This window comes from Weizmannia agrestimuris (assembly GCF_943193165.1).
Taxonomy (GTDB): domain Bacteria; phylum Bacillota; class Bacilli; order Bacillales; family Bacillaceae_C; genus Weizmannia; species Weizmannia faecalis.
In genome coordinates this window covers 1-44,737 of record NZ_CALPDC010000022.1, presented here as the reverse complement: position 1 = coordinate 44,737, position 44,737 = coordinate 1, and the positions used below count along the sequence as shown (strand labels likewise).

At 45.9% G+C, this 44,737-nt stretch carries 40 protein-coding genes, 1 pseudogene and 1 riboswitch; of the genes and pseudogenes, 14 read left to right on the top strand and 27 right to left on the bottom strand.

Translation table 11 applies throughout. From position 1 onward, the window contains the following. Nucleotides 1–381 precede the first annotated feature (381 nt). Nucleotides 382–1,632, top strand: coding sequence for a dicarboxylate/amino acid:cation symporter (locus tag NFR98_RS09730; protein WP_017551439.1), 1,251 nt, complete (start codon nt 382–384; stop codon nt 1,630–1,632). A gap of 177 nt (nt 1,633–1,809) precedes the next feature. Here the strand turns inward: NFR98_RS09730 and NFR98_RS09725 are convergent, their stop codons facing one another. From NFR98_RS09725 to NFR98_RS09715, 3 genes are all read right to left on the bottom strand, one after another. Continuing rightward, nucleotides 1,810–3,789, bottom strand: coding sequence for a beta-glucoside-specific PTS transporter subunit IIABC (locus NFR98_RS09725; protein WP_017551441.1), 1,980 nt, complete (start codon nt 3,787–3,789; stop codon nt 1,810–1,812). A gap of 409 nt (nt 3,790–4,198) precedes the next feature. After that, nucleotides 4,199–5,044: a glucose PTS transporter transcription antiterminator GlcT gene (gene glcT / locus NFR98_RS09720; RefSeq protein WP_251460035.1), complete on the bottom strand. Its 846-nt coding sequence runs from the start codon at nt 5,042–5,044 to the stop codon at nt 4,199–4,201. A gap of 115 nt (nt 5,045–5,159) precedes the next feature. Further along, nucleotides 5,160–6,488, bottom strand: coding sequence for an NCS2 family permease (locus NFR98_RS09715; RefSeq protein ID WP_014096891.1), 1,329 nt, complete (start codon nt 6,486–6,488; stop codon nt 5,160–5,162). A 131-nt stretch (nt 6,489–6,619) separates the two neighbouring features. After that, nucleotides 6,620–6,721, bottom strand: a riboswitch (purine riboswitch). 259 nt (nt 6,722–6,980) lie between these two features. On the opposite strand from NFR98_RS09715, the gene NFR98_RS09710 reads away from it, so the two are divergent. Continuing rightward, on the top strand, nt 6,981–7,463 hold the full coding sequence (locus tag NFR98_RS09710) for a hypothetical protein (protein WP_251460033.1): 483 nt from the start codon (nt 6,981–6,983) through the stop codon (nt 7,461–7,463). Nucleotides 7,464–7,603: 140 nt separating this feature from the next. Here NFR98_RS09710 and NFR98_RS09705 read toward each other — a convergent pair whose 3' ends face one another. Next, nucleotides 7,604–9,316, bottom strand: a complete 1,713-nt coding sequence (locus NFR98_RS09705) for an ABC transporter ATP-binding protein (RefSeq protein WP_035183306.1) — start codon at nt 9,314–9,316, stop codon at nt 7,604–7,606. 21 nt (nt 9,317–9,337) lie between these two features. Then, nucleotides 9,338–10,555: an MFS transporter gene (locus tag NFR98_RS09700; RefSeq protein WP_251460030.1), complete on the bottom strand. Its 1,218-nt coding sequence runs from the start codon at nt 10,553–10,555 to the stop codon at nt 9,338–9,340. 226 nt (nt 10,556–10,781) lie between these two features. Here NFR98_RS09700 and NFR98_RS09695 point away from each other — a divergent pair, with 226 nt between their 5' ends. From NFR98_RS09695 to NFR98_RS09675, 5 genes are all read left to right on the top strand, one after another. After that, nucleotides 10,782–11,438, top strand: a complete 657-nt coding sequence (locus tag NFR98_RS09695; protein WP_251460028.1) for a response regulator — start codon at nt 10,782–10,784, stop codon at nt 11,436–11,438. Continuing rightward, nucleotides 11,423–12,526 (top strand): sensor histidine kinase, encoded by a 1,104-nt coding sequence (locus NFR98_RS09690; RefSeq protein WP_251460027.1) that lies wholly within the window; start codon nt 11,423–11,425, stop codon nt 12,524–12,526. The genes NFR98_RS09695 and NFR98_RS09690 overlap by 16 nt, the downstream gene beginning before the upstream one ends. 118 nt (nt 12,527–12,644) lie before the next feature. After that, entirely contained in the window at nt 12,645–13,580 is a 936-nt protein-coding gene (locus tag NFR98_RS09685; protein WP_035183301.1) for an ABC transporter ATP-binding protein, read from the top strand. 14 nt (nt 13,581–13,594) lie between these two features. Next, nucleotides 13,595–14,710, top strand: a complete 1,116-nt coding sequence (locus tag NFR98_RS09680) for an ABC transporter permease (protein ID WP_026684248.1) — start codon at nt 13,595–13,597, stop codon at nt 14,708–14,710. Further along, the gene (locus tag NFR98_RS09675; RefSeq protein WP_104851658.1) at nt 14,710–15,855 is read left to right on the top strand and encodes an ABC transporter permease; all 1,146 of its coding nucleotides are present in this window, start codon (nt 14,710–14,712) and stop codon (nt 15,853–15,855) included. Before NFR98_RS09680 ends, NFR98_RS09675 begins: the two co-directional genes overlap by 1 nt. 285 nt (nt 15,856–16,140) lie before the next feature. Here NFR98_RS09675 and NFR98_RS09670 read toward each other — a convergent pair whose 3' ends face one another. From NFR98_RS09670 to NFR98_RS09660, 3 genes are read right to left on the bottom strand one after another with little or no spacing between them, the layout of a single operon-like run. Next, a complete protein-coding gene (locus tag NFR98_RS09670) occupies nt 16,141–17,253 on the bottom strand; it encodes a cupin domain-containing protein (protein ID WP_035183297.1) in 1,113 nt (370 codons plus the stop codon). Between the two features lie 16 nt (nt 17,254–17,269). Further along, a complete protein-coding gene (locus tag NFR98_RS09665) occupies nt 17,270–17,767 on the bottom strand; it encodes a DinB family protein (RefSeq protein ID WP_014096881.1) in 498 nt (165 codons plus the stop codon). Continuing rightward, nucleotides 17,767–18,714 (bottom strand): fumarylacetoacetate hydrolase family protein, encoded by a 948-nt coding sequence (locus NFR98_RS09660; RefSeq protein WP_035183295.1) that lies wholly within the window; start codon nt 18,712–18,714, stop codon nt 17,767–17,769. Before NFR98_RS09660 ends, NFR98_RS09665 begins: the two co-directional genes overlap by 1 nt. Before the next feature lie 266 nt (nt 18,715–18,980). On the opposite strand from NFR98_RS09660, the gene NFR98_RS09655 reads away from it, so the two are divergent. Beyond that, nucleotides 18,981–19,766, top strand: a complete 786-nt coding sequence (locus NFR98_RS09655) for an IclR family transcriptional regulator (protein ID WP_251460025.1) — start codon at nt 18,981–18,983, stop codon at nt 19,764–19,766. Between the two features lie 506 nt (nt 19,767–20,272). Here NFR98_RS09655 and NFR98_RS09650 read toward each other — a convergent pair. The 10 genes from NFR98_RS09650 to NFR98_RS09610 form a co-directional block, all read right to left on the bottom strand. Continuing rightward, nucleotides 20,273–20,830 (bottom strand): hypothetical protein, encoded by a 558-nt coding sequence (locus NFR98_RS09650; protein ID WP_014096878.1) that lies wholly within the window; start codon nt 20,828–20,830, stop codon nt 20,273–20,275. Between the two features lie 26 nt (nt 20,831–20,856). After that, on the bottom strand, nt 20,857–22,086 hold the full coding sequence (locus NFR98_RS09645; RefSeq protein ID WP_251460022.1) for an FAD-dependent monooxygenase: 1,230 nt from the start codon (nt 22,084–22,086) through the stop codon (nt 20,857–20,859). A gap of 17 nt (nt 22,087–22,103) precedes the next feature. Further along, on the bottom strand, nt 22,104–22,517 hold the full coding sequence (locus tag NFR98_RS09640; RefSeq protein ID WP_014096877.1) for an acyl-CoA thioesterase: 414 nt from the start codon (nt 22,515–22,517) through the stop codon (nt 22,104–22,106). Between the two features lie 4 nt (nt 22,518–22,521). Then, nucleotides 22,522–24,111 carry a class I adenylate-forming enzyme family protein gene (locus NFR98_RS09635; RefSeq protein WP_237340695.1) on the bottom strand — a complete coding sequence of 530 codons (1,590 nt, stop codon included), beginning with the start codon at nt 24,109–24,111 and terminating at the stop codon, nt 22,522–22,524. A gap of 341 nt (nt 24,112–24,452) precedes the next feature. Further along, nucleotides 24,453–25,628 carry an acetyl-CoA C-acetyltransferase gene (locus NFR98_RS09630; protein WP_104851662.1) on the bottom strand — a complete coding sequence of 392 codons (1,176 nt, stop codon included), beginning with the start codon at nt 25,626–25,628 and terminating at the stop codon, nt 24,453–24,455. 11 nt (nt 25,629–25,639) lie between these two features. Then, nucleotides 25,640–26,419 (bottom strand): enoyl-CoA hydratase/isomerase family protein, encoded by a 780-nt coding sequence (locus NFR98_RS09625; protein WP_014096874.1) that lies wholly within the window; start codon nt 26,417–26,419, stop codon nt 25,640–25,642. Next, the gene (locus tag NFR98_RS09620; RefSeq protein WP_014096873.1) at nt 26,416–27,288 is read right to left on the bottom strand and encodes a 3-hydroxyacyl-CoA dehydrogenase family protein; all 873 of its coding nucleotides are present in this window, start codon (nt 27,286–27,288) and stop codon (nt 26,416–26,418) included. Before NFR98_RS09620 ends, NFR98_RS09625 begins: the two co-directional genes overlap by 4 nt. Nucleotides 27,289–27,554: 266 nt before the next feature. After that, nucleotides 27,555–28,025, bottom strand: a complete 471-nt coding sequence (locus tag NFR98_RS15820) for a helix-turn-helix domain-containing protein (RefSeq protein WP_307190092.1) — start codon at nt 28,023–28,025, stop codon at nt 27,555–27,557. Then, nucleotides 27,943–29,730: a PucR family transcriptional regulator gene (locus NFR98_RS09615; protein ID WP_307190091.1), complete on the bottom strand. Its 1,788-nt coding sequence runs from the start codon at nt 29,728–29,730 to the stop codon at nt 27,943–27,945. Before NFR98_RS09615 ends, NFR98_RS15820 begins: the two co-directional genes overlap by 83 nt. Nucleotides 29,731–29,993: 263 nt before the next feature. Next, on the bottom strand, nt 29,994–31,349 hold the full coding sequence (locus NFR98_RS09610; RefSeq protein WP_104851663.1) for an MFS transporter: 1,356 nt from the start codon (nt 31,347–31,349) through the stop codon (nt 29,994–29,996). Nucleotides 31,350–31,580: 231 nt separating this feature from the next. Here NFR98_RS09610 and NFR98_RS09605 point away from each other — a divergent pair, with 231 nt between their 5' ends. Next, complete coding sequence (locus NFR98_RS09605; protein WP_014096871.1) at nt 31,581–32,366, top strand: IclR family transcriptional regulator; 786 nt, start codon at nt 31,581–31,583, stop codon at nt 32,364–32,366. A 73-nt stretch (nt 32,367–32,439) separates the two neighbouring features. Here NFR98_RS09605 and NFR98_RS09600 read toward each other — a convergent pair whose 3' ends face one another. Beyond that, a complete protein-coding gene (locus NFR98_RS09600) occupies nt 32,440–33,276 on the bottom strand; it encodes a fumarylacetoacetate hydrolase family protein (protein WP_104851664.1) in 837 nt (278 codons plus the stop codon). Between the two features lie 15 nt (nt 33,277–33,291). Then, nucleotides 33,292–34,394, bottom strand: a pseudogene (locus NFR98_RS09595) (cupin domain-containing protein). Nucleotides 34,395–34,967: 573 nt separating this feature from the next. On the opposite strand from NFR98_RS09595, the gene NFR98_RS09590 reads away from it, so the two are divergent. Further along, nucleotides 34,968–36,449 (top strand): DASS family sodium-coupled anion symporter, encoded by a 1,482-nt coding sequence (locus NFR98_RS09590; protein WP_251460020.1) that lies wholly within the window; start codon nt 34,968–34,970, stop codon nt 36,447–36,449. Nucleotides 36,450–36,479: 30 nt separating this feature from the next. Further along, nucleotides 36,480–36,809 (top strand): hypothetical protein, encoded by a 330-nt coding sequence (locus NFR98_RS09585; RefSeq protein WP_172653406.1) that lies wholly within the window; start codon nt 36,480–36,482, stop codon nt 36,807–36,809. Nucleotides 36,810–36,870: 61 nt separating this feature from the next. Here the strand turns inward: NFR98_RS09585 and NFR98_RS09580 are convergent, their stop codons facing one another. The 6 genes from NFR98_RS09580 to NFR98_RS09555 form a co-directional block, all read right to left on the bottom strand. Beyond that, nucleotides 36,871–38,559: a hypothetical protein gene (locus NFR98_RS09580; protein ID WP_251460018.1), complete on the bottom strand. Its 1,689-nt coding sequence runs from the start codon at nt 38,557–38,559 to the stop codon at nt 36,871–36,873. Between the two features lie 185 nt (nt 38,560–38,744). Beyond that, the gene (locus tag NFR98_RS09575) at nt 38,745–39,386 is read right to left on the bottom strand and encodes a hypothetical protein (protein WP_251460016.1); all 642 of its coding nucleotides are present in this window, start codon (nt 39,384–39,386) and stop codon (nt 38,745–38,747) included. A 214-nt stretch (nt 39,387–39,600) separates the two neighbouring features. Beyond that, nucleotides 39,601–40,431, bottom strand: coding sequence for a membrane protein (locus tag NFR98_RS09570; protein ID WP_035190981.1), 831 nt, complete (start codon nt 40,429–40,431; stop codon nt 39,601–39,603). A 12-nt stretch (nt 40,432–40,443) separates the two neighbouring features. Continuing rightward, nucleotides 40,444–41,142, bottom strand: coding sequence for an ABC transporter ATP-binding protein (locus tag NFR98_RS09565; RefSeq protein WP_026104572.1), 699 nt, complete (start codon nt 41,140–41,142; stop codon nt 40,444–40,446). A gap of 1 nt (nt 41,143) precedes the next feature. Then, entirely contained in the window at nt 41,144–41,509 is a 366-nt protein-coding gene (locus NFR98_RS09560) for a GntR family transcriptional regulator (RefSeq protein WP_014096861.1), read from the bottom strand. 295 nt (nt 41,510–41,804) lie between these two features. Continuing rightward, on the bottom strand, nt 41,805–42,365 hold the full coding sequence (locus tag NFR98_RS09555) for a PadR family transcriptional regulator (protein ID WP_014096860.1): 561 nt from the start codon (nt 42,363–42,365) through the stop codon (nt 41,805–41,807). Nucleotides 42,366–42,478: 113 nt separating this feature from the next. Here NFR98_RS09555 and padC point away from each other — a divergent pair, with 113 nt between their 5' ends. Further along, on the top strand, nt 42,479–42,982 hold the full coding sequence (gene padC, locus NFR98_RS09550) for a phenolic acid decarboxylase (RefSeq protein ID WP_017550974.1): 504 nt from the start codon (nt 42,479–42,481) through the stop codon (nt 42,980–42,982). A 171-nt stretch (nt 42,983–43,153) separates the two neighbouring features. Here padC and NFR98_RS09545 read toward each other — a convergent pair whose 3' ends face one another. Then, the gene (locus NFR98_RS09545) at nt 43,154–43,795 is read right to left on the bottom strand and encodes an NAD(P)-dependent oxidoreductase (protein WP_014096858.1); all 642 of its coding nucleotides are present in this window, start codon (nt 43,793–43,795) and stop codon (nt 43,154–43,156) included. 147 nt (nt 43,796–43,942) lie between these two features. Here NFR98_RS09545 and NFR98_RS09540 point away from each other — a divergent pair, with 147 nt between their 5' ends. Together NFR98_RS09540 and NFR98_RS09535 are read left to right on the top strand one after the other, a co-directional pair. Further along, nucleotides 43,943–44,380 (top strand): Rrf2 family transcriptional regulator, encoded by a 438-nt coding sequence (locus tag NFR98_RS09540; RefSeq protein ID WP_017550975.1) that lies wholly within the window; start codon nt 43,943–43,945, stop codon nt 44,378–44,380. A gap of 234 nt (nt 44,381–44,614) precedes the next feature. After that, on the top strand, nt 44,615–44,737 hold a 123-nt coding region (locus tag NFR98_RS09535), incomplete at its 3' end, for a DUF6431 domain-containing protein (RefSeq protein ID WP_346223177.1).

Genomic DNA, 44,737 nt, shown 5'->3' with positions numbered 1-44,737 from the left:
CTCTCAGTAAAGATGTTTGATAAAAGCTCAAAAAGAATTTGACGTTTCGTTTTGTCCAGTTTTCAAGGAACAATCTTTGCTGTTCTTAACAGCGACTTAATTATTATATCAAAATATCAATTCGCTGTCAACATCTTTTTTATCAGACTCCCAATATTTATCAGTTCCTGTCGAGTCAGCTTTATTATCATACCATCCGTGTTATCCTAAGTCAATATAAATTGGCATGAAATTTTTTCCAAACCCAATCCATCAAATTACCAACAAAAAGACCGACACACGGGGATCTTTTGGGCAAAATCAAATTGACTTCTTTTTGTTATCAGTGGAAAATGAAAACGTGTAGGAGCGATGCATTTTCCGATTAAGGAGAGGTTGATTTTGAAAACATTTTTTCGCAATTACAAATCCACTGCCATATTGTTGGCTGCCATCATCATTGGCGGCATTGCGGGCGTGGTTGCAGGCTCAAAAGCAGAAGTTGTAAAGCCATTCGGGGATTTATTTTTAAATTTAATGTTTACGGTTATTATTCCGCTTGTCTTTTTCAGCATTTCTTCTGCCATCGCAAATATGGCCGGTCTTGGCCGTTTGGGCAAAATTTTAGGAAGCATCATTCTTGTATTTCTTGGCACTTCCCTCTTGGCAGCCATCATTGGTTTTGGCGGCACTTTCATCATCAAGCCGCTTGCGCATACAGATACAACCGCCATAGAACAGATGATGGCAAAAGCAGACGGAAGCCGGCAAAGCGGCACCAATCCGTCTTTTCTCGAACAGCTTGTTCAAACATTCACAGTGCCTGATTTTCCAAATTTATTTACCAAAACGAATATGCTTCAGCTGATTGTTTTTTCCGTTCTGTTCGGCCTGGCTACCACATTGGCCGGGGAGAAAGGAAAGCCGGTTGCTGCTTTTTTGGCATCGGGAACAGCCGTCATGATGAAATTTGTTAAAATCATCATGTATTATGCGCCAATCGGGCTCGGGTGTTACTTCGCTTCCATCATCGGCACACTCGGCCCGCAAATTTTGGAAGGATATGCGCGTTCGTTTGGTTTATACCTGATCTTAACGGTCATTTACTTTTTCGGCTTTTTTACCTTATATGCCTTTATGGCCGGGGGGGCAGAGGGGATCAAAGTTTTTTGGAAAAATGCGGTCCCCCCTTCTGTTACGGCTATTGCTACCTGTTCAAGTGCTGCCTGCATTCCGGTTAATTTGGAAACTGTTCAAAAAATGCATGTGCCTTCCGACATCGCGGAAACGGTGATTCCTTTAGGCGCGAACACGCATAAGGACGGCTCGGTGTTTGGCGGCGTGCTGAAAATCGTTTTTTTGTTCACCTTGTTCGGGAAAGATTTGACAAGCCTGCCCCATATGCTGGCTGTCATTGCCGTTGCATTTCTTGTCGGCGCGGTAATGGGGGCGATCCCAAGCGGCGGCATGATCGGGGAGATGCTGATTTTAAGCGTTTTTGGATTCCCGCCGGAGTCGCTTCCGATTATTGCAGTAATTAGTACGATTATTGATGTTCCGGCCACGCTTTTAAATTCGACCGGAAACACGGTAAGCGCCATGCTCGTTTCCCGGCTTGTTGAAGGAAAACACTGGCTCAGCCGCACGCAGTAAAAGAAAGAACCAGGCAGCCCGTTTCTCAGGCGGAAGCCGTGGAGTGCCGGAGAAGGAGCCGGATTTCCGCCGGTTTCTTAAAAGAACCGCTGTTTCAGAAAAAACATTATGGAAATGGAAAAACCGCCGGGGAAAATGATTTTCCCGGCGGTTTTTTGTTCAGGGTTGCCCGCAAAATTAGTTTTTCACAGCTGTTTCCTGTTTTTTGTACAGATTCAGCAAAGCTTCGTCCGCATATGTTTCGTCAACTGCGGCTTGTTCAACTGCATCATATGCCATCGTGTTGGTTACGATCACCATCGTTGTCGTGTCATAGCCGGCTTCTTTGATTTTTTCCGGGTCAAAGGTGCCGAGTACGTCACCCTTCCTGATGCGGTCCCCGGCTTTTACATTGGAATGGAAGTGTTCCCCGTTTAAGTTGACGGTATCGATGCCGACGTGGATCAATACTTCCGCTCCGCGGTCGGATTGCAGGCCGTATGCGTGGCCGGTCGGAAAAGCAACGGATACTTGCCCGTCAAACGGGGCTGCCACTTTTCCTTCTTCCGGCACAACGCCAACCCCTTTCCCCATCGCTTCCGAGCTGAAAACAGGGTCATTCACAGAGGTTAACGGAACAACGCGGCCCTTTACCGGATTATAGACAATTTCGTTCAGTTCCATGCCGGCCGTATCCACTTTCGGCAGTTCTTTTTGTCCCGATTCCATCTTGCTTTCCACAGCTGCCGTTTTCTTTTCCGTCAGGCTTTTCTTGCCCATTTGGACATTTGCGAGCATTTTTTCATTGTTTTCTTCATTAAAACCGAAAATCAATACAAGTACGAATGCAATCGCCCATGCGGCAATACCCGCAACGGCTTCCATGGCAACGCTTGAACCTTTGCCGATAAACAGCGGAAGTTCAAAGAAATTCATAATCGGCGTGTACTGGAAAGCTTTTACACCGGCAAAACCGGCAATGGCGCCGCCGATCGCACTGCCGGCCAAACCGAAAATAAAACCTTTTTTGTATTTCAAATTGATGCCGTATATCGCCGGCTCCGTAATGCCAAAGAAGTTACTGATTGCAGCGGAAACGGCGATTTCCCTGTTTTTCGATTTTTTTGCTTTAAAAATCGCGCCTGTCACCGCACCGAACTGTCCGAAGACGGCAACAAACATCATCGCCAGCAGCGTATCATAACCGTAGTTTTGAATGTTAATCAGTGAGATCGGCAAAATTCCCCAGTGCAGCCCGAAGACGACAAACACCTGGAACAGCCCGGCCAGAATAAATCCGGCAACAGCAGGGCTCAAGCTGTACAAGTATTGATAGCCGTAAGCAAGGCCCATGCCGATCGCATTGCCTAATGGGCCGATCACGATAAAAGTGAGGGCGCCGGCAACAAGCAATGTGAAAAACGGCACAAATACAAGCTGGGCAACAGCCGGTAAATGTTTCTTAAACCATCTTTCAATATAACTCATCATCCAAATGGCCAAAATGGTCGGGATTACCGCACCGCCGTACTGTTTAAAATTGATAGCGTACCCGGCAATGTGGCCGATTTTCGGAATGCTGCTGTCTGTCAGCGGGTAAATCATCGCGGCAGCAAGTGCAACAGAGATAAACCGGTTTGTATTAAACTTATCCGCCGCCGTAATTGCAATAAAAATCGGCAGCAATGTAAACACGCCGGTTGCGAGCGCGTCCAAGATGCTGTACCAGGCGGATGATTCAGACACGATATGAGTATTTGCCAAAAGGATGGCAACGCCTTTTAAAACGCCGGCACCGGCCAGGACGGAGATAAACGGTGTGAAAATACCGGAAAGCACTGCCACAAAGCGGTCGAAAACATTGCCTTTTTCTTCGCTTTCTTCTGCCGAAGCATCGTTTTCAGCCCCCGCATCGGAAGCCGTAAAATGATACTCATCCATAATGGCGTTATAAACTGGAACGACCTCATCCCCGATCACGACCTGGTACTGTCCGCCTGCATTCACCGCCGTAAGGACATTTGGCAAGCTTTCCAGCGTTTCTTTGTTTGCCTTGCCTGTATCTTTTAACCGGAAGCGCAAACGGGTGGCACAGTGCACAAGCGACTTTACATTATCAGGCCCTCCGACATTTGCCACAATATCGCGAGCAAGCTGCGCGTAATCTTTCTTTGCCATGCAAAATCCTCCTCAAATCATGATGGTTTCCGGAAACAGACGTGCAGCAATTCCCCGGGAAAATAAAAAGGCATGAGGAAAAAGCGGGAAGGCCGTGGCGGCTGCCACTCCCGGCATCTTTTTCACTCATGCCTGATCGAATCAGTAACACGTTATGATAACATTTGATTAATTTTTAATGTGGAACCCGTTTCAGACGCATGCTACCGGATAAAGGCTGCTGCATCGTACACCGGTTTTTCCTATTTGCTGCATCATTCACAATTTCCATGACAAATTATAGCACCGCGGGCATCCCAGTTGCAAGAAAAAAATTAAAAAAGCATTTGGCATCCCGACATGAACAATGACGGCGTTTTGGCATTATTCAGCCTTTCATCACGCATGCCATGTATAATCAGGAGGCCTTTTATGATTCTATTTTGGATTGGATCCGCTGCAGATGCATCGTCAGGTAAACGGCTTCTGCCTCGTACACCGGTTTTTGCAATGCTTGCTGCATGATTTTGATCAATTTCCACGACAGATTATAACACCGCGGGTATTCCTGTTGCAGAAAATGATTCAATTTCTCGGGCTCCTCCACTTTTTCCCCCGTCAGCACGCGGTCAATCGTATAGCGCAAATGGCGGACAAGGCGCATGTAATGAATACTGTCTTTGTCAAAAGTCATTTTAAATTCATGCTCAACCGTGGAAATGAGCTGCCCGATCAGATGGGAATGCCGGCTTAATTCGGAAAGTTGCTTATCCGTTACGGCACTGTGGATGTGCAAGGCAATAAACCCGGCTTCCCCTTCCGGCAAATAGACGTCCGTTGCTTCATTGATATAATCCACTACTTCGCAGGCAATTTCGTATTCGCGCGGATAGAGAATTTTCGTTTCGGCAACGAACGGATTTTTGACAGCCAGCCCTTTCCGGATCCGGTCGATCGCAAAAGCAATATGGTCTGTCAAGGCAACATGGATATGTTCATTTAAAGGAGAATCCGCCCGGCTGCGGATCATTTCAATCGCCGAAATGACCACTTCAAGGGTTTGATTATCAATAGAAGGAATCAGCTTCATATACTGTTCCTGTTCTGTTTCGTTTTTCAGCACAAACATTTTTTCAGCGGATGCCTGCGGGATGGGCTCCCCTTTTTTTCGGTTAAAACCAATCCCCTTTCCAATCAACACCGTTTCTTCATAGCGGGGGTGGGAGGCAACAAGTACATTATTGTTTAAAACTTTTTTAACGATAAAAGCTTCCATTTCAATCCCCCTCGGCTATAGTACAATATGATTAGTTTAAATGAAATGCGCCGGTTTTTCAATTTCAAGCGCCATAAAAAAACTTGCAGAGCGCGCTCTGCAAGTTTTTTGGGCACTATTTTAAGAAAATAAAATACAGTAAGAAGACGACAAAGAAGAAATACATGACCGGATGGATTTCTTTGATTCTTCCTTTTACAATCATCGTAATCGGATAAAAGATGAAACCAATGGCAATCCCGGTTGCGATGCTATAAGTGAGCGGCATGGCAATCAATGTAAGGAAAGCCGGTACGGCAATTTCGAATTTATCCCATTCAATATGACGCAAGTTCGATACCATCAGCACGCCGACAATGATGAGCGCCGGTGCTGTGACGTTGGTAGTAATGACTGATAAAAGCGGGAAGAAAAAGATCGATAAAATAAAGAAACAGGCCGTAACAAGAGAAGCAAAACCGGTTCTTGCCCCTGCGGCAACCCCTGACGAAGACTCGACAAAGGAAGTTGTCGTCGAAGTCCCGAGCACAGCCCCAATAATGGTCGCAATGGAATCTGACACAAGTGCCCGTCCTGCATTCGGCAGTTTGTTGTCTTTCATGAGCCCTGCCTGGTTTGCAACCGCCACAAGCGTTCCGGCATTATCAAAAAAGTCGACAAAGAAAAACGTTAAAATAGCACCAATCATTTGCGCCGACCAGAAAGAGGAGTCCCCGAATGAACTGAACAGCGCGCCGAACGTCGGACTTAAACTTGGAACCGAACTGACAACTTGATGCGGCACCTTCAACAATCCAAAAATCATCCCGACAATACTTGTAAGAATAATGCCGTAAAAAACGGAACCTTTTATCCCTCTTGTCATCAGAATAACGGTGACCACAAGCCCGAAAATGGAAAGCAGAACAGGCCCTTTTGACAAATCCCCCAAGGCGACAAACGTTGCATCATCCCCGACAATAATGCCGGCATCTTTCAGCCCGATAAATGTGATGAACAGGCCGATGCCTGCGCCGATCGCGTGTTTTAACTGGATCGGAATGGCGTTGATCAATTTTTCGCGGATGCCCGTCAGTGTAAGTAAAAAGAAGAAAACACCGGAAATAAAGACAGCGGCAAGTGCGTGCTGCCAAGGAATTTTATAGCTCAGGACGACCGTATAAGCAAAAAAGGCATTCAATCCCATACCGGGCGCAAGCGCGAGTGGATATTTCCCAAAAAGGCCCATCACAATCGAACCGATCGCGGAAGCAATGGCGGTGGCCACAAATACAGCCCCCTGGTCCATATGCATGGAAGCCGGAAGCCCCTTTACGCTGGCAAGCGATAATGTCAGCGGGTTTACGGCTAAAATATAGGCCATAGCCAAAAAGGTTGTCAGTCCCCCAATAAATTCTTGGCGGTAACTTGTTCCGATTTTTTCAAACTCAAAATAGTTCTTCATGTTGCCTTATCCCTCCTGTGGAATTTCCAAATTCGCCATAACAGAAAAACGTTCCGAACGTAAACGCCCGAAACGCCAGACTTAAGGAATGAGGAGGGGCAAAGGTTGCTATTTTTATACGATTGCCCTCAGACTCTATCTCATTACCTCGTAGTCAAGCTATTTACGGCAGCTTGGTAGAAACGTTCAGGCCATATCCCTGAATATATACGATGGTATTGCATATTGAATTGACAAGATTGATTGTAACGGGAAAGTGAAAAGAAGTCAATAGAAAACACGAACATTTTCCTCTTGCTGAAGGTTAATATTCGTTCGTTTGTGGGCCGCCATTTTGTTAAAAATAAAATTTTTGGGCTGGCAGAGAACCGATTTTTCATTTATCCGCCCCCAATTCACGAAATAGAGAGCCCCATTTTTCGCTTTTCGCCAGTTGCAGGAAAGGACATCATCCCTTAGAATGAGCATATATTCGACAAAGGAGGTGGAAAAATGGCAGAAGTCACAAACGAAATGCTGCTTACGGCCATCAAAGAACTGTCCGGCGAAGTCCTTTCAATGAAGGCAGAGATGAAAGAAATGAAAGCAGACATCGCCGGGCTGAAACAGGATGTTGCCGAGCTGAAGCAAGATGTTGCAGTGCTAAAACAAGATGTTGCTTCCCTGAAAAGCGAAATGGCAGAAGTAAAGCAGGATATTGCAGTGCTGAAACAGGATGTTGCAGGTTTGAAACAGGATGTCGCAGTGCTAAAACAAGATGTTTCCGGGTTGAAGCAAGATGTCGCAGTGCTGAAACAGGATGTTGCTTCCCTGAAAAGCGAAAGAGCAGAAGTAAAGCAGGATATCGCGGGCATGAAAAAAGATTTGGACAACCTCGACAACTATTATGCCAGGCTGGATGATAAAATGGATGTCTTGTTCGAAGACTTAATAAATGTCAAGACGGATATCCGCCACTTAAAAAAAGCCCGATAAGAAGCTTCCATTTTGCGCAGCGGACAGCCTGCGTTTTTTTCTTTTAAAAACCCCGCCATATACACGGAATAAACCATGCCAGCAGGCGGGGACCAACATTTTTTAAAACCACTCCGTACCAAAAGGCAGGCCCGGATCTACTATTGGTACTGGGCCTCGTGCAGTTTTGCAAAAATCCCCCCGCGGGTAAGGAGCTCATCATGGCGCCCTTGTTCGGCAATTCCATCCTTGGTGACGACAACAATCCGGTCAGCATTGCGAATCGTCGCCAGCCTGTGCGCAATGACAAGCGTTGTCCGGTCTTTTGCCAGTTCATCCAATGCCGCTTGGATTTGCCTTTCGGTTTCCGTATCAAGGGCAGACGTCGCCTCATCCAGGATTAAGATGGGCGGATTTTTCAAAAACATGCGCGCAATCGCCAGCCGCTGCTTTTGCCCGCCGGAAAGCTTAAGGCCGCGTTCGCCGATTTGCGTATCAAACCCGTCAGGCAGCGCACGGATGACCTCTTCCAAATGGGCGCGCCGGGCTGCTTCTTCAATTTCTTCATCTGTAGCATCCAATTTTCCATACGCAATGTTTTCGCGGATGGTGCCGGCAAAAAGGAAGACATCCTGCTGGACAATTCCAATCTGCGAGCGGAGCGATTTTTTCGTCATATTGCGGATATCCATTCCGTCAATGGTAATGCTGCCGCTTTCCACATCGTAAAAGCGTGGGATCAGGGAGCAAATGGTCGTTTTCCCTGCACCAGAAGGCCCAACAAATGCAACCGTCTCCCCGGCACGAATTTTGAGATTCAGCCCCTTTAACACAGGCTGGCCGCCCGGATAAGCGAAGCTGACATTGTTGAACGCGATGTTGCCGTTTAACGCCGGAACCTCGACCGCATTTTCTCTGTCCCGGACATCCGGCGTGCGGTCCAGTAATTCCGTAAACCGTTTAAAACCGGCCATCCCTTTCGGATACAGCTCCATGATCGCACTGATTTTATCAATCGGCTTGAACAGCACGTTCACATACAGCACAAAACCGACCAGCTCGCCGTATTTCAATTCCCCGCTGTATACCAGCCATGCCCCGTATACAAGGACGACAAGGACGATCAGCCGGCTCATCATATACGTGCTGGAATTGGTCAGCGCCATCGTTTTATACGCAAGCAATTTCGCCTTTCGGAACCGTTTGTTATTTTTCTGGAACTGCGTGATTTCATAATTTTCATTCGTGAATGACTGGACGACGCGGACCCCTGCAACACTATCCTCGACACGCGCATTCACTTCGGCAATCTCGCCATACATCTTGCCCCATGCCTCGTTCATTTTCATATTGCAATACGTGATGATCCAGACCAAAAACGGCACAATAATGAGGGTGACGAAAGCCAGTTTGGCATTGACCGTAAACATAATGCAAAACGCGCCGAAAAACGTCATCACGGCAATAAAAGCATCTTCCGGGCCGTGATGGGCAAGTTCGCCGATGTCAAAAAGATCGTTTGTGATCCGGCTCATGACGTGGCCGGTTTTCACATTATCAAAAAATGAAAAAGACTGCCGCTGCACGTGTACAAACAATTCTTTGCGCATATCCGTTTCAATATTGATGCCGAGCTGGTGTCCCCAGTAGGTGACGATGTACTGCAAATACGTACTAATCAAATAGAGGACCAACAGAGCAATGCTGACGCTCGTAATCGTTGCCCATTTTCCGCTTGGCAGCAGGCTGTCAATAAACCACTGGACACAAAGCGGAAAGGCCAGTTCAAAAACAGCTACAATCACCGCGCTCGTAAAATCAAGGATAAACAGCTTTTTATGCGGTAAATAATAGGAAAAAAAGCGGCGTAACATATGTCCCCTCCTGTCACAAAATTAGTTGGAAGCATGCCGTGTGGAAACAAGCCATTTTCTTTTTGCAATCACGGCCAGCCGGATTGAAAACACGATGGCCAGCACCGTGAGCACAGCGATCATCAGCACAACCCCGTTCCATCCGACCCGGCTGTAAAACACGCCCCCGACTGTCCCGCCGATGCTCGAGCCGATATAATAAAAGAATAAATACAATCCGGACGCCTGCGCTTTATCATGGGAGGAAAGGCGGCCAACCCAGCCGCTTGCGATCGAATGGCCGGCAAAAAAGCCGAATGTAAACACAGCAATGCCGAAAATTTTCAGCCATAAAGACGGAACAAGCGTAATCGAAGCCCCCAGGAGCACAATAAGGAGTGAAAGCTGTAAAATTTTCCGCCTGCCGTGCCGGTCCGCAAGCATCCCCATCCATGCCGAGCTGAATGTACCGACAAGGTAGACGATGAAAATGAAGCCGACGACCGTCTGGCTCAGCGAATACGGCGGCGCAATCAGCTGGAATCCGATGTAATTATACAGCGAAACAAAACTCCCCATTAATAAAAATCCAATCAAAAACAAATAAATCAGACCCGGTTCCACAAGCTGGCGGACGAGACTCCCTGCCAGTTTCCCGATCTCCAATTTCCGGGCGGTAAAGTGGGAAGACGGCGGCAGCACGGCCCAAAACAGGATGCTTGCGAGCAGGCTGATCACCCCGATCGAAGCCAGCGCCACATGCCAATTGAAAAAGTCGGTCAAAGTCCCGCAGATGATCCGTCCTGCCATGCCCCCGATCGAATTCCCGCTGATATATAACCCCATCGCAAGTCCGAGGCTTGACGGCAAAATCTCTTCCCCCAAATAGGCCATGGCAACAGCCGGCAACCCGGCAAGCACAAGGCCCTGCAGCACCCGACAGAGAATCAGCAAATGATAAGTCGGGGCAAAAGCGGTCAAGATGCAAAGAGCAGACGAAGCAATCAACGAAAAAGACATCACGGATTTTCGCCCGAACACTTCCGACAACGATCCGGCAATCAGCATGCTCACCGAGAGCGTCACGGTGGTAGAAGACAGGCTCAGGCTCGACATTGTCGGCGATAAGTGAAACTGTTCCGCAATATCCGGCAGAAGCGGCTGCATCCCCCAAAGAATCGCAAACGTATTGAACCCCCCGGCAAATAGCGCAAGATTTGCCAGGCGGAATTCCCTTGTCCCTTGCTCGATGTATTTCATTTCTGCACAAACCCCTTTGCTGCAAATTCCAAAAATTCCGTACCATACTATCTATCATACCCTTTTTTTCTTTCTGTTCCAATCATTCCAATCCACACGCCCGCATCGCAAAGAATGCTCCCACAAAACAGAAAGAACAAGATGGAAAGATAAAAAACAGAATGTATGCCAGGTGCAATTCAGCTATAATGAAAAGAAGAAAAGGCGGAGCCGGAGGGGAAAATGGATGGATAAAATTAAAATTGTGATTGCCGATGACAACTCTTTTATACGTGAGGGGTTAAAAATCATTTTATCGTCATATGAAGAGTTTGAAGTCATGGCAACGGTCGGAAACGGCAAGGAAGCGGCAGCATATTGCCGGAATCAGTCGGTTGACATTGCCCTTTTGGATGTGCGGATGCCGGAGATGAACGGCGTTGAAGCTGCGAAAATCATTGCAGCCCAAACATCTGCCAAACCGATGATCCTGACCACCTTTGACGATGACGAATATATTGTCGATGCATTAAAAAACGGGGCAAGAGGCTACTTGCTGAAAAATAATGATCCTGAAAAAATCCGGGATGCCATCAAAAGTGTCTATAACGGCAACAGCATTTTCCAGGATGCGGTTCTCGATAAAATTAAATCCAATTTAAGTGGCAGAGAACCGGAACCGAAAATAGACCTGAAAAAGTTCACGGAAAGAGAGCGTGAAATCATGTCCCTGATTGCAAAAGGCTTTTCCAATAAGGAAATTGCCAAAACCTTATACATTTCAGAAGGGACAGTCGCAAATTACATCACCTCAATTTTTGGCAAAACAGGGCTTGAGCACCGCACCCAAATTGCCGTTTATTATCTTACAGGGAAAGGGAACGAAACATGGAATCCCGGCTGATTGCGGCAAAGCTGGCACTTATTGGCTGGGCTGCTTTCATGGCTGTTCAGGAAGATTTGCCTCTGGCTCCCGCTGTATTCCTGCTTCTACTCTATTTTATAGCAAATATCGCGATGTACATTTGGAATAGAAAGGCATTGCCTGCTTTTTTTGCGGCCTGCTCCATTGGCATTGCCGGTTTCGGCGCTTTATATGTAGCTCCCCTGTTTGTCATCTTCGCGCCGCTATCCGTTTTGGAGCTCGCCGCAAAGTGGCCCGTGCCAAGATCGATACAGGCACTCATCCTGCTTGTACCCCTTTTTTATTTAAAAACCGGGACAGCCGGCCAGTACGTTTTCTCGTCAGCCTTTAGCTGGATCATTTGGGATACGGCCGTTACGTATGCAGACCGGCTGGAAAAGAAAGAACAGCAGCTTGACCGGCTGCGCGCTTCAGTCCAGAGACTCACGCGCCGCCTGAATGAAAACGAGGAATTCATCCGCCAATCCGAATACACCTACCGGCTGGAAGAACGGAACCGGATTTCGCAGGAAATTCATGACAATATCGGCCACGTGATGACTGGCGCACTCATCCAGATGGAAGCGGCAAAAAGCCTTCTGGAAAAAGACCCCACCCGCGCACGGGCGTTACTGCAAAACGCAATCACCATTACAAAAGAAGGAATTGAAAGCATCCGGCTGACGCTGAAACAAATGAAACCACCCGTTGAACAAGTCGGCATTCACCGGCTGCAGCTTGCTTTAGATACGTTTTCCGCAAGATATGAACTTGAAACGATGCTCACTTACAGTGGCAATCTCGACTGCATTACCCATGTACAATGGAAAATCATTCATGAAAATGTGAAAGAAGCGTTGACCAATGCGCGCAAATATGCCGATGCATCACAGATTACCGTCAACATTCAAGTCCTCAATAAAATCATCAAAGCAGAAGTAAAAGACAATGGCAAAGGTGCCGCTAAAGTTAAAAAAGGGCTTGGCATTACCGGCATGGAAGAACGAGCAGCCACACTTAGAGGCCATGTCATCACCGACGGTTCGCACGGTTTTTCCGTGACCACCCTACTTCCCATTGAGCCGTGAACAGCCTCACCTGCAAAATATGAATTTTTTCATATGAAAGTCATGAACGATCCCACTTACCAGGAATCGTTCCTTTTTTTATACTAAAGACACAACGGAAGTCAGGGGGAAAGAAACCATGAACGTACTGGAAATCCGAAATTTGACAAAAAAATTCGACGACTTTATTGCGGTTGACCGTATCTCACTGCAAGTAAAGAAAGGGGAAATTTTCGGTTTTCTCGGGGCAAACGGCGCCGGCAAAAGCACGACGATCAACATGATTGCCGGCTTGTTAAGAAGCAATGACGGGACCATTGAAATCCTCGGAAAAAACATCATGAAAAACAAACGGTTTGCGAAAATGAATCTCGGCATTGTCCCGCAAGATCTTGCCATTTACGAAGATTTAACCGCTTTTGAAAATGTCCGGTTTTTCGCCGGGCTCTACGGCCTGCGCGGCAGTGAACTGGATGCAAAAACAAGGGAAGCACTCGCTTTTGTCGGCCTTGGGGACCACCATAAAAGCACACCGGACAAGTTTTCCGGCGGGATGAAGAGGCGCCTCAATATTGCATGCGCGATCGCCCATCAGCCGAAACTGATCATCATGGATGAACCGACAGTCGGGATTGATCCGCAGTCGCGCAATTATATTTTGAATTCCGTGCGCAAACTGAATGAAATGGGCTGCACCATCATTTATACGAGTCATTACATGGAAGAAGTGGAAGAAATCTGCACAAAAATCGCGATCATTGACCACGGCAAAATCATCGCAGAAGGCTCAAAGGAACAATTGAAATCGATCATTACAGACAAAAAAGAGGTCCGGATTGAAGTGAAAACAACAGAACCGGTTGATCCCGCGGAAATCAGGAAGATAAAAGGCGTTGAAACGGTATCCGTCCAAGAAAATATCATTCGGATCCAGTCTGATGCAAGCATCAACAATTTAAATTTGATCCTTGAATTTTTAATCAGCCGGCATATTGAAATTAAGGCCCTGCAGGAAAAAGAACCGAACCTTGAAACGGTATTTTTAACTTTAACCGGCCGGAATTTAAGGGATTAGGGAGGAAAAACGCGATGTCAAGCATCCTGCACATCTTAAAAAAAGAAGTGATTACCGTATTCCGCAACAAACGCACCCTTATATTTATGCTTGCCTTTCCGCTCGTTTTAATGCTTGTGCTCGGTTCCGCCCTTTCGAATGCGTTTGACAAGACGGTTTCGGTCGGCGAGATTCACGTGTTGTACAAAAATGACCTTAATAAAGATGCCGCACCCTATTTCCATACATTCCAACAGTACGCGGAAAAATCGGATATCCATTTTGAAAAGGCCGGCAAAAACACGGACGGCTTGAAAGAAGTAAAGCTCGGCAATGCGGATGGATATGCCGTTTTAAATGGCCATGGCATCCGGCTATATACGAATGGAAGAAACAGCATAAAAGGCAGTATTTTAGAAGGCGTATTTTCGGCTTTTGCCGACCAGTACAATCTTGCCGCAGAAGTGATGAAAACTGCGCCGGAAAAAGGTGGGGCTGCCTTCGAAAAGATTAAACACAATTACATTCAAACGGAATCTCTTCTTCCGAATAAAGAGCCCGGCGCGATGGATTATTATGCGATCGTGATCACGACAATGATTTGCCTGTACGCATCTTTAGGATCGAGCGCTTTTATGCAAGTGGAGCGGACACGGAAAACAGCTGACAGGCTCATTGCCGCCCCGGTCAGAAAAAGCAGTATTTTTATCGGAAAGCTTTTCGCAGATGTTCTCGTTTATACCGCTTGCATAGCACTTATCATCATTGTGAGCAAGGTCGTTTACAAAGCGAATTGGGGAAACCATCTTCCGCTTGTATTCCTTGTGCTTTTAACAGAGATTATTCTTTCGGTCAGCATCGGCATCGGCGTCAGTATATTCAGCAAGTCTGCCGCCACAGGAGCGATTTTGAACCTTTTTATCCAGCTGTCGGCATTTTTTGGCGGTGCCTACTTCAAAATTGAAAACCCCGGCAAATTACAGGCTGTAATGGACCTTTCGCCGTTGACATGGATCAATCAGGCGATTACGAAAATCATTTACAACAATGATTTATCTGCCGCTACCCCGGTCGCTGCAGCAAATCTTGGCATTGCCCTATTGATTCTTTTCATCTCTGTAACGGCACTGCAAAAAAGGGAGGGTTTGTAATGAAAGACGTTTTATGGCTGGTCCGTAACACATTAAGCAAAACCTTTCGAAAGAAAAGAAATGTTCTCCTTTATATCGGGTTGCCTTTTATCAGTATTTTTATCGCTTTCCTTGTATACGGCGGGAGCGGTGTAAAAACCCTTCACGTCGGCATCGTGGATAAGGATCACAGCCAAATCGCCACTGATACGGCCCATTTCCTGAGCGGGCTGGGCAATGTCAAAACGGCCGCTATTCCGCAATCCGAATTGAAAAGCCAATTGGCAGACGGAAAGCTTGACTGTGCCATCATTTTTGAAAAGGGGTTTGCCGCAAGTGTCAGGAGCGGAAATCCTGCTCATATCCGGATGGCTTCAATTAAAGGAGCAGAAGTAACAAAGTTTGTGCAATCCTATTTATATCAATACATCGATCATATCGTATCCATCAGCAAAGTATCGTCAGGAAACGAACAGACTTTTCAAACGATGTATGATGAATTCCAAAAAGCTTCCTATAAAGTGAAAACCATTCATTTGCAGGATCTTTCCCAATCTAGTGATTTAACCTACCAGACGATGGGCGTGCTTATCCTGTTTATGCTTATGTCTGCCTTCAGTTTGTCTGAACTGATTCTTGCCGAAAGAGAAAACCGCACGTATTTCAGGCTATTGTCTTCGCCGGTCAGCACGGGCAAGTATGTATTGTCCAATGTACTTTGCAACCTGATCGTGATGGCGGTTCAAATTGCATTGATCACAGCGGCCATGAAATATGTTTTCCATATGACGATGAATCTTTCCATCTGGCAGCTGTCAGCCGTCATGTTCCTGTTTGCCTGGATTTCAACCGGCATTTCCTTAATGATGGTGTCGCTGTCAAACAGCCGGAGTGCTTTTAACTCGCTGCAATCCTTAATCGCCGTACCGACGTGCATGCTTTCCGGCTGCTTCTGGCCGGTGGAAATCATGCCGAAAGCCCTGCAGAAAGTTTCCGATTTTCTGCCGCAGCGCTGGACATTGGAAACCTTGGACAAATTGCAAACCGGCCATCCGCTCAGCAGCCTGTATTTAAACATTTTGATCCTGATTGCCTTTGCGCTTTGTTTCTTCCTGTTTGCCATTTACAAGTTCAGCAGAAACCGCAATACCCATAACTTTGTATAGTTCTTGCAAAAAGAGAGGCAGATCCGCCTCTCTTTTTGACATGTTGCCGGCTATGTTGCATTTGCGTTTGACAGGTTGCTTTTGCTCCAGTGCAACCAATCAATCAACAGGCCCGCAAAAGAGCAGGAACACCCCATTCACCTGCTTTTCAATTCCGGAAGTTTCGGTTCGGATCCCTGTCCCGCTTGCCCCAAACCTGCGGGATAGGCATCCATTTTTCAGCTTCGCTTCCATGGATTTTTTTCTTCATCTCATGGAAGCGGTGCCAAATTTTCCAATGCACTTTTATGCCAGGACCGGTTTGAATTCCCCTTTCACCGTTTGGTGGCCGTTATTTTCTTCCAGCGCTTGTGATTTTTCAAGGTTGAATTTTTCCATGATTGGTAGGTCACTACAAGAGAACAGGAACGAATCTTCCAATGCCACATGCTCATGCCATGCCCAATTCGGAATGACGAAATAATCACCTTTTGACCAGTCAAAGCGGACGCCGTTAATGATGCTGTAGCCGGAACCGCGGAAGACGTTATAAATTGACGCATGGGTATGGCGGTGCGCTTTCGTATGGAATCCTTTCGGCAGTTTCTGCATCCACGAAGCAATCGTTGCATTTGCCGTTTCACCAGTTGACGGATTGATGTATTCAACCGCATAGCCGTCATACGGATCCGGCTCAAACGCGCTGAGCCCATCGATTGCTTTGACCGTCTGGCTCCATTTATAATCGGCAAGCGGCGCCACACTTGCATAGCGGTCGGAAATCGGGCGCACCATACCGCCTTGATAGCGCCTTGACGTAAAGTTATCCGGCTTTTTCGGTTGTTGAAGCTGATCCGGGTACGGCTCGAAAAACGTTCCGCCCATCGAATAAATCACCGGTATGTCAAGCGCATCCATCCAAATCATCGGCTTATCCCCGACATGTGCGTGGCCGTGCCAGAGACCAGCCGGCGTAATCAGAAAATCCCCTTCTTCCATAAAAATGCGTTCGCCCTCGACAATGGTGTAAGCGCCTTCCCCGTTTGTAATAAACCGAAGCGCCCCTTGCGAATGGCGGTGGGAAGGCGCTTTTTCACCCGGCAAAATCAATTGTGCCGCCGCATACAATGTTTGCGTCGTGGAAGCCCAACCCCAAGGCTGACGATAAGTAAGCCCCGGATTTTGGAAATAAATGGCGCGGCGTTCGCCTCCGCGTTCCGGCGTGAAAATTTCAGCAGATTCCATCAATTTTTTATAAATCAGGTCCCATTTCCACAAATACGCTTCTGCCTGCGGTTTCGGTTCATGGTTCATAATAGCGGGAATCGCTTCCCAAAGCGGCCCGAGGTGATATTGTTCCAAATCCCGGTTAAAATCCTTTACTATCTGGCTTTGCATAAATTCCGTTGTTTCTCCCATCCTCATCTTCTCCCCTTTATTGATTAATATGAAATTTTGATAAATTCCGGTTGATCTGCCCGTAATGTTTGGCAATATGTTCGACAATTAAGTGATCGACAATAAACGAAACCGGCTTGGTCCCAAAGTTCGGATTTTTGCTTTCCGCTTCGATCTGCAGGGTGTCTTCATCCAGTTTTTCCAGCCGGCCGGAAAGCTCGGTTTTTAAGCTGCGGAGTCCCGCCAAAACTTCTGAAACGGACTGGCTGTCTGTTGTGTTCACGGCTTCAAGCCGCGCTTCGTCGTTCAGCCCGCGACCCCATTTGATCTGCGGATTTTCTTTGATTTTTTCAATTTCCCCCATCCAGTAAGGCCCGACTTCCAGGACATGGCATAGGATTTGCATGATCGACCATTCTTCTTCACTCGGTTTTTTGCGGATGATGTCTTCGGAAAGCCCCTCCGCCGTTTTAATGATCTGATCAAGCGATTTGTGCACAGACCGGATTGCGTTTTCCATATACGGAATTGCCATTACACCATCACCTCAGTCGTTTTTTTCACTTTGTTCTCAAGGGCACCGATTTTGTCAATTTCAATCCGGACCACATCCCCGTCTTTCAGGAACACTTGCGGATCGCGGGCAAATCCGACTCCCCCGGGCGTTCCAGTTAAAATGACATCGCCCGGTTCAAGTGTCATTAAGTTTGACAAAAATTCAACCAAGTATGGGACTGTGAAAACAAGATTGGCTGTATTCGTATGCTGCCTTTCTTCCCCGTTGACAGTAACAACCATTTCAAGGCCGGACGGATCAGTGAGTTCATCACCCGTAACAAGCCATGGCCCCATTGGCGCTGTGCCGTCCACCGATTTACCTTGAAGCCATTGCAATGTTCTGCGCTGAATATCCCGGTACGTGACATCATTGACAATCGTGTAGCCGGCAACATAGTCGAGTGCCTCTTCCTGTGAAACATTTCTTGCCTTTTTTCCGATGACAAAAGCAAATTCCCCTTCGTAATCCAGCTGCTCCGAGATCGGGAAGAACGGAATATCATCCTGCGGCCCGATGACCGTATTTGCAAATTTGGCAAACACAACCGGATACGGAGGCAGTTCCCGCTTCATTTCAAGAATATGCTCTTTGTAGTTGTGCCCGACGCAAATCATTTTCCCCGGTTTCGGTACAGGCGCTTCCAGTTTCACTTCTTCAGCCGGAAAAACAAGCCGCCTTTCTTTATCTGTCTTTACTTTCAAGGCATAGTCCACCGCTTCTTTTGCGTATGCCATGCTTTCTTTGCCGCCCTCTAGAAATCCGTTCATATCATTTGGAATGTAAGCTTCCGCAATTTGCCGAGCGCGGCGTTTCCCCTTTGATTCCAAAAGTGCCGTAAAAGCCGTATGCAAGTCTACGGCAAGCCCGTCTACGTACGCGCCAATTCTAGCCACACCTTCATAACGGAAGGTCAAAAGTTTCATCCCATCATCCCCATTCCTGTTTTGTACACGGTTACATTTTTAACCAGACATCTTGAATGAAAGGCAAATCTTACATTTGCACCCATTCTTCCCTTTTTTGTATTATAACATTAGTAATCGATGTTCACTTATATGATACAAGGTGGACGATTCGGTTGTCAATACTTTCTATTCTGATTTTTTCAAACGACAAAACCACGGTAACATGATCCATGCTATAATGGGTTTTGTCTGCAACTTTTTCGAAATTTATAGGAGGCCTTTTTATGGATATCATCAAAAACGGCTCGACCATTCAATCGCTCCAAGTTGGGAACAGTATTCTGGATGCCCTGTCAAAGCAAAGAAGGCCGTTAAAATTCTCCGATATTCAGGAATTAACCGGGATTACCAAAAGCAATCTGTACAAATATTTAAATACATTTGTCCAACTCGGCATTTTATACAAAGATGACGCCGGCCTTTATACATTCGGGCCAAAATTGATTGAATACGGCATGGCTGCGGTGGATCAGGAAAATGTATTGGATAGGGTTGTGCCTTTTCTCGAAAAACTCAATCATGCAACACGCTGCTCCACGCTTTTTGCAGTCTGGACGCCAGAGGGACCGATGATCATCAAACTTGTCAACAGCAATCCGGGGTTTAATATTGGGGCACAAATTGGCACCATTCCGCCGCTAGCTTCCGCTGTTGGAAAAATTTTTCTCGCTTTTATGGATCAGGGCACCATCCGGGAGTGGAAGGAGCGGGAATCGGCAAAATTGGACCACAACGTGAAGGCGGATTTGGAAAAAGAAATCCGGTCTGTCCGTAAACAGAAAATCGCCTTTGCGAAAGAGCCAATTTTAACTTCAGTCTCCTCGATCGCCATCCCGGTTTTTAATTATAAGAAAACCTTGCTTGGCGCCATCGCGGTTGTCGGCTTCTCGGGACAGATTCCCGCGGCGGAAGGAGAGAATGTTGCATTTATCATTAACATTAAAAAAACAGGGCTTCAAGTGTCACAGGCATTCGGGTACAGCGAGGATTCCGTGACCCCTTCCAAATAAAAGCATTCTCCCGGAAAAACATGTTGCTGATCCGGTATAGATGTCCAAATAGCAGGATAACCCCTGCTATTTTGTTTTTTCTGATTGTTATACAAAATAGTCTTGCTATGCGATACCCCTCCAAATATAATCAAAATAGAGAACCGAGTTTTCTATTTTGATAAAAATTGTAAGCGATTTCTGATTTGGGGGGATATGCAAATATGAATTTTTACCCGTCTTGAGAAAAAAAGCAAACTTTTTCTTGGTTTGGGAATGGGAACGGGCAATAGTGAAAGCAAGACGGGTTTTTCCCGGTAACAGAACACGAAATTTTTTACACGGATAGGGATGAAAGGGAGAAAATGACAATCATGGAGGTCAACAGATGAACAGTGGCACATCACATAAAACGGGCGGAATTTTATCTGTATAAAATGAACAAAATATCGCAGCTCTGTTGCCTGCTGTAAAAGTAGTCACCATGCAAATTGCTGTTCCTTCCATCCCCAAACCAGCACTAGAAATCAGACGAGATAAAAGATATTCCCATCCGGCCCAAGCGGAATATTGCCTGCTTCCAAAATGTCCAGCAAAAAGGAAACCGGGTTTTCCTTTTCTGCCAGTTCATACAAGCAGTAAAGCAAGCTGATGTACAGGGCATGCCCAATCAAAAATTGTACTGTTTCCCGGTCCCCGAAAATGGCAAAAGCCTGATCAAATGTACGGTGAAAAATGGCTTCCGGCATTTTATACACAACGTCTTCCAAAATTTTCCCCTTGCCTTGAGCGTCTATTTTTACTTTTAATTGATCCGGAATGTCTTTTAAAACATTCCATAGCTCACATCCTTCAAATGTAAGCTGTTTAGCCGTATCCCCCAGTTTTTCTTTTGAGATCCACTTCACATCCAGTTTCCGAGTACCGAAACAGGCGGCAAATTCCTTTATTTTCTGCTCCGCATACGGATTCTCCCTACCGGCATTGCTGTACCACGGAACAGAGACAAGGCGGGCAATCATCTCATTTACAGATCGGGCAAGCGATCCGTACTTTTTTTCACTGATGACTTCGGCAACCGTCATGGTGCACACTCCTTTCGCCTGAAGATTTAATATTTTGTTGTCAGTTCTGGCGGTCCGAACTTCGGCCCATATGGCCCCTCGTCCAGCCATCTCCCCATACTCGGCACGACAGAAACGAGCGATGCGGCAATTTCCCGTTTCATATTCATTTCGCGCGAATCCCCTTGCAAATGGTGTAACGCCGTTGAAGAGCCGTCCCGGTTCCAAAGCGCGGCAATTCTGCGTTCCTTGGCAGATGCGGCGATGGCTGCTTTTCTTTCCTCCTCGGAAGAAGCGGAAAGCGCCTTTTCAATGCCGCGGACAGCAATCACGGCATCCGGCACACCGGAATTCAGGCCGCGCGCGCCAAATGGAGCAAACAGGTGGGCAGCTTCTCCTGCCAACAGAACACGGTGGTGCTCGTCCGTAAATGCATTTACGACCACCTGATGGAAACGATACGAAGAAACCCATGTAATGCTGTCTGCATATTTAGGGTCCATCACTTTCGGCATCCATTTTTTTACATTTTCAACGCCCATGTAATCTTCCGGCTTGTCGGAAGAAAGCAATTGGAGATCAATTCGCCAGCCGTCTTTAAACGGCACAAACATGACATTTCGTCCTCCCATAGCCGGGTGCTGGTAATGGAAAGTCCGTTCTAGTGGAAGTGGATTGTCCGGATCTTCCTTGACATCGACGACAATAAATGTATCCGCTGTCCGTGGTCCTTCAAACCGGAGGCCGGCCTGTTCTCTGACAACCGAGCGTGCGCCATCACAGCCGATCACATATTCCGCCTCCCATACATTGCCGTTTTCCGTTACCAAGCGGACACCGCTTTTTGAAATATCCATGGTTTGGACCGGTTCCCCCCACACAAATTCAACGCCGGCATGTACACACGCCTCATACAGATATTTTTCAATTTCATGCTGGTGGAGCGATGTAAAATGCGGCAGATGATGCGGGTCTTTGTTGTCGGTCACACCGTAGTTGCGCACATACACTTGTTTGCCTTTATAAAGCGTGCGTTTCACCGGCCAAATAATCCCGTTCCGTGCCAATGTAAAACCTAGCCCTTTTGATGTTTCTTCAAGCAATTTTAACGTTGCATTGTGCAAATAGATGGCCCTGCTTCCGGCGCGGGGCCTGCCATACGGTTCTGCTTCAATCACAACAGACGAAATGCCCTTTTCTTTTAAAGCAAGGCCGGCCACCAGTCCGACCGGCCCGGCGCCGACAACAACCACATCCGTTTTTTTCGTTTCTCCCATCGTTGCATGTCTCCTTTTTATCGATTTGAAGTCCCGGCAAGCAATATTTCTTTGATATCTTCAGGAATCGGGAAGGCTTTCGGCTTTTCATTGAAATGGGCCCACGCTCTGATTTCATACCCTTCTGCAACCGGCTGTCCGTCTTTTATAAAGCGGTGGCCGATTTTAAAGACTTTTTTCCGCAGTTCTTGTATTTCGCTTTGCACTTCTACCTCATCCTCAAATAAAAGCGAACTTTTAAACTGGCAGTGGGCTTCGAGAAGTGGGATGATCGTTTGCCGTTCAGCCAATAATCTGGACGATGGAAACCCCGCTGTGGCAAAAAAATGATGTGTCGCTTCATCCATCCATTTGTAAAAATTCGGGTAAAACACAATCCCTGCCGCATCCGTATCGCCCCATTTCACATCAAATCGGTATATGGCCGGCATGGATTCACTTCCTTTCCAGTGATTTTGGATTGCTTTGAACAGCGGTTTTCAGCAGCTGCTCCCGGAGTCTGACTTTTTGAATTTTGCCGCTTGCCGTCGTTGGAAAATCCTGTGTGAACAAAATGCGCTGTGGGACTTTATAAATCGCAATCCACTCTTTCAAATAGGTGAGGATGTCTTCCTCCGAACAATCCGCCCCTTCTTTGAGACGAATGACAGCGCATACAATTTCACCCAGCATTTCATCCGGAAATCCAATTACCGCAGACTCAAGGATATAGGGATGCTTCGACAAGACGGCTTCAATTTCCTGTGGGTAAATATTAAATCCGCCGCGGATAATCATTTCCTTTTTTCGGCCGACAAATTTCAGATAGCCATCTTCATCAAGCATGCCTAAATCTCCTGTATAGAACCAGCCTTCGCTGTCAAGCACCTGGTCCGTCTGTTCCGGCATCTTATAGTACCCTTTCATGACCGCAAAGCTTCTAACAGCAATCTCTCCGACCACACCATGCGGAACCGTCTCCCTTTTGTCATTGACAATCTTCAGTTCGACACCCGGGATAGGCCGGCCAAGTGTTTCCAGTATTTTATCTTCATCATCTTCAAAGGTGGTAGAAGTGACAGTCACGGCTTCTGTAATGCCAAAGGACTGGTTCAGCTCCATTCCCATTTTCTCCCTGATTTCTTTGACTTTGTTGGGGGGAATAGGGGAGGCACCGACAATCCCGGTTCGAAGCGAAGAAAGATTATAATTTTCCAAATTTTCCACTTCCAATTGTTTCAAAAACATGGTTGGGACCCCTTGCTGAACGGTTATGCTCTCTTGTTCAATCAGTTTCAACGTTTGCTCCGCCCGGAATTTTTCCTGCAACAGGATCCGAGCTCCGGCGGAAATGGCGCAAACCAGGTTAATCGCCAGCCCAAATATGTGGAAAAGCGGGGCTGAGATGATAAAGGCATCCTGATCCGTGCATTTCAAGACGGATGCAATGGTACGGGCAGATTGGACTACTGCCCGGTGTGTGATCATGACACCTTTTGGCTTGCCGGTCGTGCCGGATGTATATAAAATACAAAAGACATCATTATCCGCGTCTATTTTCGTCTTTTGGACGGATCTATAGCTTGCCGCCCCACCGGTATACTCATCAAACGAAGGAAAACCCATCAGCGGGAACCGTACGGTAATGGATTCTTTTACCCATTGTAAAGATTGTTGGAAGCCAAGGTTTTTTTCCAAACTTTCGGAAGCAATTAAAAGAACAGGTGCTGCATTATCGAGAATGTATTCCAACTCATGAGATTTATAAAGCGGATTGATTGGGACAAGAATTGCGCCTATTTTGGCTGCGGCAAAATAGATGACAGCCGCTTCATACCAGTTTGGCAGGCTGACGGCAATCCGGTCACCTTTTTTCACGCCCTTTGCTGCCAGTACATTGGCGAAATGATCTACATCTTGTAAGAGTGCCGAATAAGAAACTCTATTTTTTAGATCATATATCGCTTCTTTTCGCCCGTATTTTTCCGCCGTAAAAACCAATTGTTCGTATACGCTGAAAAGATTCGGATCTTTCTCCACGGCCATCCCCCTGTTCATGTAAAATAAAGAAACCGGCACCATGACAAAAAGTCCGCCATTATGGCCAAACCTTCAAAAAAACAATCGGGATCTGTTTTTGGCCCAATTGTCCGCTTGTGCCTTTCAAAGAGACAAATCATTCCCGCAATGCAAACCAAATGTCTTTGGGGACTCCTGCTAAAGACAAATCGTTGCGGAGCGTCCTTTTGTGCTTCTCAAAAACGCAAATCAAATCTGCAACATAAGCCAAGTGTTTTTTGACCCTCCCAAAAATAGCAGCTGCCTTTTTACGGCCGGCTTGTGCAAGCGTCTGAACCTGTCCTATGCGCTCCTCCTTCAGCTAAAAATTACAAGGCTTCCCAAACTGCTGCGATTCCTTGCCCGCCGCCGATGCACACGGCGGAAGCACCGTACTTTTGTTTTCGCCTGCGCATTTCATATATCAGGGCAGTGGTGATCCTCGTGCCGCTTGCTGCAAGCGGGTGCCCGAGCGCAATCGCACCGCCGTTCACATTCCCCATCTCAAGATCAAAACCGAGTTCTTTCTGGCACGCCAAATACTGTGCAGAGAAGGCTTCATTGATTTCAATTAAATTTAGATCACTTATCGTAAGCTTTGCTTTCTTTAAAGCGTTTCGGATTGCCGGAACCGGGCCAATCCCCATATATTTCGGCTCCACGCCGACAACGTTCCAGGACACAAGGCGGGCAATGGGCTTTAAGCCTTTTTGCCCCGCATAGTCGCTTGATGCCACTACCACTGCACCGGCGCCGTCCACCATCCCGCTTGCATTCCCTGCTGTGACCACGCCGTTTTCTATGAATCTCGGTTTCAGCCGGGCGAGCTGCTCCATGCTCGTGTCGCGGATATGTTCATCGTCTTTCACGACAATGTCCCCTTTCCGCCCTTTTACCGTCACCGGCACAATCTCTTCCTGCAAGTACCCCTTTTCCCGTGCCCGTTTCGCCCGTTCGTGGCTGGAAAGGGCATGCTGGTCGATTTCTTCTCTCGTAATCCCGTATTTTGCCGCCAGGTTCTCGGCCGTTTGTGCCATCGTGCAGTCCCCGTATGTATCATACAGACCGTCCCACAGCCAGTCCTCCACTTTCGGGGAACCGAGCGGGCTGCCCCAGCGCATGCCCCGAATGACATGCGGCACCTGACTCATATTTTCCGTTCCTCCGGCAAGAACGACTTCCGCTTCCCCGGTTAAAATATAACGCGCCGCTGTTACGATCGCTTCAAGCCCCGTCCCGCACAGCCGGTTAATCGTAATAGCGGGCACATCAATCGGCGTTCCTGCCTTCAAGCCGACATGCCTTGCGAGCAAATGGGCATCTTTGCTCGATTGCTGTACATTGCCGAAGACGACATGGTCAATTTCTTCAGCTGAAATATTCGATTTTTTAATGGCTTCTTTTGCCGCAATCGCCCCCAGATCGGTGGCCGTGATTTCGCGCAATGAACCCGAAAGCTCTGTAAACGGCGTTCTTGCGCCTTCAAGCAGTACAATATCGGTCATCTGATCCCCCCCTATCTGCCAGAAAAAGCCGGTTTCCTTTTTTCAACAAAAGCGTTTAATCCTTCTTTTCGGTCTTCGGTGGAAAAAGCATTGCCAAAGCAGGCCGCTTCAATCGTAAGCCCGGTTTCTATATCGGTATTCGAGCCGGCATTGACTGCTGTTTTTAGCATTTGCATTGCGACCGGCGGCTTCTGTGCAAGTTTCCGGGCCCACTCTTTCGCTGTATCTAGCACTTCATCTGGCGGTACAACTTTATTCACAATATGCAGCGCAAGCGCACGGTTTGCGTCTATCATCTCCCCGAAGTAGAGCAACTCCTTTGCGACCCCCTGCCCGACGATTTTTTGCAGGCGCTGGGTACCGCCGCCGCCCGGAATAATCCCGAGGCCGGCTTCCGGAAAAGCAAATTTAGCTTTTTCGGAACTGATCCGCAAATCACAGACAAGTGCAAGTTCAAAACCGCCGCCCAATGCAAGGCCGTTTAACGCGGCAATGACCGGTTTCGATGTATTTTCGATTTGGGTAAAAACCGCCCGCGACATTTTATTCATTTTGTTCACACCGACAAGGTCAAGCCCGGCCATTTCATTAATATCGGCGCCGGCCACAAACGCTTTTTCCCCGCTTCCGGTCAGGACAATGGCGCGTACTTCATCGTCTGCATCCAGTTCATGAAAAATATGCGATAACTCCTGGAATACTTGTGTGCTGAGCGGATTGACAGGCGGCCTATTGATTGTGACGACTGCAACCGACTCTTCTTTTTCGCATAGCAAATATTGATGACTCACGCTTTGACCTCCTCTTTGTTGTAATCATAAAATCCCGCGCCAGTCTTTTTCCCGAGCCGGTTCGCTTTTACGAGCTGTTTTAACAAAAGCGGTGGTGCAAAATGCGGGTCGTTCAACTCTTCTTTTAAATAATTCATGACATGGTAGCCGATATCAACGCCGGCAAAATCTTGCAGCGTAAACGGCCCCATCGGATAGTTCAGCCCAAGTTTTACCGCCTTGTCGATATCTTCCGCCGTTGCCACGCCTTCTTCCAAAATTTTAATGGCTTCGATAAATTGCGGAATCATAATGCGGTTGACAATAAAGCCGGGAGAGTCTTTTTTCACCTCCACCGGTTCTTTCGATAGCGATTTGGATAACGTTTTCAATTCTTCCACCGTTTCATCGCTCGTGTTGAAACCCCTAACAACTTCCACGAGTTTCATCAACTGGGCCGGATTGAAAAAATGCATGCCTGCAACGCGATCAGGCCGGGTGGTGGCGGAGGCGATTTCCGTAATCGACATCGAAGACGTATTTGTAGCAAGAATGACATGGTCTGGGACAATCCCGTCAAGCTGCGAGAATACTTGTTTCTTCAATTCCAAGTCTTCAAGGACAGCTTCAATGACAATATCGGCATCTTTCATGTCATCCAGATTGGTTGTCGTCCGGATTCGCGCAAGCGTTTCCTGTTTTTCCGTCTCCGTCATTTTTCCTTTTGCAACACTTTTGGACATAAATTGGTCCATCCTCGCCAAAGCGCCGTCAAGAAAACGGTCTTCAATGTCCCGTAAAATGACCTGGAATCCCTTCATGGCTGCTAAATTGGCAATGCCGGATCCCATTGAACCGGCGCCTACTACCCCAATGGTTTGAATTGACATATTTTTATCTCCCATCCTATTATACTTAACTTTCTGTTAATTCATTGTAAGCCTTTTCGATTTGGATGGGTACCTGCAGACTGTATGGTTTTTTTAAAACTTTTCCTACACTTTGTAGGAGTGTTTCCGCCTTCCAGCGTTCCTGATCGGCTAGGCCGTACTGTCAAAAACAAACCGTTTAAAACGCTTGCCTTTTTGGATCCTTGTCTGTGACAGGTTTTTTCAAAGAAAAAACACCTTTCATCTAAAAAGGTGTCCATCTCTGTTTAAGCGTCTTCATCGGGAAGACGTTTTTTACGATATCCGTACATCTCATATAACTTAAGGGCCATCATCAAATTGAAGCGCGTTTCCGAGTCATTCAGCCTAATGTTCAACAGCGACTCAATTCTTTCAAGCCGGTAGAGCAGCGAGCTTCTGTGCATGAACAACTCCTTTGAGGTGCTGTTGACGTTCCCGTTATTTTTTAAATACACATCCAGTGTGTGGCAAAGATTCATGCTTTTTGAATCAGAATACTCGATTAAAGGACCCAGCTGTTTTCTTAAAAACAAGTCAATGGCAGTGGGGTTGTTCAGATGATGCAGAATGGTATAGGAACCGAGCGCTTCAAAAAAAGCGAATTTTTCCTTTCGCAGGCGAGCCTTTACGACTTTATGCGCCTGCAATGCCTGTTTGAAGCTTTCTTGATAATCTTCTACATTTTGTTTCAGACCCGATTCCCATAAACAGCGCACAGTTTTTCCATTCATCCGCTGCCCAATGTTCCATTTTTTCATGCAAGGCTGGCCAGTCATGCCCTTTTTCGCGTGTTGCCGGGGCAATGACAATAAACATGCCTTCCACGCTTGCCGTTAGGATGTCTTTGTCCCACTCCAGCAATTTTGATTTGATAAAATCCCATATTTGTGCCGTCTGATCTTCCTTTTGTCCGTCCGGCGCAATGGATAGAACAGCAACTCGGTGACTTTTAAATAAATCCCACTGCAAAAAATTGGCATATTGCAGGACGGACTTTTTATTTTTGATTTTACCGGTTAAGATCTGGCTGACAAAACTGTCCTTTTCCTGCTCTTTCGCTTCGAGGACGAGCCGCTGCTTCATAAATTGGATCGAGCATATATTTTTGGACAAATCAACGGTAAGCCGGTCAAATTCATCGAAACCATCCGGATTTCTTCCTATTGCCAAAAATCCGAGCAGGCGGTTTTCAGCGCTGATCCGCCAAAAGGAAAAAACAGATTCATCCGGGTTTTGAACCGTAAATCCATCTTTAAAAGATTTTTTTAGCTTTTTCGCCTCCTGTGCGAGCGCTGTAACGTTAACCGGTTTTTCTGGGCTTATGGTTTGAATGGCAATTGGTTGCATGAACTGATCAAATAACACAATAGAGCTTTTAAAAATTTCCGCGAACGCAAAGAGGATCGCATCGAAACTTTCATTTTTAACGGTTTCTTTGATCAGCTTTTGCTCATAGTCGAGAAGACTGAGCAATCGGTTTTTGCGTTCTTTTTCATTGTTGTAAAGCCGGGCATTTTCAAGCAGGGCTGCAATATATTGGGAAAGAAAGTCCAGCACGGCCAGGTCTTCTTCCGTAAATCGGCCGGAATACTTTTTTTCAATATGCAGCACCCCTACTGTTTTGACGTTCACAACAAGTGGGATAGTCAGCTGGCTGCTTCCCGGTTCTTCAAGATAAGGAAAGGTATCTTTTAAACGGTAATTATCCATCGGAATGATTTTCGGGTAGTCCATCTTCCCGTAGGCCGGGGGTTGAAAAACAAAGCTGTTTTCTTTCTCGCTATAGGCGTAAATGCAGGCAAAATCCGCTTTTGTCCACAGGCCTGCCTTTGAGGTTAAATCCGCAATATAATTTTCGAACGGTTTTTCCAAGGAAAGGCTCTGGCTGATCCACTCCATCCCTTTTATTCTTTTTGATTGCATTTCTTTTTGCTTCACCATTTTTAAAATGACGGCGATGTCTTTTCCAAACTCCTCAAAAGACTGTTCGAGGTCAAGGAGGGGGACATAATGGTCATACCCGAAAATGCAAAGCCCGAACGGATGGTTTTTTTCCGCCAGCGGAACGGTAAACCACGTTTTTGCCCCCATCTCTTTTAATTTGCTGATAAGCAGGCAGTTTTCATCCCCGTCCTTTTGCGAAGTTAAATTCTGGGCCAGCAGTTTCGGCGTACAGCGTCCAACCGGTATCGGGAATGCGGCGGCAATCGAATCCAGTTTTCCGCTCCAGGCCTTGCAGATCAAAGCGTCCGTTTCGATTAATGCAACCCCTACAAAATCAAAGTTTATTGCTGCATGAAAATAATTCGTCAAATATTGAAGCGCTTCTTCTTCCGTATCAAATTGGATTAACTGGCGCGATGTATTTCTTAAATGCTCCTCCACATCTTTCATCAGCCTGTTCAGCTTAATGTCATGCACGATCCTCCCCTCCTTTTGAATTTTCACGGCTCGTTTTTGACGCTTTGTACACATTCAAGCCTTTCCTGTAAAACGCGTGTTCTTTTTGTGCAATACTGTCCCCGACTTTTAACTTTTTGCCGGCTCTTTCGCGATGGAAACGCTAACTTTATTGTATAGAATACCGTGGAGCTTGTCACACCATTATTTATTATCTGAATTTACTGCTAAAAATGAGCAAACGGACAGGGAACCTCTTTTCCCTGCCCATTTTGTGTAAACGGCTAATGTGTCGCTTTTATTTCTGAATCCAACTTTTCCTGCTCCCCGGCATGATCGTGCACCCCATACTTCTCCTGGACGAAAAGCATCGCAAGCCCTCCAAGGACTGCCGCTACGGCAATGGCCGAAAAATTGTATTGCGGAGAAAGCTGCAATGAGAGCAAAAATCCGACAAATGTGGGCGCGATGATTCCTCCTATCCTGCCAAATGCCATTGTGCTGCCTAAAGCGGTTGACCGCATTTGGACAGGATAATATTGCGAAACAAAGGCATTGGATAAATTTTGAACACCTACAGAAGCCGCACCCACGATAGCAATTAAACCGGGTGCAAGAACGGTGCTGTTGCTGAAGCCGATAAAAGAAAGCGACAGTGCGCCGACAAAGAATAAAGGCACAAGCACTTTTTTAAAGCCAAGTTTATCGACGAGCGGTCCGAATACAAGGGTTCCCGCGATGGCTCCAACCTGCATCACAGCGGTAAAAACCAAACTGGAACTTAAATCATAGCCGGCCTGCATCATGAGGCGGGGAAGCCATGTATTCATGGAGTAAATCAATACGAATGCACTGAAGCAGGAAACCCAGAACATGCAAGTACTAAAAGCACGCTTTTGTTCAAACAGCTTGACAACCGGAGAGCCTTTCTCCTTAAACGGAACTTCTTCGTATTGTAAAGAAACTGTCTTATCTAAACTTGGGTTCACTCTCCGCAGAACCTGCCTCACTTTTTCTTCATCCCCTTTTGCTAAAAGAAAACTGATCGATTCCGGGAGATGCTTGATGAAAAATGGCGTTAAAAGAAGCGGCAAGCCCCCTATCCAATAAACCGCTTCCCAACCGGCTATAGGAAGCAATGCCCGTGTTGTTAATGCGGCTGCAATGGCGCCGGCAGAGTAACCGCAAAATACAAAGGACACGACTGCAGACCGGATATATTTCGGGGAAAATTCAGTTGCCAATGCAATAACGTTCGGCATAACCCCTCCCAGGCCGACGCCGGCGAGAATGCGAAATACCGTAAACATTACCGGCCCTTGCGCAAACCCGGATAGAAACATAAACAAACTGAAAAGAACCGTCGTAAAAATAATGACATTCTTCCTACCCATTTTATCCGCAAGAACACCAAACGCGATCGCACCGACTGCTGTCCCGATTACCGTATAGCTGCCAATCGCACCAGCTAAAACATCCGAAATTCCCCATTCTTTGATTAAAGAAGGAACAGTCGCGCCGTATACCACAACGTCATACCCGTCAAACATAATGGCAAAAAAAAGCCAAAAAACCAGCAATCCGTGAAAAGAGTGGAAACGGCTTTGATCGATAACCCGGTTTGGATTCACAAATTTCATTTTTTACCTCCCAATATAATAGTAAATGCTTATAAAATGCATCGATTCAACTGCCTTTTATTTAATTGAATTTTAACAATTTGTTAAATAAACTTTTACATCTGATTTGTAGGAAATCGTTCCTGCCGTTTTAAACAACTTGTTGGAACCATTAACAGCATTCTCTTTTAGTACCCCTCTAAGAATGCTAAAATAGAGAGAAATAACATCGGCAAAAAGGATGCTTGCCTTATGTCTGAAGCAAAAACAACTGTTAAAATCCAATCCCTCCTTGTTGGTTTTTCTATCATTGATGTGATTGTAAAGCATGGCAAACCGATTAAGTTTAATGAAATTCATGCCCGTACAAATATTACAAAAAGCAATCTGTATAAATACTTAAATACACTGATTTCCATTGGTGCCATTCACCGGAATAAAGAAACCGGGTTATACTCCCCCGGAAGCACATTGATCCAATACGGTATGGCCGCAGTCAACCAGGAAGATATTGTGGCCAAAACTGCATATTATCTTGAAGAAATTAATCATACTTTCGGGGAGACGACTTTGCTGGCCGTATGGACGCATGGCGGCCCGATGATCGTAAAAATGATACACAGCCGGGCCGGACTCAATCTCGGCGGGCAGGTAGGAACCATTCTTCCTGTTCATTCAGCAGCCGGGATGCTTTTTGCCGCCTATAAAAAAGGGCCAATGATTGAAGAATGGATTGGAAAGGGCATTGCCAACATGGTTCCTGATGAGAGGAGTAATCTGAGGGAGAAGCTTAAAGCCATTCAAAAAGAAGGCATTTCATTTGCCAAAGATGCTCTGGCAAAATCAATTTCATCAGCTGCCATTCCAATTTTTAATTACGATCGCCATCTGCTCGGTGCAGTTGTCATTGTTGGTCTTGGGGATACGGTTCCATTACGGGCAGAAGAGGAATCCAGTCGTTACCTTTTGCAAAAAAGCCTTGAAATTTCAGCTGAATTCGGATATGAGTCGGGACAGTCACCAGCGGAGGAATCTTAACCGCAAAAACTTTACGGAATCTATCAGAAAAAGGACCGTCAACTGTGATGTTTTGGCGGCCCTTTATTTTAAATTAAATTGTTACATCCACAGTAAATTCCCCAATCTGCTCAATGCTGATTTTAACGCGGTCCCCTTCCCGGATCGGGCCGACTCCCTCCGGCGTGCCGGTTGCAATAATATCGCCCGGATGAAGGGTCATATGGTCGCAAGCCAGTTCAAAACATTTATAGCAGTCATAGATTAAATATTTCGTGCTGCCGCTCTGGCGCAGTTCATCATTTACCCAAAGTGAAATTGCCAGATCATTGGGATTTTTAATTTCATCCTCCGTCACAATCCAAGGGCCAATCGGGGTAAATGTATCAAACGATTTTCTCCATGTCCGCTCTTCATTTCCGCGGATGGAAATATCCAGCAAAGCAAAATATCCGAAAATATAATCCTTTGCTTCCCTTGCTTTTACATTTTTTGCTTTTTTGCCGACAATGTATCCAAGCTCCGCTTCGTGGTCCGTCCGCCTTTCCGGGAATGGGAGAATTATCGGGTCCGACGGTCCTGACAGCGATTGCGGAGATTTTAAGAACAAGGACAGCTCTTCAATTGTTCTCGGCGCATTGTTAAATTGGTGGTTCATTTCTTCCTGGTGTTTAAGATAATTTACCGGCGCTGCCCATATCTTCCCTGCTCCCGACACAGGGCATTTGAGTGTAACCCCATTTAAGGGATAAGAAACACCCGAAGCAATTTCCTGTTCAATATTTTCCTTCCATTCATCATAATGTGCCATGAGTTTGAGGAAGGAAGCATGCGGGTCATTGCGATCCCAATTCGTCACTTTTGAAATATCTGTAATGCGATCCCCTGTTACCGCGCCAAGCAAGTCTTCGTTAAAAATTGCGATTTTCACAAATTTCCGCTCCTCTCAGGCAAGTCCGTCCGGTACGAATTCCCTTTCAATTTCCTGGTGCCCGCCATGCTCTTCGTATGCCTCACTATATTCCAGCTCCAGTTTTTCCATAATCGGTTTGTCATTAAATGAAAAGAGAAGGACATCTGCATTTCCGGTATTCACATGCTCATGAACACTCCATGGTGGCAGAATGAAAAAGTCTCCTTTTTCCCACTCAAATTTCTGGCCGTCTATCACCGTATAACCTTTTCCTTCTAACACATGATAAATTGCACTGTGGACATGGCGGTGCGCTTTCGTCTGCCGGCCGGGGCTGAGTTTTTGCATCATGGTTCCGATGCGCACATCCGCCGAACCACCCGTTTTCGGATTGATGTATTCAATGGCATAGCCGTCAAAAGGGTCCCAGTCATACAATCCAACAATGCACTTACCTGGTTAAACTTATAGGCAAAAACAGGGGATGGATAATCCGGTGCTGGTTTCTCATGCAGTTTTTTAAACGCGTTCCTTGCAAATTGGCCATTGGAATCACTCTCTGAATCTGCCAGCGGATATGATTCTTCTTCGTACGGTTCAAAGAAAGAGGCAGCCAGCGTACGGACAAGGCCCACATCCAATCCATCCATCCAGATCACCGGCCCAGTCCCCTCATGCCTGTGTTCATGCCATGTCCAAGCCGGTGTCAATACCATGTCGCCACGCTCCATGTAAGCTTTCTCGCCGTTCACTGCCGTATAGGCACCAGTTCCTTCGAGAATAAAACGGATAGCTGACTGGGAATGGTGATGGGACGGGGCATACTCGCCCGGCAGAAGCAGCTGGATCCCGGCATACAATGTATGCGTGCCATAACCAACCAGCCCGCGTTTCAGCAAACTTGGATTCTGCAGATAAACAACACGGCGTTCCGCATCTTTTCCCGGTTCCACCAATTCACCGGACTGAAGCACATAATCTTTTATCGTCTGCCATTTCCATAAATAAGATTCAACATCATGTACCGGTTCCTTTGTGACCATATGTCCCAGATCAAACCATAAAGGGCCAAGATTGTGTTTTTTTAATCCTTCATAAAACTGATTTGCTTTTCCATGCACCTTACTTTCAACCATCCACCCCACTCCTTTTTCTATATAGTTAATTTAATTATCTATATAGATCTTATTTGATGATATAAATCCTGTCAACTATTTTATTTTATTTTTCTAAAAATTTTTAAGTAAAAAGCCTGCTGGCATCATGTATGCAGGCAGACAGGGCTTTTTCACAATATCAAATGCAGAATTTTTGGCATGGATAGCCGGCCCGAAAATAAGTAAAATCTACGGAACGCAGCATCCGTTCTTTCTAAAACGCATGGAACGGCTGGATAATCTTCTCCGCAACTTTCCAGCATATCCATTTCATTAGACACATCTTTCACGCCTGCAGCCGCCTTAAGCAATCATGTCAAATAAAAAGGGGTTCCAGTTGATGAGAGTACGCTCCCTTCCCCCCAGACTTCTCTTATATACACCTGAGAGCTTAGAAAATTTCATATTTTATGCATCCAGCTGAACCGAGTCCCAACAAAATATCGGAATCGCTTACAAAATTACACCAATCTTTAACATTTTCTCCTGTATCGCTTTGCTACAATTAAAGTAGGATAAATATTTGGAAGAATTCAAAAGGGAGGGGTCAAAATGAATGCTGCCAACCAGCAAACGAAGAAGATGAAATGGCAATGGGTTTGGATCGCTGCTGCTTTTGCCGCTCTGATTGCGATTACGCTTCTCCCCCACATGAAAGGCCTGCCGATAGCCGGCCAACGTGCACTCGCCATCGTCGCCTTTGCCCTGATATTATGGGTGACAGAGGCTGTTTCCTACCAGGTTAGTGCCGCCATGATTGTTGGTTTAATTGCCCTCTTAATCGGACTTGCGCCAAGTATCCAGGATCCTTCACAAATGACGGGAACAGGCAATGCCCTGGCCATGGCCCTCAGTGGATTCAGCAGCTCTGCCGTTGCTCTTGTAGCCGCAGCCTTATTTCTGGCTGCTGCCATGCAGGTGACCAATCTTCATAAACGGCTTGCCCTCTGGATCTTGTCCCGCGTCGGCACGAAAACGAGTAACCTCGTCTTTGGCGCTATCCTTGTTTCCATCGTATTGGCATTTTTTGTTCCAAGCGCCACTGCCCGCGCCGGTGCCGTGGTCCCGATTTTACTCGGAATGGTAGCCGCATTCGGGCTGCCGAATAACAGCAAACTCGGCGCATTGCTGGTGATTACTTCCGTTCAGGCAGTTTCCATTTGGAACATCGGCATCAAAACGGCGGCCGCCCAGAATATGGTTGCACTCGGGTTTATTCAGAAAGAATTTGAAACGGACATTACATGGAGTTCCTGGTTTTTATATGCGGCTCCGTGGGCATTCATCATGTCCATCCTTTTGTTTTTCGTGATGACCCACTTAATTAAGCCGGAAACAAAAGCCCTTGAGGCAGGAAAAGATTTAATCGAAAATCAATTAAAAGAACTTGGCCATTTAAAAGCTTCTGAGATCCGTTTAATCGTGATTTCCTTGCTTTTATTGCTTTTCTGGACGACGGAAGGAAAACTTCATCCGTTTGATACGACCACTGTCACAATTATCGCGATTGGGATTTTACTGGCACCAAAGATCGGGGTTTTTGATTGGAAATCAGTTGAACATCTTATTCCGTGGGGAACCGTGATTGTGTTTGCAGTCGGCATTTCGCTCGGTACGGTTTTGCTAGACACCCATGGGGCACAATGGCTGTCTAACAAGATATTCGGCTCGCTCGGTCTGGAAACGATGCCGCTCATTGCTACGATTGCCCTTGTATCTTTGTTCAATATCCTGATCCATCTCGGCTTTGCAAGTGCGACCAGCCTGTCTTCAGCGCTGATTCCGATCTTTATTGCCCTCACTTCCACGATCCATCTGGGTGACAACCAAATCGGTTTCGTCCTGATCCAGCAATTTGTCATCAGCATCGGCTTCCTGCTTCCGGTCAACTCACCGCAAGGAATGCTCGCATACGGGACAGGCGCTTTTACGGCAAAAGATTTTCTGAAATCAGGCCTGCCATTGACCATTATCGGTTATCTATTAATCTTATTGTTCAGCATGACATACTGGAAATGGGTCGGATTGCTATAAGCAAGCTCTTTAATATGTAGACGAATGGGGATGGTGAAATGGACAGCAACCGGGATCTCATTTTGGAAAAAATCAGGAATAACCAAGCATGGTATGAATACGGTACTGCCCGGTTCAAAAGGATTTTGTCAGAGAATAAAGGAAAGATGCAGGCGGATGGCACGCATTATTATGATGAAAAAACAGACCGGCTTGAGCAACAGCGTTATTACCGGAAAGCCCGAAAGCACCCTGCATCTGGCCCGGCGTTATTTGCACTTTACCATGATCTCGTGCAAAAAACGCACAAAAACCGGCTGCCGTACCATGTCAGCAAAAACCAGTATTTGGTACATGTGTGGGCCTGCATCCGGACCATGAACGGCCGCACAGCTCATTTTTTGCCTAAAAAAACAGGGGTTTTCTGGCCCCTGTTCTGCTTTTACTTCCCAATCCCCTTTATCTCCATTGCCTTCACTGGTAAAAAGGTTTCGCCGGTACTGAGGTAAGTCACTTTCACCTGATCTCCTTCTTTCAAATAAATGGCCATTGGGACGGTATCCGAGCTGACGGTAAAGTTTTGGCCGCTAGCAAGCAGGAAGGAGACACTGGTATAATCGCCCGTTTTTTCTTTATATACACGGAGCACCTTGCCGGAGACGGTTTTCGTTTCCGAACCCGATGAGCCGTCAACACTGCTGCCGCCGCGCCGGAGGGCAATTTTATACAACTTAAGCGCAGCATCGGGTGTCGAAGCATTCACCGAGATTTCCGGATTGGCCGCGGAAACGATAAAATACGTCTGCAGAAAACCGTTGGAGTCAAGCACAGGCGTCAGCCAGCTGGCTTCTCCGTAAAAATTGTACAAAATCGGCATCGAGCCTTTCCATTTCTTCTCGATAAATTTTTTCTCGACAATTTGCAAATTGCCTTGCGAATCCATATACGATTCCTGCAAATTACCTGTATAATATGTAGCCTTCCCGGTCCGCGCGTTTGTAAGCGAATAGCCAAGCATCGAGTCCACATCTTTTTTCGGGCTGGTAAAATCGGTAAAATAATACATCGTCCCTTTATCATCAAAAATCGGGCTGACATTTGCTTCTGTTCCTTCATCCGTTGGGAGTTTCACATCCCGCTTGCCGAACAGCGTGTTCCAGTAACCGTGGACAAATTTGCCGAAATAACTGTTTTGCAGGCTGACGGCTTCCGGAGAAACAGCACCGTCAATAAAAGCAGGCGCCTGTTTTAAAGAATAGGACTTCATGGCCCCTGATTCCGGATCCACAAGTACAATGCCTTCCGCCTTAAATCCGTTCCTTGCCGATATAAAATGGCCGTAAGTCCGAATGTAATACGCTTTGCCGTGATCATCCACTTCCACTTGCGGCTCGCCGTAAAAAATCTTTTTCGGATAATGGAGGCGAATGTGGCGGGACAGGTTCTTCTGTAAGAAAGAAGAAGGCGTATAGCGCATATTTTGCTTTACAAATTTTGGATTGTCATCCGCATCTGTTGCGCTCATCACAAAATATCCGGGTGTTTCCCTGCCTTTTAGCCATTTAAAAAATCCGGAAAACTCCACCGGCGCAATATAAACGTACTTGCCGTTCACTTTCTGGATTTGCAGGTTTCCCAACTGGTAATAACTTGCATTCGGAACCTGGCCGAATGACTTCTTCATTTTATTGCGCGCAAACTTCGGCGGCACGCTCGCCGGTGTTTCCCGCTCATCAAACGGCTCAATTTCCGTTTTTTGCGCCATTTTCGCTGTGTGATATTTTTCCCCGGCATTCCAAAGCGGCGCTGTCAGCATATACCCGGCGATGCCCAAGGAAACGAGCAAAACGAGCCCCTTTGCGAACTGTTCTTTTCCACTGGCGAGAAAAGCACCGGCAAGAGAAGCAAAAAACAGTGCCGGCCAGAAAACGGATGGATTTAAATCCCTTTTCGTCACGTAGAAAAAAACAGCAGAAAGTACCCACAGCAACAGAAATAAAGATAAAAATGTCTTCAATTTTTCTCCACTTTGCGGCTCGCCGGCATGTTTCAATTTTTTATCTGAAAAAGGAAATACCAGCACCGCGGCAACCATCGCAAAAATGGCCGTAAACATGATGAGTAACCCCACATCAACCACCCTTTCTGATCATCTATACGAAAAACCAGAAAAGAAGTTTCATTAAAATAGAAGATGGATGGCATGCGGGGGAGGAATTTCGAGACGGATGTTGTAAATCTCCAGTTTTAAGTCCCTCTGTTTTCCGCTTCTGATCGCAAAATGGATCTCGTGCAGTACAGGCAAAAAACCGACACTCAATCCATGCGGCCTGACAGCAGTAAAACAGCCAGCCAGATCGTCCATAAAAAGACCGGTCCTACCGTAACCGGAATCACGAAATAGCCGAAGTCAAAATGCAGACACGTGATGATGATGCCGAAAAAGGCGAGCAGACTGGACCATCGGGCAGAGGCAGAAAACCATTTCGGAAAGGTGCCGCCAGCCTGTTTCATCGCCATGCCATAGCAGAAAATGCCGATCCAGCTGCAGGCAAAAGCGAAATAGCCGGACAACAGCCCGAAAGAAAAAACCGCTTCCCACACTTTGACATCTGTGCCTTTATTTCCGAGAATCGGGAGAATGGTTAATTCCGAGGCAAGGATCAATATCCAGGCTGCCAGTGCCACAAATATCATCCCTGCGCCGAAATCGGCAGTTTTATTGTTCCTTGCCATGTATGTTTTACTTGCAGCAAGCCCGGCCAGCCACAAGCTGATCGCAATAAGCATGAGGATATGGTCGCCTATCCAAAACTGTGCATGCTTGAACGCGTGATAATCTTTTTGAAGGTCATAAGGGTCGACAAGTGGCGGATGCAAAATCGTAGCGACAAGCATCAAAATTGCACCAAGCAAAATGAGCCAACCTTCCGGGCGTACTTTTTTGAATGGATTCATCATAAGCCTCCGCATTCCAGGTTTCTTTCCATTATTTTCCCCTCCGCGGCCGCGCTTCAAACCCACCCCCGGATGTTAAAAACAGGCGTTGAATTTTCATCGCCATAAAAAAGGGGGGCAATGCCTGCTCGCGGCACCGCCCCTCCTGACATGTTAGCAGCAGAAGTTGATAAACGCCCGCTGACACAGCTTTATCATCACTTTTCCTGCGCGATTACAAGTCTATTTTCTTCTCAATCAGATACCCTGTCCCTAAGAATAAGGCGATCATCAACGCCAAATGATAAACAAAAGATGCGATATTTGTGGCGGCAGATCCTGCAATTGCATTAAAGTGCAGCCCGGCGCTATGGTAGTGCATCTGAAGCAGATCATGGTAGGAAGCGGGTGTTTCCACATGGAAAGTGCTCAGGTCTAAATAATACGGAATCCATTGGCTGATTTCGGCGTCAATATAGCCGAATACGCCGCTTAAAATGATGAACACGACGAACCATAAACCGCCAATCTTTTTATGGCGGAACGTTACTTTGCTGAGTGCCATTGAAAAATAGATCAGCAATAACACACTGACAACGCTAAAAACCATAGATAATGTCATGTAAATGCACGCTTTTATGGATAGAACTTTTGAGATCGCAGAGAAAAGTTTTGATATGTGATCAATATGGAATGGGCTGAAAATCATCACCATTAAGAAGTTGAATAGCACAACGCCAATGCCTAACACCATAAACCAAAACAAAGCAGCGATGAGTTTAGATCCAAGTATTTGGTTCCCTGTCAGCGGCAATGTAAAGGTAAGGTAGCCGCTGTCATCATACAATTCTTTTCGGAACGAGCCGACGATGTAGAGGAATGCAGTGAGAGCCGCACCAAATAATAGCATAACGCCAATCGGCATAAAGATTTGCACTGAATGGAACAGCGAGCCTTCCTGATTAGAGGAGGCGTACATGCCGGCCAAGAGGATGAATACCAAAGCCAATATCCCCAAAATAAATTTGTAAGTCCCTCTTATTTCATACTTCATATATTTCAACATCCGTTTTCCCTCCTATGCCCCGAAAACTTCTTTATAAATTGTGTCGATTTGCTTGCCCTTTTCTTCCCGCAATTGCTCTGCATTTCCCGCCAGAACAATCCGGCCGTCTTTTAAGAAGACCACTTCGTCCAATATGCTTTCCATATCCCTGACTAAATGCGTCGTAATGATCATCGAACTGTTTTCGCGGAAGTTGCCGATAATCGCATCCAATATTTGGTCTCTTGCAACCGGGTCGACGCCGGCGATTGGCTCATCCAGAATATATAATTTTGCATCTCTTGCCAGGACAAGCGAGAGGTTCAGTTTTTCATGCATGCCTTTTGACAACGTATCAATTTTCATGTCTTTTTCCAACTTCATAAAATCAAGTAATGCTTCGAACTTCTTTTCATCGAAATCCTCATAAAAATCCTGATATAATTTCAAAGCATCCTTGATCCGCATCCATTTATACAGAAAATTGCGGTCAGGCAAATAAGAAACAATGGATTTTGTTGCCACGCCCACTTTGTATCCGCCAATCCGCACTTCTCCGCCTGTTTGCCGTAAAAGGCCGGTTAAAATTTTAATCAGCGTTGTTTTTCCGCTTCCATTCGGGCCTAATATTCCAACGACTTTTCCTTCCTCTATCGTTAAATTCAACTGATCCAGGGCTTTTTTACGGAAATAATGCTTTGCCAGCCCGTTTATTTCTACGATATTCTTCATTTTATTCATTCCCTTCCATAAACCTTTCCGATATCATTTTTTTAATTTCATCAGGCTGGAAACCCAAATTTTCCATTTCCCTGAAAAAACGGTCTATGACCGCTGCAGCCATGCTTTGTTTTAAATGGCTGATGATAAGGCTGTCCTCTGTTACAAAAGTTCCCATTCCTCTTTGCGTTTTCACCAGCTCTTCCCGCTCCAGTTCCTGATAGACTCTTTGGATTGTATTCGGATTGACTTTTAATTCCTTTGATAATTCCCTGACCGATGGCAGTTTTTCCCCTCTGTCGATTTCACCGGAAACCACCTTAGTCTTAATTAAATTCATGATTTGAATATAAATGGGCAAAGAACTGCTAAATTCCACCTTTTCACCTCCAGTTATGGTGTATTAGTGTACTATATAAATAGTACACTAATATTCCGGTACTGTCAACGCCATATTCCCTTTCCGGGGCTGGCCCGGCATGGCCAAACGAAAAGGCCCTGAAATCGGAAAAGATTTTTCACGAAATCAGGGCCTTATTTGAAAACCAAAATGCCTTTTTGCTTAAGCCGGGCAACGATTCAATGATCCTATCCCGAAAATATACGCTTAGCTGAATTTCTTCTTCTGCCGGTGCCGCGTTCACTCCCGCATGGCGTCTAATGGTAAGGAACGTTCACCTTTTTTGCCTGATAAACCGGATGCTTTTTTTCAGCCAGTCTACATAGCTTTCTTCCCGGGAGATCGCTTTTGTCAGGACAAGATAATGCCCTAACTCATCTGCTGCAAGTCCCATTTTCTCTTCTCTTTGCGCAAAAATAAGCTGGTAACGGGATTTCAGCTCCGATAATTTTTGCTCCCGCTGATCCAATTGGTCCTGGAAAAGCGGAAGAATTTTTTCTTCGGGAATGTATTGGATAAAATAAACTTTTAAAGCAAATGTATCTTTCTCCGTCTCGGGAATTTGTTCCGGGTGCATCAGCCACTGTGCCAGTTCCTTTTTTCCTTCTTCTGTCAGCTTGTACATCTTTCTTTCCAGTTTGACGCCCGATATTTCAATATATTGTTCGATCAGTTTTTCATCCAGCAGTTTTTTTAATTCGGTATAAATCTGGCTGTGTTTGGCACTCCAAAATTGGGAAATTTCCTTTGTAAACTCGGCCGTAATATCATAACCGCTCATATCTTGTTTTCTCAACAATCCCAGAATCGCGTGTTTAAGGACTCTTTTTGCCATCGGCTAACCTCCGTCACGATTTATTGACATTATTATAGCATAGGTATAAAATAAAACATGTAAATATTGACATGTTTAATATTGAATGATTTATTAAATACAGGAGGTTTATAATGAAAACATTAGAAGAATTTTTAGGCACCCATATGATCTATACGTATGAAAATGGCTGGGAATATGAATTTTATGTAAAAAATCAAAATACCGTTGATTATCGCATCCACAGCGGAATGGTTGGCGGCCGCTGGGTCCGCGGCCAAAAAGCAGATATCGTGAAGATCACGGATGGCGTTTTTAAAGTTTCCTGGACAGAACCGACAGGCACAGACGTTTCCCTGAACTTCATGCCGGATGACAAACGGATGCACGGAGTGATCTTTTTCCCGAAATGGGTACATGAACACCCGGAAATCACGGTCTGCTATCAAAATGACCATATTGATTTAATGGAAGAATCACGCGAAAAATACGAAACTTACCCGAAATATGTGGTTCCGGAATTTGCGGATATCACTTACATTAAGAATGAAGGCATAAACAACGAAAAAGTGATTTCAGAAGCACCTTATGCAACGATGGCCGATGACATCCGCTCAGGAAAACTAAAATTTTCATAAGCGAAAAGCCCACAAAAACAAAAAAACGGCGAGACATCGTGTCTCACCGTTTTTTTGCAAATAAAAATAAACGATCACTTTTTCAGTGCCTTCACTTGATTTTCTTCTAACATATTGGCTGTAGAAGGTCAGAATCACGCAAATGTGATAGCCTCTTTATACAACAAGTTGTTATTCTGCTTCGCCGACAACAGAAAATCGTTCATTTTTATGGTGCGGATTTTCAATTTCATCCAGGATTGCAACCGCAAAATCTGCATAGCTGATGTAGCTTTCCCCTTTTGAGTTTAACGTCAGCACATCCCCGCCTTTTTTGTAGGATCCGGTTCGTTTGCCTGCCGGATCAAAGAACGCGGCCGGGCTTACAAAAGTCCATTGGATACCGGTGGAATGCTGCAGGTCTTCTAAATTTTGTGCCTGGCTTTTCGCAGTTGGCAGGAATGCAGCGGGAAAATCGGGTGTGTCCATGACGCGAACGGTTTTTGATTCATCCGCAAACAGGCTGCCGGCACCCCCTACAACGACGAGGCGTGTGCCGGGCGCCCCTTTTAAAGCTTCAATTAAAACCCGGCCGGCTTCCACATGCTGGTGTTCCTTTCCTGGAGCAGCACCAAATGCATTGACGACCACATCATATTTTTGAAGATCTCCGGATTTGATATCGAAAATATTTTTTTCTACCACATCAACCCGTTTGTCTTGAATTTTCGCTGCATTCCGTACAATTGCCGTCACTTCGTGGCCCCTGTCAACCGCTTCTTTGAGAATAAGGCTGCCGGCTTTCCCGCTGGCGCCAATGATTCCAATTTTCATATGGCATTCCTCCTGTAATATGTAATCAACTTTATTACATGTAATTATTATAATTACAAGATGGCAGGCATGTCAATGATATTTATTTCCTTTAGGAGTTATACTATACTTGTAATTATATGAATTACATGAGGATGGTGACTGGAAATGTCGATCAGCAGTCGTTTTGCTGTTGGAATCCATATATTGGCGTTGATTGAAATGAATAAAGATGGCGTGAGTTCTTCCGAGTTTTTAGCGGAGAGTGTGAACACAAATCCTGTTGTCATCCGGAAAATCATGGGAATGTTGAAAAAATCCGGCTTAATAGAAGTCCATCCGGGGAAAGCAGGGGCAAGGCTGGCCAAAGCGCTGTCCGATATTACACTCCTTGATGTTTATAAGGCCGTGAATGTCGTCCAGGACAAAGCGTTATTCAGCATTCACCGGAACCCGAACCCGAAATGCCCTGTGGGAAGAAATATTCAGAACACCATTGAACCGATATTTGAAGCATCCCAGATGGCAATGGAGAAAGTTTTGGAGCAGGTGACATTGGAAGACGTGGTAAAAGACATTGCCAAAAAAGAAAACACCATATGCTAAAAAAGACATTCCAAACTGAATGTCTTTACACAAAATTCATAATAATATAGTTTTATTATCCGGAGCAGATAGGATTTTGTCAATGCGGTACTAAGATTCATTGTATCCTTTAATAATCAAACAATTATTGATATAATATCCGTGGGAAGACCTCTCTAGATATTCATTTCGCAGTGTACATTTAGTTGATAGAGTGTCTTCCCATTTTTTCATTTATCTGCCCCCTCGAGTAAAATTTTACACGTACAGATTCATCACGAACTTCCAGAATTTCTGGTGTCTTATAAAAGATATAAATCGGAATGTATTGAAACGGTTTTGACTAATCGTTCCAATCATGATATTCCGGCAGATGAA

Bases quoted from the DNA above. Each gene is read 5' to 3' on its own strand.
- NFR98_RS09725 (WP_017551441.1), bottom strand. From the start codon at position 3,789: ATGGCAAAGAAAGATTACGCGCAGCTTGCTCGCGATATTGTGGCAAAT.
- glcT (WP_251460035.1), bottom strand. From the start codon at position 5,044: ATGGAAGCTTTTATCGTTAAAAAAGTTTTAAACAATAATGTACTTGTT.
- NFR98_RS09715 (WP_014096891.1), bottom strand. From the start codon at position 6,488: ATGAAGAACTATTTTGAGTTTGAAAAAATCGGAACAAGTTACCGCCAA.
- NFR98_RS09710 (WP_251460033.1), top strand. From the start codon at position 6,981: ATGGCAGAAGTCACAAACGAAATGCTGCTTACGGCCATCAAAGAACTG.
- NFR98_RS09705 (WP_035183306.1), bottom strand. From the start codon at position 9,316: ATGTTACGCCGCTTTTTTTCCTATTATTTACCGCATAAAAAGCTGTTT.
- NFR98_RS09700 (WP_251460030.1), bottom strand. From the start codon at position 10,555: ATGAAATACATCGAGCAAGGGACAAGGGAATTCCGCCTGGCAAATCTT.
- NFR98_RS09695 (WP_251460028.1), top strand. From the start codon at position 10,782: ATGGATAAAATTAAAATTGTGATTGCCGATGACAACTCTTTTATACGT.
- NFR98_RS09690 (WP_251460027.1), top strand. From the start codon at position 11,423: ATGGAATCCCGGCTGATTGCGGCAAAGCTGGCACTTATTGGCTGGGCT.
- NFR98_RS09685 (WP_035183301.1), top strand. From the start codon at position 12,645: ATGAACGTACTGGAAATCCGAAATTTGACAAAAAAATTCGACGACTTT.
- NFR98_RS09680 (WP_026684248.1), top strand. From the start codon at position 13,595: ATGTCAAGCATCCTGCACATCTTAAAAAAAGAAGTGATTACCGTATTC.
- NFR98_RS09675 (WP_104851658.1), top strand. From the start codon at position 14,710: ATGAAAGACGTTTTATGGCTGGTCCGTAACACATTAAGCAAAACCTTT.
- NFR98_RS09670 (WP_035183297.1), bottom strand. From the start codon at position 17,253: ATGGGAGAAACAACGGAATTTATGCAAAGCCAGATAGTAAAGGATTTT.
- NFR98_RS09665 (WP_014096881.1), bottom strand. From the start codon at position 17,767: ATGGCAATTCCGTATATGGAAAACGCAATCCGGTCTGTGCACAAATCG.
- NFR98_RS09660 (WP_035183295.1), bottom strand. From the start codon at position 18,714: ATGAAACTTTTGACCTTCCGTTATGAAGGTGTGGCTAGAATTGGCGCG.
- NFR98_RS09655 (WP_251460025.1), top strand. From the start codon at position 18,981: ATGGATATCATCAAAAACGGCTCGACCATTCAATCGCTCCAAGTTGGG.
- NFR98_RS09650 (WP_014096878.1), bottom strand. From the start codon at position 20,830: ATGACGGTTGCCGAAGTCATCAGTGAAAAAAAGTACGGATCGCTTGCC.
- NFR98_RS09645 (WP_251460022.1), bottom strand. From the start codon at position 22,086: ATGGGAGAAACGAAAAAAACGGATGTGGTTGTTGTCGGCGCCGGGCCG.
- NFR98_RS09640 (WP_014096877.1), bottom strand. From the start codon at position 22,517: ATGCCGGCCATATACCGATTTGATGTGAAATGGGGCGATACGGATGCG.
- NFR98_RS09635 (WP_237340695.1), bottom strand. From the start codon at position 24,111: ATGGCCGTGGAGAAAGATCCGAATCTTTTCAGCGTATACGAACAATTG.
- NFR98_RS09630 (WP_104851662.1), bottom strand. From the start codon at position 25,628: ATGACCGATATTGTACTGCTTGAAGGCGCAAGAACGCCGTTTACAGAG.
- NFR98_RS09620 (WP_014096873.1), bottom strand. From the start codon at position 27,288: ATGTCAATTCAAACCATTGGGGTAGTAGGCGCCGGTTCAATGGGATCC.
- NFR98_RS09610 (WP_104851663.1), bottom strand. From the start codon at position 31,349: ATGAAATTTGTGAATCCAAACCGGGTTATCGATCAAAGCCGTTTCCAC.
- NFR98_RS09605 (WP_014096871.1), top strand. From the start codon at position 31,581: ATGTCTGAAGCAAAAACAACTGTTAAAATCCAATCCCTCCTTGTTGGT.
- NFR98_RS09590 (WP_251460020.1), top strand. From the start codon at position 34,968: ATGAATGCTGCCAACCAGCAAACGAAGAAGATGAAATGGCAATGGGTT.
- NFR98_RS09585 (WP_172653406.1), top strand. From the start codon at position 36,480: ATGGTGAAATGGACAGCAACCGGGATCTCATTTTGGAAAAAATCAGGA.
- NFR98_RS09575 (WP_251460016.1), bottom strand. From the start codon at position 39,386: ATGAATCCATTCAAAAAAGTACGCCCGGAAGGTTGGCTCATTTTGCTT.
- NFR98_RS09570 (WP_035190981.1), bottom strand. From the start codon at position 40,431: ATGTTGAAATATATGAAGTATGAAATAAGAGGGACTTACAAATTTATT.
- NFR98_RS09565 (WP_026104572.1), bottom strand. From the start codon at position 41,142: ATGAAGAATATCGTAGAAATAAACGGGCTGGCAAAGCATTATTTCCGT.
- NFR98_RS09555 (WP_014096860.1), bottom strand. From the start codon at position 42,365: ATGGCAAAAAGAGTCCTTAAACACGCGATTCTGGGATTGTTGAGAAAA.
- padC (WP_017550974.1), top strand. From the start codon at position 42,479: ATGAAAACATTAGAAGAATTTTTAGGCACCCATATGATCTATACGTAT.
- NFR98_RS09545 (WP_014096858.1), bottom strand. From the start codon at position 43,795: ATGAAAATTGGAATCATTGGCGCCAGCGGGAAAGCCGGCAGCCTTATT.
- NFR98_RS09540 (WP_017550975.1), top strand. From the start codon at position 43,943: ATGTCGATCAGCAGTCGTTTTGCTGTTGGAATCCATATATTGGCGTTG.